A 43,400-nucleotide genomic window follows, 5' to 3' on the forward strand; every position below is an offset into this window, starting at 1 on the left:
TGTGTAGCTACGATATGGTATGCGTCTGAACTTGCACCATATCCAATGACTTCTGCATAAATCTTTGCCTCTCTATGTAAAGCATGAGATAAAGATTCTAAGATTAGAATTCCAGCTCCTTCTGACATGACAAATCCATCTCGATTTTCATCAAATGGACGACTAGCTTTAGTGGGATTATCGTTTCTTGTTGATAATGCTGTAGCGTTACCAAAACTGGCTATTGATAAGTCTGTTATAGCTGACTCTGTTCCACCCGCAAATATAACGTCAGCTTCCCCAGAACGAATTAGTCTAAAGGCTTCCCCGATAGATGTATTTCCAATTGCACAGGCAGAAACAGGTGACATAGAAGGTCCCATCGCATTCCACTTGATACTAATTTGTGCTGCAGCAGCATTAGACATTATGGCAGGTACTAGAGTTGGGCTGACTCTTCTTGGCCCCTTCTGCCTAAGCGCATCAACATTCTCAATCAAAGTTTCAATTCCTCCGATACCTGAACCTACGTATACGCCTAACCTTTCTACATCTATACGATCGAGGTCTAACTTAGAATCTGACCAAGCTTGTTCAGCTGCAGCTAAAGCAAATTGAGAAAAACGATCTAAACGTCTTGCTTCTTTCTTTCCTAAAACTTCATCTGCATCAAAATCTTGGACGAAACCCGCAATTTTTGTTTTATGATTGGTAACATCGAAAGTATCGATATTGACTATACCAGATTCCCCTTTAATTAGATTGTTCCAAAATGTTTTGATGTCGTTTCCTATAGGAGAAACTACGCCCATACCAGTAATCACAACTCTTTCCACTTTGCATTCCCTCCAATCAATAATATACTTGTATTTTACAGTCAATTTATCCTATTACAAGGGGGGATTTATCCTAGTATAACTACTACTAGGTTAAATTGATAAGAGAAGGAGTTTTAAAAATGAATAATAAAACAAGGCTTGAAGCTCTGTCGGCATTCTTAAAAGCTAAGCGCGCCCAAATTAGTCCAGAGTCTATTGGTTTGTCTACCGGAAACCGGAGAAGAACGCCTGGGTTACGAAGAGAAGAGGTTGCACAGTTAGCAGGTGTAAGCACCACTTGGTATACATGGCTAGAGCAAGGAAGAGATATAAAGGTTTCTACAATCGTACTTGATTGTATTTCTAAAGCTTTGCAATTAAATAATGATGAAATAGACTACTTATATGACCTGGCATTCGAAACAAATTTAGAAATTACAAGTCCAAAAAAGGATCAATCAAAGCTTAGCCCTTCTTTAATACGAATACTAGATGAATTAACATATTGTCCGACTATCATTACGGATCAACATTGCCATATTGTGGGCTGGAATCCTGCAGCTGCTTATGTTTTTTTAGATTTTGAACAAATACCGAATGATCAAAGAAATTTAATTCGTTTAGTGTTCACTAGAAAAGAATTAAAAGCATTGGCCGTCAATTGGGAACATTTTGTGAAAGGTTTTCTTGCTATTTTCCGTACCTATTATGGACGCTATTTAGACGATGAATGGTACAGCCAGTTTATTGAAGAAATGAGTCATTCCCATCCAGAATTCCAAAATTTATGGCAAGAAAGTCAAGTGAGTAAGGCTCCAGACATGATAATTGAATTCAGACATGCTAAAGCAGGCAAAATGTTGTTTAATTTAACTTCTTTTCAAGTTCAAGGTGATATGGATTTACGGTGCAGTATCTATACGCCAGTAGAGGAAACAGATACAGAAAATAAATTAAAGCGATTAATGAAGAAGGTATCCGTTGAAAATTAATAAAGTAAGTTCATTATATTAGCAAAATGATACTGATTACTGAACAAAGTCATTATTCCTTATGAGAAAAAGAGTTAACTTTACTATTTCCTTTTTGTTCCATGGGTGGATGGCGTTAGTTGAAAAGAAATAAGCTAATTTGCATTCGGATTTCTATGATCCTTCTTCCATTATAGGGTGCTTTAATGAAAGAAGGATTATAGAAATGAACAGACCTTTTTATAAAAGAATGAATCAATTAAATAAAGTAAGAGCGTGTTTCGAATAATTTCAGAACACATAGGTCATTTATCTCTTTGTTCTGTACCCATTAAAGATTTCCACAATACGAGGTCAATCTATTTGTTTTTCGTACAGAATAGATAAGACGAGCTCTTTTTAAAACATTTATGACTTAGCCCCCATATCTATCAATCTAACAGAAAAGGTTGCCCCTAAACGAAAAAATAAGCCGTTTTCTATTAAAAATACACGGAATTTTCATCCTGAGGGTGTTATAAAATTCTTAAGTTAATGGGTATGTATGGTGTCCCCCTAATAACCCTTACAATTTTGTAATATTAATGTCACTAAAATCAATTTCTTCACTATAAATCCTTTACTATAATTTCCATATACAAAGATAAGGAGCTAGTTATATGAAAAAATCATTAGTTATATTATTCGTACTGTTTTCTAGTTTTGCTATAGGGTTCGAAAGATCACCTACTATAAATAGAATGGGAACAGAGCAATACTATGTACAAATAACAAACAAAGGTGAGGTAAAAGGTAACCAACGTTTCTATACTTTATCTACTTATAATAAGGATGGAGTAGAAAAAACAGTTACATTTGGAAGTGTAAAACCAAAAGACACCCCCCTTAAAGAAAATGCCTTCATACGCCTTTATATCGATCAACAGGATAACAACAATACAGAATTAAATCATAAAGAAGTAAAATCCTATGAGGAAGTTCAACAAAGTGATTTACCTTCAAAAGTAAAAGAAAAATTACATATTAAATAATTAACCAATCAAAATAAAGGATACTCTCTTATACACGATGAGGTAGCACTATATCGCTATCAAACTAGCTGAATAAAATATCCCCTAAAATGAAAAAATACGCCATCCTTTCCTATAATTCTACGAAAAGAATAGCGTATTTGTTAAGTGACAATAAAGTTGTTTAATTCTTATTGGACTAACGCGCAGTTTAGTACAAAAATCAAGGGTAAGGGAGGATTTCCACCTTTACCTTATTTTAACTTTAGCTCTAGTATAGGGTATGGACGTCCAGAAGAATCTGTTTCCGTTTCACTTACTATAAAAAAGCCATTATTAATATAGAATTTAGTTGCACTCTTATTGTCTTTATTTACATCAACTGTTGTAATATCAAAGTCTTTAATTAAAGAATTAATAATAGCTTTACCGTATCCTTTACCTATTTTATTAGGTTTTAAGAATAACATTTCTAAGTGTTGTTTATTTATAGCAGAAAAGCCAATTAAATCCTCTTTCTCATACCATAACTGGACATTAAGATGTGGGAAATATGAGGGGATTTCTTTTTTAAACTCTTCTCTATCGGTATCTCTTAAAAAATGATGAGTAGCTAAAACCGACTCTTCCCATATATTCAAAATTGTATCATAATCTTTCTGATTTGCTTTTATATATATCATTAATATCTCTCCTTTAGTTTTAAATTATCAACTCCTTCCCAATAAGTATTTTATGATTTTCATATTATATAACCACGAACTTAAAATGTTCATTAATAAAACCTCCAAATAAACATTTAGATAATTTGATTATACTATCAAATCTTTATTATTACTTTACAGTATTTTTTCATTTTAGGAGGTATTTTGTTTTTTTAACTTGATAGCGATGTGGTGCTACCCCACATCCATCAACTTAAGGATTCAGAGTTATTCTGAAAGAAAAAGTAGCTTTTTTATCACAAGTTATCATTGCTTTAGGGGTACTATGAAAATTTCAGCTTGATTGTGATGAAATTCGAATAAAGAGGGATAGCAAAAAATACTATCCCTCTTTATTAATTTTTGTCGTAAAACTGGTTGATGGAATTAATAACATTAGTATTAAAAATATGAATTTTTTCTGCTCCATAGTAGCTAATAGGATAAATCCCCACAAATGTTTGATAAGCATTTACATATTGTTGATAGCGATTTTGAAAAATACTCGCACTTAAATTATTAGAAGGATCCCCCCAACTAATCTTACCATCAATCTCCATTTGAACTCCAATACGGGTTGTATTATTACTTAATTTAATTGCTGCAGGATTACCATCGCGGAAAGTTACTTGCTGTTTTTGTATACTGTATTTTACTCCTTGTAAATTTGAAGCCGGTGCTTGGTTTGAGATTCTTGTTCCAGTTCCATTGAAATAGTAGTTAGGTTGTAGCAAAACCTCATCAAAAATATTCGTCCTATTTGTCAGAAAACCTACACGTTTAATTGTATCTGCTGCGATGTTTTCAGCGTTAGAGTAGATAGGAACCCATATGAAATCGTAACGTTTTGATAAGGAATTTTTAACATAGTATGATAAATCATTAGCTAACTTGACTGTCCTATTGTTCATGAGATTATTGTAATCGAATTGTTTACCTGGGTTATTATACATATACTCGCAGTTAAAATAAAATCCTGATACTGAGTTCCCAAGTTCTTTGTCAATCTGATTAATAAAGCTTTGAAGTTTAGGGTATAGTTTGTCGAATGGAGCATTTTCAGAATTTAGCCCTGGTAGCCCAATGATAACAGGTTTAGGTTTTTGAGATTTATTAATAGTGTTAACAGTATCTTTTATATACGATAAGGCTCTAGAATAAGAATTGTTAGAACCATCAGTGTACACTTCCCAGTGCGGGCTAGGTAGAATTACAAATTCATTAACATTTGTAAATTTATCAATATCCGTAGTACTAAATTTAGGATATATAGCCCCATTATTTGTCTCACCTACATAAAGAAATACACGTTTTGAATTTGAAGCTGCTTGTACATCTGAAGAACCATAAAAAGTGAAACTAGTGATGCTTAATACTAGCATGATGATTAGAGATAAGCTTTTTTTAACTATTTGCATAAAAATCCTCCTATAATAGTTTTATATTTTCCTATAAGCGACAATTTCTTTTTATATGTTATAATTCCCTGTAAAAAGATTGAAGGTAAATTTATATATACATAAAACTGAAGATTCCGTCTATTCATCTTCAATTTACCAGTTAAAAAATTTAATTTGTGGATGTAATCTTATCAAATCTCTATCAAACTAAGGATTTGGAATCACCTCAAAATGAAAATTTTACCCTTTTACAGTAATTCGAGAATTCGGCTTATTTTTTTCATTTTGAGGAACTACCAATATCTTAAGTTGATGGATGTGGGGTGCTACCCCATGCCCATCAACTTAAGAATTTAGAACTCCCCCAAAAAATTATGAGTTTTTTAGGTAGTTTTATTTTCTTAGCTTGATTGCGATGAGCGGTCCCCCATAAAGGCCCCTGATACATAATTGATGTTCTGCCATTTGTAGAAAACAATCCACTTATACCATTTTAACAAGAAGAAATATCTCGTCCATGTTGTAATATTGGCTTACGTTAAGCTTGTGAAAAAAACATATTCATGTATAATACAATTGATGTATGATACATTAGTTGTAGGAGGGGGACCTTTTTGAAAAGAGAAGATGCCTTAAAACTAAGAACAGATATTAAGAAAATGATTATAATAACTGGGGTTTTTGAATCTCAAAATTTGCCCAATGGACCATTTGAAAAGCCTTTACCAACTTCTCAAATGATGGCGTTAGAGGAACTAGAGGTGGAAAAATTAACTGTTTGGCAACTATCCAATAAACTTAGATTAGAGACTTCAACTGTAAGTAGATTGGTAGATAAGTTAGTAAAAAAGGGGCTTATTTATCGTGAAGTAAATGAAAAAAATAGAAGAGAACTTTTTCTGCACCTCACAGAAAAAGGTCACATAACTGTTAATTGCTTAAGAGAGCAATCCATTACATTTTATCAAAGTATTCTCAATAATTTATCAGAGTCAGAACAAAAAATAGTTGTGGATGGTTTTGAATTATTTATTGATTCTATTTCTAAGTCTTTTGATTAGAATGAGGTAAATCATAACATTTGGAGGATAAAATGAGTTTGCATTTTGAACGTCCTATTATTGAATTAAAAGAGAAATTTGATGAATTAAAGAAAATTATGAAAGAAAATAATGTAGATTTATCGTCAGAAATTCATGAATTAGAAAAACGTTTAAATAAAATGCAAGATAAAATTTATTCTAATATTACACCTTTTCAACGAGTTCAAATTGCAAGGCTACGTAACCGGCCCACGACATTGGACTATATACCTTTATTGTTTACAAACTTTCTCGAACTTCATGGTGATCGATTATATGGTGATGATAAAGCAATGATAGGTGGTATTGCAAAATTTAAAGGAATGCCCGTTACGGTTATTGGTCATCAAAGAGGTAGAAATACAAAGGAAAGTATAGAAAGAAATTTTGGAATGGCACATCCAGAAGGTTATAGAAAAGCGCTAAGACTTATGAAACAAGCTGATAAATTTAATCGCCCTATTATTACATTTATTGATACAATAGGCGCCTATCCAGGGATAGGGTCTGAAGAACGTGGAATTTCTGAAGCGATAGCTCGAAATCTATTTGAAATGACTACACTTAAAGTGCCAATTGTTTGTATTGTAATTGGAGAGGCATCAAGTGGTGGGGCTCTTGGCATTAGTGTCGGTAACCATATCCATATGTTAGAGTATTCATGGTACTCGGTAATTTCGCCAGAAGGAGCAGCATCTATCCTATGGAAGGACGCTAAGTATGCTCCAGAAGCTGCTGAACATATGAAAATTTCAGCAAAAGATTTAAAACATTTAGGAATTATTGATGAAATCATTCCTGAAATTAAAGGTGGCGCACAAAATGATATAAAATCACAGGCAAAAATGATTGAATCTGTAATCGAATCATCTCTAAAAAAATTGATACTATTATCCTCGGAAGAGCTTATACAACAGCGATATGAAAAGTATAGACAAATAGAGAATTATAAATGAAAGTATTTAAAGTCCATATTACATTTCGGAGGATTCTCGCAAAAAAAATTCTAAATATTTTGCAAGTAACCTCTTAAACCGGGATATGCTGACACTATTACTCTACAAAAGATGTGTGATCGGTATGGAAAAGGAAAATTTGTTCAAATGGAAGCATTATCACATACCCATCAACTTAAGAAATTGATTGCTCCCCAAAACGAAAAAATGAGCTAAATTCTCATAAATAACTGTAAAAAGGTGAAAATTTCGGTATGGGGGTATCTCAAAAGCTTAGGTTGATGGCAATGGGGTGGTACCCCTAATAAGAGAAGATAATGTGCTCATCGCCCTTGATTGGGCTTTAAAAAAGTAGCATGTTTGTCCCAAGCGAATTGAATTTCCCATTCTTCTTCGAATCCAATCTCAGTAACTTTATTCTTACGTAGTTCTTTCGTCGTATCTTCTTGATATTTAACGAACATTAATTGCTGTGCCCTGATAATAGCCGTATATTGAATCGTTATGTTTTCCCATAACATATCAATCGGATTCTTATCCATGATCTCAGCAGCTAAATCAGCTACATCTTCTGAAAAATATTTACGGAAGAAACCATGTGTTACAGCATTGTATGTAAAGCTATAGCCTTCTCTAATTTCTGTGGCTCAATTTGTTGTTTAACTAATTCCACCCCAATAACTTTGTTGATTAAATGACCGACAACAACTGTTTGTTCTTGTTTATTTAGTTTCATCTTTGTTTCACCTGCACTTCTAGAAAATTCACATGAGTCTTTAAATGTCCTACTTCACACGATAAATTATTGATCTGGTCTTGTTGTTCCACAACTGTTTTAATTAGCGCATCAATTCTTTCCACTAATACCGCACATTGATTATCCATTCTTCAGCCTCCTCCGAAATTACTCTAATTTAGTCTTGAAATTCTCTAAAACTCGATGTATTATATTTTTGTATTTTCTCAGTTCCTAAGCCGAGAAAACATCATCACTTCTGAAAGGACCCGAACTCCAGCGGGTTCTTTTTATTTACTTGAACTCATTTTCGAATTGTTGTATTATATTCTCGGGTCTTGCTCCATAAATCATTATCAGGAGAATCTGCAGGTTTGCAGGTTCTCTTTGTAAAATAAAAAACATCCATTATATGAACACTTCATGTTATTATGATTAAATTGTTTTAATTCAGTTTGATATGCAGGTGAAACGAATGGAAAATAAAGAACATGAACCAAAATACGATTTAAGCAAAATATACACATACGAAGAGCATCCTGATAAAATCAGTGGTCGCTGTGATAATTGCGGTAATTCCGCATTCAAAAGTTCCATTAAAAATTTCATCTTCTTAAGAGAATGCCGTCATTGTGGCATGAAGAAAATCATCTAGCCTCGGATAGGGCTTTTTTCTTTATAAAATAAAAAAGCAGCTGTTAGGCTACTTAAAGTTCAGCTTATCACCAAATAAAATGATATATATATTCTCCCGTTATACTTTCATCAACTCCTGCAACTCTAGCAAATCTCACTATGTCCGCCCCATGAATGAAATACATTGTTAGCATGACTGGCACCCGCGACCACATAACACGATAAAGCTCATTCACTCTTTGCCTAGTCGTAACAATTAAATCATTTGCAGGTCCATTAATCCATGCAGTTGTCCTTACTGAAGTAAACGGAAGATCTATCCCATTAACAACTATTCTCGCCATACTTTGCGTAATATCCACATCGATCCCCCTCATTCCAAGAATCAAATCTGTTTCCCATATTTACATAAGTATTCTTAGCTATAAGAAATGCTTAAAGTGAATTCTTTATAAAATAAAAAGTAGCGGATTTTTCACTTCGATTAATCCACTTTAATTCACCATACACTTCATAATAAATTAATAAAAATGTAAACACAGGTAAATAGAGAAGAATGCTATATTCTTCTCTATTTATCTATTCTTATAAATTTCATAAATTATTATAGTATAAATATTGATTTCAAGTTGATTAATTAAAATGCCATGTCCACCTCTTTTTTATTTAACAAAAAAAGAACCCGCTGGAGTTCGGGTCCTTTCAGAAGTGATGATGTTTTCTCAGCTTAGGAACTGAGAAAATACAAAAATATAATACATCGAGATTTAAAGAATTTCAATACCTAAATTAAAAATTACCATGGAATGGATAAACATGGATAGGTAACCAATCCAATGCTTTTTTTATTTCGCATAGGAAAAAGGAATCTGTAATGAATCCGTTTCACAATGCTACCTTATACTTATTGACTTTCCGCTTAACATCCATAAAAGCTAGTAATGCTGCAATAGTGCAAAAACATTTAAACCAAAGGACCCCGGAAGAAGGTTGTACGTTTATAAACTCTTTGTTCTCTTGATTTATTAAATGCGCAAAGCAATGTTATTGCATTATAAATGGTGGAAACCGTTGGTGGTCCAAATGTTTTCACCAATCCCTGAACCCCTATAAGAAGTACTTATAATAATAACAAATATTAATGATAATCCCTATTATTGAAAGTAGTGTACTTCCAAGACTAAATGGAGTGAATTTTGCCTGATACACTTTAACTTCACCTAGATCTACGTTTCCACTAAAATGCTTGTCAGTAACTCTAGCAATATTTTGTTGATAATTAACGAAATAAGGCACTAACCAAATATAGGATAATAGAACACAACTTCCAATAAATAATGCATCAATAAACGAAACCTTCCAATTTAATGAAATAATGAATAAAGCAACGATTTCTATTAACATAACAAATATCATTATTATGATATTTCTGATTTTTTTAGAAATCCTATTAAATAAATTATTATTAAGAAAAGTTTCTATTTTTGTTGATGCAATGCTAAGCCACAAAATCAGTCCGATTAAAATAACATTCACCAAAATCTTAAATACAGCAAAAATAAAAAAATACATAATTCCCCCCTTATATCCCTTGGTTAATTGTATGAGAGATTCTGTAAAGATGCGTGTAAAACTAGATTATAATGATAATATATTAATTCCAGGGAATTATATAATAATGTATATATTTAGGTTAACTAAAATTATTAATTAAGTTAAGGTGACTACACTAGATTTATTAATGATATAAGATATTGTTTCCCAAAATTCCTTTTCTAATAAATATATATTTTCTAAACATTTTTGGATCTCAGTTAGAATTTTTCTATCTTTATTTCGACCTGCAGAAAAGAACTTTCTCCCCAATAGTTTATACAATTTATGAATTTCTTCCATTTTACTAATACACGAATACTGTTCAATCTCTTGTATATAAGAAGAGGCTTCTATTAAAAAATCAGTATATAACTTCCTGAATCCACTTCCCCCACTTCCTATTTTTTCAATCATCATATAAGTATGGATACAACATTCTTCCCACTCTGGTAATTGAGTCCAATAAGGTACTTCTGCTGCTAATTTTTTGATATTTAGAATACCATAATTATCATTTTTATCTTGAAGCATATCGCTAGCATTTTTTCGCATGCCTTTTAAAATCGCTTCACGAATGTCTTCAATAATAAAAGGATGAACAGGAGCCCAAACATTTTTACGATCATATGGTACTTTCGCCTGACCAGCAGTCTTTTTTAAATCTGCTAGATTTAATGAAAAATACTCACTAGATATAAAATCAGATACTACGAAGGTTTTCTTTGTTATATCAAATCCCACAATTGTAAACGTATGTCCAGCAACATTTCTCCCTCCTGCAGTTCCGTAAAAATCTAAATATCCCGTTTCTGAAATCACTAATATAGGGATATCATTTTCTAGAAAATTAATTATTTTGTCTACATCCAATACTTCATTGCTATACCATTTAAAACTATGATTAATTGCATTAAAAAAATTATTTTCAAAATAAGGCGTGCGAGTAATTAATAATCTGGGATAGTTATTTGCAAAACTAAAATAGCTAAAAAACAATCCACTCCCAATCCCAAATATCATAGCCTCACTTAAAGGATTCTTATAATACATCGTGATTTCTCGAATAGCAGTGGAAGAACAATGTTTTCCCACTAAAGAAGGAAAATTAGAAATTATATGCTTGCTCACTTAAACTCCTCCTGTATAAAAAGTTTTTCTTGTTCTAGACTAATGATATTATCCTGTAGTGTTGGACTTGCAAAATGATCTACAATAATAATTGTGATATGTTCCTTCAAACTGTTCATTATATTTTTTATTTCATATCTAATTTCAGAATCTAAATTAGAAAAAGCTTCATCTAATATTAATATTTCAGGATAATTCTTTAAACTGCTAATAATAGATAATAATTGTCTTTTCCCACCAGATAACTCCGAGATTGGTTTGTCAGGCTCTAATAAAGCTACAAGAACTTTCACATAGTTATCAATCATTAATTTTTTCACAGGGTCTATGAATTTGTCACGATTATATTCTTCAATTAAATTTAGCTGATCAATGACATTGTCTGTGACAAATTCAGGTTCTTGGAATGCGACACATAAATTGTTTCTTAGCATTTCAATATCATATTTTGTTATTTCATGGTTATCTAAGTAGATTCCACTAGATTTTATAAATTGAATCAAGGATAAAATTAAAGTCGTTTTTCCTGATGCATTTCTTCCTATTAAATAATTAATTTTACCCCGTACAATCTCTCCGGTAAGATTATTAACAATATTTTTATTCTCTATCTTTACTTGCGCATTTTCAAAAGATAGTTTTCCTTGGTTAATTTCTTCTACTTTTACATGAATATTTTCTTCCAGGTCCAAACATAGTAATCCATGCACCCTTTTTATAGAAATTAAACTAATTTTAAAATCAATAAATAGTGACATGATTTTCTGAATAGGAGAGAAAAAATTCATGGTATAAATTAAAAATGCTGACAGAGCACCAATACTTAGAGTCTTATTTTTCACCTCTAAAAATCCAACTATTGCAATTGAACCAATTAATAAACAAAAAAGAATTGTCATGGTAATATTCATAACTGCAACTAATCTTACATTTTTTGATTGTGCTTGAGAAATTTTTTCAATTCTTTCATTATACTGCTTATCAAAACCATTTTTTCTCGCAAATATTTTATAACTTTTAAAATTCCTCTGAATTTTTTCTATTACATTAGATAAATAGTCACGGTGATCTATAAGCTGCATATTGATTAAATTAAGTTTGCTATTAAATATATAAAAAACGCCATAATAGATTGGTAAAATAAACAGAATAATCAAAGTTAATTTCAAATTAAGGGTTATTAAAATACAGAAAGTACTTATAAATACAAAAAACTGAATTACCAAGTTAAATATTATAGAATTAAGAATCCCTTGGCACTGCGGAACGTCATATGTAATAATCTGTGTTAGATTTTTATTTTCAAGATTGATAAAACTAAAATAATTGGATTTTTTTAATGTTTCATTTATATGCTTCCTTAATACTAAATTACTGTGTATTACTATTTGATTATCTAAAATTAGAGCATAGTATTTTATTATTAATTGAACAATTATGAAGGAAATGAACATCCAACCATATGTTATTGAAAATTCGTACAAATTATTAATCGTGATATTATCAATAATATACTTTAAGAGAAGTGGGAAAGCAATTTCATATACAGCTAGAAAACTGGAAAATAAAAACAATATAATTAGTTTATATTTTTGCATCTCATACAAATTTATAAGAAATTTTAATAACACTTTATTATTCACTTTCTATTTCCTCATTTTCATAATATATATCGTTGAATTCTGTATCCATAATTATTGGAGTAGGATACTTTATTCCTCCAAAAATGTGCGAAAGTAACACAAATTCATTTTCTCCATCAATTTCTAAAAAATCATTTACTTTATTTTCATATACACCGAAAACGGCTCTAATACCTAATTGTTGTGCACTACTTAATAGATAAAGATTTTGGGAAAGGTGTCCCATATCTAAATGTATTAATTTATATCCTCTATCTTCATATTTACTACTTGTTTGATCAAGATTTGCAACATGAAACATAATAAAAGAAGATGAATGAATATGAGTATTATCAACATATAAATCACTAATAGTATTTCTAAAGTCTCCTTTTCGTATCATTTCTAAAGTGTTCTGATCCCTATTATAATAATATATACCTTGTTCTAATTCTTCGACATTAAAAATTGCTATATAAACACTTATAGGATACTTTGCCCCTGCAGATGGGGTCGCACTATGTGATTTATTAACATACCCATATGAAAAATGAAGCAAGTTCGAAAGCGTTTTAAAACGAATTCTAGTACGAATTTCTAATTCTTCAACGGATTTTCTATTATTAATAACTTGATAAAATTCTTGACTAATCATAGATTTATCTAAACGAAGAGGTATGCTTTTAATACAATAATGTTTCTTTTTTATTTCCATAAAATAGTTATATTTTAAATTCTTTGGAATCTCAAACGATCGTACGGGTGATATCCTAGTATTACAATCATACATTCTAGATAATACATATTTCTTTGTGTGATCTTCAAATTTTTTCATAACTTTTACCTCCTTTTTTATACATTCTTTATGGAAATGGATGTGGATTCTTATTAAAGGTTTTTGCTGGAGTATACCCCATATTTTTCGGTGCATCTAACAATCTATTACAACTTAGCATAGGTAAAGTTATTTCTAAAAAGGCCAACTCTGGCATTAATACTCTATATACATATAAGCCTAAAGAGCTTATATCTTCTGTGGTTAAATCATATGTATAGAGATTTAAATCCATGGCATTAAGCTTTACTTTTAGTTCTTCAAAATTGTTAATCTCGGAGTAATGACTAAATGGTTTTGGAGAACTGGAAGTCAAAAAATCAAAAGCATCTTTATCATTCCCTGATGCATAATAGAGCATATGATCCTTGATACTTTTTATACTTTGGGTATTTTTAATATCTACTGCCTCTGCTATTTCATTGTTCGGGTTAACTAATAAATTCAGACTAGCCAAAGTTTCCATTAAAGCCCCTTTCAGTGCTGTAAGAGGATTATAATGCGCTTTTGCACCTACTTGTATATAAGGATAATTATTATAAAGGTTCCTTACCATGACAAAGCATGTAGGTATCTTAATATCCGTTGTTATATCGAAAAATAGAACTTCAAACCCCTTTTCACCTGCAACTTTCAAGTAATACTGTACCATTTCATCTGGAACAGTCTCAGGATCTATTAATGGAACGGATAACTGATTTAACCATGTAATCATAATCGCGTCCCTTTCAATACATTCTAGTGCAGCGTTTTCTATTGCTTGCAATCTTGAAGAACCTGTTGCTAAACCAGTAGAAATTGAATCCCTTATTTGTGGAAGTAAGAACTCTTCCTCAACATCAAAGTATATTGTATTAGCAGGAACTAATATATTTTTTTTATGAATTTCATCTTTTGCTTGTACCCAGTTAAATGTCGTATCGCCATCAATTCCTTTGCTAATACCATATATTTCTTGATGTTGTTCCCTCAAAGGCTGAGTAATTGATAATGGATTTAAGGCATGAACGTTTTCTTTCACTAGGGAATTAAATGAGCAGTTGATTAAATTTTCTGTATTTATATAACATGAACAATAACGCTCAAGAATTTCTCCAACAGCCGATATTAATGCTGATTCAGCAGAATCATAGCTATATCCTAGACCACCATAATCACCACGAATTTTAACACCATAATTAACATCAACTAATTCATTTCTAAATGTAAAATATAGATGCATTGGAAAAGGAAGCTTAAAATCCAGTTCATTCTTTACATGATGTATAATCCCAGTATTCTTATTTATAATATTTTCTAAGGCATTCTGTATCCCCATATTTTTCTACTCCTAACTGTTCAATACAAAATCTTTAATTATATTTTTATTTGTACCTGCACATTTAGAACATCCTGGAACTTTTAATACAGGATTTAAATTCGAACTTAAATTAAATACATTGTAAGTGAACTCTTTTCCAATTATTTCGCAAGGCATATAATTAGAGAAATATTTCATAATAAAACTAAGTATATGAAAACTAAACATCTCAATTGTCCCAGGAATTAAACTAATATGTGTCTCATTCCATTCACTATTATATTTCTTAAGATATTTATAGCTCAAATAAGAGTTTTCACAATTAGAAATTTTCCTACTTAAAAAACAGTTATAACAACTAGTTTCCTTAGGGATAAATATTGGTCCAATGCTAAATTCTTGCTCTTGGACTAAAGATCTTAAAAATGGTATTTTGTAAATATTAGAAATCTCATTAACTTCACTAAATAAATCCTCATTTTCAAAAAAATCAACTGCTATGATAAGATCAGCACTTTGAATTTGATTCATCTCTAAAAAGGTAAATTTAATACCTAAAGCTTTCTTCACATACTCCTGTAATTCTTCATTTCCCATTAATATTACCTTTTTAGCATAAGTATCTTCAATATCTCCAAAAGCACTGGATATTGAACCTGTTAAATTTGAGATGAATTTTTCATATCTTTGCAATTCTTTATCTACAAATTTATATTTTTCAAGCATATCGTAATTCTTTACAATGTTATTTTCGCTTAGCAAATTAATTATGTCGCAAAGATACTCTATAGGTAATTCTAATTCTGCTGCCAATTGTTCCGTACTTAATTCACCTGTTAGTAATGGAATTAAAACGAGTATATCCTCAACGGAATCCCCATTAAGGTTTAAATACGTATCTCTATTAAAAAAAACTATACCTCCATCCTCATTTTTCACAAAACAATAGCTATCTAGTATAGGTTTATAATTCAGAATTGTTTTTTTCATTTTTTTCCTCCTTGTATTGATTATCAGAGATGTATTCTTGCTAATCTAAAAGAAATTTACAGAAAAAAAGGAGGAAAATCCTCCTTTTTAGATAATCAACCTGAGCATTTTTTCCATATTCCGTCACCAACCTTTCCTGGTTTAGGACCTAAACAAGAAGTTGAACCACCACAACCTGCTCCAGTACAACCAGAATCAGGTTCTTTAGCATAATTAATTTTTCCCGACTCAGTTAATTTAATATCTAAAGTTTTTTTCTGTTCCATAAGTATTGCCTCCTTTCTTTCACTTGATTTGCCTTGGCAATTTCAAATATAGAATAATTTAGGAGATAATGCAATATGAAAATATAAAATTTTCTTTCTATTAGAATTTTCTGAAACAACCGTTGACATACAAAAAATAATATAATACAATTTAAAATATTTAATGGTTATTTTTGAGGGAATATGTATTTTATGGATAGTCAATCAATATGTTTTTCAATTAGAATTATTCTTACCCCTTGATTTGCATTGCCTATTACATACTATATGAATAATTTAATTTACACCAAAGTAAGATTGAATAGAGGAAATGTATTTTTGAATATCACGATTTAATATGTTTGCGCTATATTTAACATTAGGTATGGAGGGAATATATATGGTTTTTAGAAACCAGATTACTTGGTTACAAGCGCTTATTGTAATATTTGTTTCAACTTTTATAACTATTTCCATTACATTGGTACGGGATTTAGGGAATGAAAACATAATAAAATGGTATAATTTCGATATTATATTATATTCCTGTATAGTAGCATTTTTATTCTTATATAAGGTATCATATTGCTACTTACGGGATGAGTGGGATGTATTTGCTCTTTTGAGATGGAGGAGTTATGTTTTATTTATATTAGCAATTACCCTACAATTTTTAATTTCCAATTGGTTATTAAATATCCCTCTTCTTAGTACTTGGGATTTACTCACTAGCCCAACAGCTTATTATTTGGATGCAACAGGGGCGCAAAAAGTCTCATTTATTATAGGAATGACTCTTTTAGCTGCAATAGCTGAAGAAGCTATATTTAGAGGTATTATCTTAAAGAAACTACTAACAAGATTTAATCTTTTTATTAGTGTTTGTCTATCATCTTTGTTCTTTTCAATTGTACATCTTCCTTCCACCTTTACTGATGCATTCCTATCTTTTCTGCTTGGAGTTCTAACTGCATCCTTATATCGTCTTACTAGATCACTTTCTATATCAATTATTTTTCATAGCACATGGAATTTATTTATCATCTTTTACAGTAACTATTTATAAATAATGGGCATGTAGTACTATCTCTAAGAACAACAATTAATCCCAATCATTGTTCTTAGAGAATAGGCCATTGATTGCTTTAACTGTTAAATTCCAATTCACCCCTTGCTTCTCCTCAGGTTTATGGTATTTTTATTTTCCCTTCTTCAATCAATTCACCCATTAATCCATTATTTGAAAAAAATTCATGAACCCTTACATGTGTAAAATCTACAATAATAGTAAACTTATATTTGATGAACTAGAACTACATGACTATTACGATACTTTCATACTATTCCTAGCTCTAAAACATCGCTATGTAGATAGTAATCCATTTTCAATTGGAATTTTCTCTAACAAACCTGATAAATCATATATTTAACATTTTCTGGAATCAAGTGCATGAAAAAAAAGAAAATTGGCAGGTATTAGATTTATTTAATAATAATATGAAAAACTTTAAAATATTATTAAAAAAACAGAAAAGTATACAGTAAGTATGAAGAAGTTAGATATAAACGGATTTTTAAATTTCTATACTGACAATACAAATATGAAGCGTTTTTTATTTGTTTAGAACCCTTATAGCAAAACGGGTTCTTTTTATTTATAAAATATGTTTCAAATAAATACTAAAGTTAAAAAATTTGATTTAATTATTATTCACAGCTCAAACTTACAATTCATCATAAAATAATTATATATATCAAAAGGTACACCTATAGATATAGTATATTCTTTGCAGCTTAAATTACTTCAAAAGGTATCAAAATGTACTTAAGACATACTTCATAAGTACACACACTTTTTGAGATGTGTTTGTTGAATGATTTTATGCTTATTGGAGGAGGATAGTGTCCCTATCAGTTGGATACACCACAGAGAATCCCCTTGTTGTGCTGTTTATTGTTTTTAATATTTAATCTGGTACATGAAATTTTAAGATTAATTCATTCCTTTGTTTTTCTTTTAAAATTCTTATAGCATTCTATATGAATTTTATGGTATTATATAGATAGAAAATTTGTTTCCATTGTTTATACTCTATTGTACGTAGCGTGAAGGACAAACCTTACGCCCTGTTAACTCGGGCGAGGTTTGTCCTTTTTTTTACTTTAAGGAGGAATTTACTATGAAAAAAGTCTACAAAATTGGAGCAATTGTTACTACTTTGTGTGTTGCTTGTATTGCAATCTTTACTTTAACTAAGAATGAATCAGTCAATACAGAAACTATAACACCAGAAAAAACAATTGTATCTGCTGCAGATGTAAAAGGATCACCTGAAAATATAAAAGATATTTCAAAAGAAGAATTACAGCAAAAAGTACAATCCCATGAAGAGTTCATTGCGTATTACTATCAACCAACCTGTCATTTTTGTAAAAAAGCTGCTCCAGATATCAATAGTATGTCAAAAAAGCACGATAGAACTATCTATCGTATTGATATTTCTACACCAGAAAATCAAAATGCCTTTCAAGAGTTCGACATTCCAGGTACTCCAGTTGTTGTAGCTTATAACAGAGGGGAAGAAGTTGAACGTCTAGAAGGGGCCGTGTCAGCTGCTACATATAATGGATTCTTTGCAAGACGTAATTCGAGCGCTAGCTAGTATAGTGCTCGTTTTTCTTTGTACGAAAGGAGAATTAACATGCAACAAAACGCCCGTATTCATTCTTTAGACATAATAAGAGGTATAGCCATACCATGTATCCTTTTTGCTAATCTACCCACTATGACGGGACTAGATCCCTTTAATCAAGCGGGTTATATTGGTACAGATAAAGTGATTCGTTTTTTAGTAGATTTGTTTATACAGGCAAAGTTCTATACTATTTTTGCATTCTTATTTGGAGTAGGATTTTACATCTTTATGAAAAATACAGAAGCAAAAGGATATCCCATGTATAGGCTATTTATAAGGAGACTGTGTATCTTACTAGTCTTCGGTTTACTCCACTTCACCTTTCTATGGTATGGAGATATTCTACATGCGTATGCTATAGCCGGATTTATTCTATTATTCTTTTATAAGCGATCTACTAAGCTTATTTTTATAGCTGGTTGTAGTTTCCTAACGGTTAGTTATGTATTACATGTTATTGTATTTTTACGAGCAAGTTCTTCTATTTCTGTAGTACCAAATTACTATCAATATATGTTTACAGGCAACACTACCAATCACACTGTAAATCTATTTATACATTATTCTCATCAAGTAAAAGCACGTCTTTTCTTTCTAATGACCCAGGAATTCCAGCAACTACTAATAGGAATTCCGGAATATATAGGCTTATTTTTAATCGGGTTATGGGCTAGTAAGAAAAATATTTTTAAAAGGGTACCGGAATTAATAAAGAAAATTAGATTTTTACAGTGGAGTTCGTTATGTATCTCATGTCTTCTCTCTTGTCCTATTATCTACTACTTTATAAAAACAGATGTCTATTACTCTCAGGATGTACAACTATGGATTCTATTTGGAGGGAAAACGCTAGCTATATTCTATATTTGTACTCTACTGAGAGTTTGTGAGAATAAAAAATATATAGAATGTCTGCACCCCTTTATGAACGTTGGTCAGTATGCTTTAACGAATTACATCACTCAAAGCATACTTACGCTTGTCATTCTTTCGTGGTGCTTTAAAGATGTCTCACACGTATATTACTGGCAACTATGTATCTTCGGGCTTTTAATTATTTTTGTACAAATTATATTCAGCAAGATTTGGAGTAAATATTTCCGTTATGGTCCTATTGAGTGGGTATGGAGAAAAGGAGTTTACAAGAAATAGAGGCACTATATCATTCTGATCCTATTAAACATTAAAAAAAATTGCAAAATCTATCAACAGATTTCGCACCAAAAAGGGATACCGCCACATGCCCATCAAGCTAAGGTAATATACGTTTAATTTCAGGTGAGATTTTTTTCTTTTTCAAAAATCTAATTTAGTTGATTTTTATTTAATCTTGGCTTGATAGCGATGGGGCGATACCATTAGTACAGCCCTAATACGTTACAAACTTTTTATAAAAGGTTTTAACGTCCTACGTTTTTGACCATTCTGTACAACGATAACTTTTGTTTATTGATTTCACTTGTAATCTGGTAGCCTAATCTCTGATACAATTTAATGGCCAGTTGGTTCTCTTTCTTTACTGTTAGAGAGCATTTGGCAAATCCTTGCAGGGAAGCCCGTTCCTCAGCAAACTCAAGTAGTCTGGTACCTATCCCCAGTCCTCGACTTTTGGGCAATAAGGCGATTGTTCCGATGTGAAACTCGTCATCTTCTCCCTCCTTCAAGGTAATCATCGAATAAAGCATTTTGATATTCAGAATGTTATAAAAAACAAAACCCAACTTTCGGAATAAAAGCAGCTGTTTAAAAGTGGGCCAAGCAAGACGATTTAAAACAGGGATGGGATAGCAAGTAATCATCCCTAAAGTTTTCCCGTCCATTTGAGCTTCATAAGCGTATTGATGACTAAAACGGTTGTTCCCCTGCCGCCATAGCTTACAAAAAGTCTCTTCGACTGTGCTCTTCTCCTCAGATCCTGCAAGTGGAAACGTCATATATTCCAATGCCATTACATTTAGCTGGGCGCCGACCATGGATTGTTGAACAGCCTTTACTATAGAGATTTGATTCATTTCCCAGTACTCCTTTCCGCTTTATATATTATTGATGTTAATTATCATGGATTTGTATTAATTCACTCCCTTCTCAACTCATCCTTAGCTTTGAAACCATAATAAAATGTATTTAAAACAAGCTCTGCAGCAGATTTTTTAGCCACATTTCCTTCATGTACTTGTTCCCAAGTATGGAAAATCAGAGCATAAAGCGTATTCAAAATCCATTCGCTGCTAACCGTTTGCTGAAAGTAACCACGTTGTTGTAACAGTTCAATAACACGTCGTATAGGTTCCCTCAGCTTCTCTTCGGCTTCACCTAATTCTTTGTTGTTAAATACAGATGCATCATGACCTAGAAAATAGATTTTGTCACCTAAAGGGATTAACGCTTCAATGAGTTCTGGAATATAGTTTTCACTTCTTTCCTCATCCAGTGGGATCTGGTTTACGGTATCACTTACCAGTTGTATAGCCCGATGGCCCAAGAACAGCATCAATTTCTCTCTGCTTTCGACGTAGCGATGGAGTGTAGCAATGCCAATTCCCGCATATTCCGCAATTTCATTCATCGAAGCAGTAGGATTTTCAACAAGTAATATAGTAGCTGAATCAAGAATTGCGTTAAATCTCGCTTCCTTTAACGTTGATAAGTCTTTCTTCATCGTCAATCTCTCCCTTATTATATAAATCCGCCATTTTTTGATAGATAAATATATCATTTGATATTATGATAAACAATCTCAAACAAAGTGTCCAGCTGCTGAATTTAGCTTTTCCAAAAGAATTATATTACTGAAACTGGTAGTACTTTGAATGTTTCATTTTTAGCATTTCATTATGTAGATGACGATGAAGAGATTAATTTTTTGATGTAATACGTACAAAAGCCAAAGGAAATGGTACGATTCGCTTTTTTAGTAGAGAAAATAATCACATTAGCTGGGTTTTTTAAGCTATTTTTCACGATGTTCCCTTGTAATATTTATATTTTTTTCACTAATATGGTTATCCTTCTTGTTAATTTTTTCAGCATTTTTTTCATTGAATCCATTTGTACTTCATTTAATTACTGAATATTTTATAATGAAGGTACTTACTGCATAATGTTATCGGTTTACTTTAAAATTCACTTCCGGGTATTTGGTCATCAGCCTTTTAAGGGTTGAGCCGTCATCCTTCTGTTTTACATACTGGTCAAAAAATGCCAGGCTGAATTCGTTGATAACGTGATGAACTTCCTTTGGATTTTCACCTGGGCTCTGCAACAGAGGGGAGAACAAATGTAAATCAGTGAAGCTTGTATGATCCGTATGAGGAATGACCATTGACATACCACCGCCAGCTAACCCACGTCCATATCGCTCCCTCACTTTATCGGGATCTGCTTCATCAGGCTCTACTGCACTCATGAGCAGAAATGGTTTTCCAATCCCACTTTCAGGTAAAATTTCCCCATACAAAGCGCCATCCATATTGATAGCTGCTTTAACACGGGAATCTTTTGCAAGTATTTGTGCTGCGGTAGCTCCACCATAAGAGTGCCCAAACATTCCAATTCTTGAGGTATCAAGCCTTCCTGTAAAGAAGCCGGTCTCATCGTTTTGGTTAAGTTTTTCTATCTGATTAAGCACAAAGGTGACATCTTCCTCCCATAATTTTATGTGGCTATCCCCTTCGTCATCAGTTAAATTGAAGGGCTGTACGTAAGCAGTTCGACCATCTGGAAAGACGGTAGCTGCAGTATCAAAAGTATGATCTATACTTAGAACAATATATCCTTGACTAGCCAACTCCTCAACTTCAAACGTGTTTTGATTACGAAAACCATTAAAACCATGAGAGAAAAGTAATATGGGATATTGATTCTCTGAGTCTGAGAGTTGTAAATCCATAAACGAATGAGATTTTACCAATTCCAAGTGGCTGAATGCAAATGCAGGAATAGACAACGTTTTTTCCAATCCCTTGGAGAGCTCATTTATGTTACGAATGTAAGGTTCTTGATCCCCCTTGCTTTTTTCAGCCGCAGGATACCAAATTTGCACCATCAGTTCGCGTCGATCAGTTGGATTTTTCGAATATGGTTCATTTCTTTGATGATCAACCCAATGATAAAGCTTTGTACCGACCCTATGTGGACCAGTTGGTTCTTCAAATGAAAATACTGGCATAAGTAAAGGTAGCGCAACTGCTACAGACAAATAGATGCACAACAACAAAGTCTTAACTATGAATATACCCCGGCTTCTAAAGCCCTTTTTCCGTCCAGCTAATAAATAGCATAAAATCAAGATAACTGGGGATACATATGCCGGAATCATCTGCCATCTAAAACCTTCTGTCAATAGCTGCACTGTAATCATTACAGCAGCAACCAAAGTAGCTAATTTAGACCATTTTTTCGTTTCCCCGGCTACAAACAGTATCCAACTCAATAGACTAAAATTCACAACTATCAAAACGACTTCCCAGAAATTCATTGGCATATCTCCTTTGAATGCATTTTACTTCTAATTAAAGAAGTAGTTTTCAGTTTGAGCAAAAACAGATGAAACACCTATATAGTTGCACCAATTATGCTTAATAATCGTTTCATCCACTATACTCCTTTCTTCAAATTAAAAACTTAAAATGCCCAGCTACCTTTACGGAAAATTGGCTCTACAGTTCCATCTGGTAAAATACCGTCGATGTCCATCTCACTACTCCCTATCATAAAGTCCTCATGTGTTACTGAACTATTTGCACCTAACATTTCAAGCTGATCGTTATCTAAATACCTTCCACCCTCTAAGCAAGTTGGATAAGCTTTACCAATCGCTAAATGGTTCGAGGCATTTTCATCAAATAATGTATTAAAATATAAAATCCCCGATGCTGAAATTGGCGATAGATGTGGTACAAGTGCTACCTCACCTAAATAGCAGGCGCCTTCATCCACATTAATAAGCTCCTGTAATAAATCATGTCCTATCTGTGCTTCAGCTTTAATAATTTTTCCTTCATCAAATGTCAGTTTAAAACCATCGATAATATTCCCTTGATAGACTAATGGTTTTGTATTGCTTACATAGCCATTTACACCTTGTTTCATCGGTAACGTATAAACCTCTTCTGTCGGCATATTAGCCATAAAGATAGTATCATCTGGCGTTTTACCACCTCCAGTAATCCATTTATGCTGTGGTGCTAATGCAATTGTTAAATCAGTACCTGGTGCTGTATAGTGAAGCATCGCATATTTTTTATTGTTTAATAGGACCGCACGAGATTCTAAATTTGTTACATGTTCACGCCATTTTTCAACCGCATTTCCTTCACCGATACGAACAGCTTTAAAAATAGCCTCCCATAATGCTGGTACTTGATCCTCATCTGCTAAATTCGGGAACACCTTCGATGCCCACTTTGATGAAGGAACTGCTACCATCGACCAAGCTATTAAATCCTTCATTAGGGCGTTGCGATTGTTTCCTAGAGCAGCTCCTGATACCTTTTGATAGGTAGCTAGACGATCAGCTGAAATACCTGCAAATCTATCGGGGTCTGTAGCATCTATTATTAATAGTGCGCCATTACGTTCAATCAGCTCATCATTCATTTTGACTATCCATTCTGGGAAATGATTAAATTCTTCATCTGAGGCAAGATCAAAGTAAGCACGATCCATTTCCTCATCAGAAAAATTAACATGAACACGCCCAGCCCCAGCCTTATAGGCCTCTTTCACAACTAAACGGACGAAATCCAATGCATCCACTGATGTATTGACTAATAAGTATTGCCCTGGTTGAATATTGACACCAATTTTCACCGTAAGTTCTGCATATGCTTGTAATTTTTCTTCAAAAGTCATATTATTTACCTCGCTTTTATCCAATAATTTTTGAATCCCCTTCACTAGCTTGCCTTCATACCATACTTTCTGAACAGGTTTTTCAGGATTTTCTCTTGTCTATTTTTTACCTTTTTTATCAAGACATGATAACAACTTAGACAGAAATATATTTCAATGAGTTTCGATGTTTTTACCAAATAATCTAATACAAGGGTATCAAGCACTACATAAAGTTATAGCATTCTTTATTGTGAAGGCTCACTCATTTCTTCCCAATCATTTCAATGCTGCTGCACCTAAATGCTTCCCATCGATGGGGTGTTTAACAATCTCAATCACACCTTTCTTTGTATAAACTCATTTTTGATAGATAAATCTATCATTTAATACAAATATAAATCATTCAAAATGAATTTTCAAGCAATTAAATTTATTTTTTCAAATTTTTGGTATCAACCTATGTAAAACTGGATTCTAACAAAGGCAGCGATAACGGTAAGATCTTTATACATAAATGGATAAGAAATTACTGCTTAATATTTACGAGCCGATGTACTCTTAACTGGGTAAAAATCGGCTTTTTTGTGTCAAAATTTGCTTAGCTTGATGGGCGGCCCCCCATGCCCATCAAGCTAACATTTTGAAGTGCCCCCAAAGCAAAAAAATGTACAACTCCATGTGAAATTGTACATTTTTTTGCTTTGTGTGTTATAAAATTCTTAAGTTGATGGATATGTGGTGCTCCCCCTACAAGAAGGGCAGTCCCATGTACGCAGTTTTAGATTTTTAACGTCATTATTTTTTTAATCAGAAATTTTCGAATTAACTTTCTTTTCATTCGAAATTGTAATACAATCGAGTTAAATAAATTTAACTGGTTAAAAAAAGGATGGTGCAAAATGAAACAAAAAGCGATTTCCATTATTGAAACATACGAACAATTAAAAGTAATAAGTGATCCATTGCGTACAAAAATGCTTATATACTTAGTCGAAAAGCCCTATACAGGTCATCAACTCGCCCAGCTTTTAAATCTTTCTCGTGCAAAAATACTCTATCACCTCCGCGAACTAGAAAAACACAACATTATTCAATTAGTAAAAAAAGAAGAACAGGGAGGGAATATTTTAAAGTACTATCAGGCTGTTTCGCGTGGCTTTATCCCTGCAAATCACTTACTTCACTACATTGAATCGCAACAGGCAACAAGACAATCCTTTTTAGAAGTATTACATCGTGCGCAAACAAGAATATTAACTGCTCCAGATACCTCATTCGATTTAACATCTTCACATATTGAAGATTGGCCATGTATCTCGATGCAAACAGAATTCTCATTAACTGAAGAACAATTTATGAAGTTTTTAAATCAGTACAGAAACCTTGTTAAAGAAACTTTAGAAGCTTCCACATTAACTGATACTAATAAAAACTTTTATGTTGCAATCACAGGTTTTGAAATTGATCAACTACTCTTTAACGAAGACTTATAATTCATTATTGGTGGGGAGGAATTTTCTTTGAGTGAGCCTTTTATATCACAACAAGTTCAACCTAAGTATACAAGTATATCATTATTTAAAAATCGAGCATTCCTATTTCTTTGGTTATCTAGTACCTCTTCTTTTCTTGCTCTTTCAACCTATCTATTTGCAGAGCAATGGTATGTTATTCGATCTCTAGGTCAGGAATCAGCACTTGGGATTGTCATGATGGTAACTCTAATCCCGCGAGTGCTCCTTATGACTGTTGGAGGTGTATGGGCAGATCGCTTTAAACGTTCAAAAATTATGTTGTTCTCTAGCTTCACACGTTTTTTACTGGTTTTTCTAATGATTACTTTATTACATTTACATCTATTAAATTTATGGTCGTTACTGTTTTTCGCACTATTATTTGGAATTCTAGACGCTTTCTTTTCACCAGCGAATCAGTCTCTTCTTCCCCTTTTAGTCCCAAAAGAGATGCTAACTCGATCTAATTCCTTTATTCAAACTTCCAATCAGGTTGCAATGTTTGCCGGTCCAATGATAGGTGGTTGGATTATCACAGTCAGTTCTTTCTCGGTTTTATTTCTCTTCGTTGCTTGCTTTTTATTAATTACATCCGCTTTTACGTTATGTATTAAAGAAAAAAATTCTTCACCGCCTTCTAAGCAAGTATCTACCAAACAAGAGCTATTAGAAGGTTTTCAATATGTATGGAATATGCCTTTTTTAAAATCTATACTTTTTATTTTAATGACAATAAACGTCCTCTTCTTTGGCCCTCTACTTATGGGAATTCCATTATTGGCGAGCGAAGTACTACATGGAAAGGCAGTTGAGGTAAGTTTTTTACAAAGTTCCTATCAGGGAGGAATGCTAGGAGGCGCTTTATTGATTGGGCTTTTAAATATTAGAAAAAATAGAGGTCTTTCTATTCTAATACTTATTTCTTTTCTTGGTATTTTTCTTTCTCTCCTTGGTCAAATGTATGTTTTATGGCAAGGAATCCTTTTACTTGTGATGATGGGTTTCATGTCTTCTATGATTAATGTACCACTGGTGTCTATTATTCAAGAAAACTGTGAAAGCGATAAACTAGGGAGAGTTATGAGTTTCGTAAATGCCTCTTCGAACGGTTTAGTTCCGCTATCTTATGCTTTTGTATCTATATGCTTAACATTTGGCACCTCTATATCTAACATTCTACTATGTTGTGGCTTACTCATATCTATCTTATCCATTCTTTTTATAACAAAAGATAAAATTGTACGTAATACAAATTAATCAAACCGTGCATTTTTTCTAGAAATTAAATGTTGGTTCAGGTTTAGCAGGTGGAATAAAGTGATTAATAAAAATTTCGTTTTGGGGATACTTCAAAATACTAGCTTGATGGACACATAAGGATGTGGCGGTACCCTATCGCTATCTACCTAAAGTTTTATAGTACCCCAGGACGAAATTTTTTCTTAACTTGAAACAAAAAACGCTTTTTTTCGTTTTGGGGTAGTTCTGAATTCTTAAATTGATGGGCATGGCGTGCTACCCCAAAAACAGATAAAAGATACAGTCACTAGAAACATAGGAGAGTGTTTCACCACCCATTATAAACCATATATTTGCATTTTTGTGTTGTAATTTAAAAATATGTAAAGATTCATCATTTTGTTTTTGAATTTTCTTTTTATTTAAGTTATACTAAACTACAAAGAAACAAATCCCCTTTAGGCCGTCAATAATTATGCTAACAACACACACCAAAAAAACCAATTCCCGTGTAATGGAATTGGTTTTTTTGGTGCAATTCAGTCAATACAGCAACTTGAACCCACATTTTCAAATGTAGTCTTATTAATCTTACCATAATTTTAGAATTCATAAAAATCAAAAAAACTAAATCACTAGTAAGATGCGCGAATCCGCTGCTTTTCATCAAGAAATCTGGAGTATAACAACAATTAAGTTCATACTAGCATGAACAACAACTGATACTAGTAACCTATTAGTACGCACATATACTAAAGCCAGTATAACTCCAATTAAAAAATATCCAAATATAAATGGAAAATCAAAATGCATGATAGAAAAGAACAATGCGCTTATTAGTATGCTCCAAGTTTGCTTAAACTTAGAACTTAAAATGTTTATGGCCGCATAACGAAAAACAAACTCTTCTACTAACGGTGCAAGAAGAACAATTGAAATAAGTGCCACAGGAGATATTGCTACAGCAGCGACTGTACTAGACGTATTTGCTGATTGCGTAGTTAGCTGAAATACACTCTTATCTAACACACTACCAACCATCTGCGCAAGAAATACGAATATGATCCCGACTAAAATCCATATGAATGAATTTTTCGATAATTTAATCGATAACTTTGGATCATTTATTAACTCTTTACTATATATAAGAAAAATGATTATCAGCATAAGTGAAAACCCAATTAGTTCCCAATGAACAAGAAGTTTTTGAATTGCTTGCTGTTGGTTTCCCTGAATATCATACCAACCTGTCTGTTCTAGCAATTGTACCCACAAATTGTGTCATATAAAGAAATTATTTTTTCTTTAACGAGATAACTATTTTGTTTAGTTTTCTAACAAGCTTCTTGGGGTGTCATCATATCAAAAAAGAAATTATACATTAAAGCTGTATTTGGACATAAATTAACCAGTTCCCTATACGTTAAGGAACTGGTTTTTTAGTTTAATTTTTCTTATCAATTGGTTTATATTATCTGGTTTTTGTCTATTCCTTTGAAAAGGAGGATAAGGGGTTGATCAAATGCCGAGTGAAACCCTCAGCGGATGGGCATAAAAAGCCTAAAAGAGAACCTACATTGTCTATTCCTTTTGTCAAAAATCACTCATTTAAATAATTAGGGATGCATTATTTTTATTTAATAACTCTTAACTAATTTTCTTGAAGTACGAGTTCATCCTTATACCACTTAGCTTGAGTATTAAATAATTCTGCATATTCACCTTTTAAATTTAATAATTCATTATGTGTTCCTTTTTCAATAAGTTTTCCATCTTTTAGTACTAAGACTAAATCAGCATTTACACAACTTCCTAAGCGATGCGTGACAAAAATTGCAGTTTTCCCTTCAGATATTTCATAAAATTTATCAATAACTTTTGCTTCACTAAGAGGATCTAAAGCTGCAGTAGGTTCATCCATAATGATAATCTCGCTTTCTTTATACATAGCCCTACTTAATGCTATTTTTTGCCACTCTCCTCCCGAAAGTTCTTTTCCATATAAAGTTGATCCAATTAAAGAATCGTATTCTATTTTATGTTTTTGTAATATAGAGTTAGCATTTGATAAATGAATAACTTCTTGTAATTTATTTAGTTCTGTATTTTGTATATTCGTAAAACAAATGTTTTCTAAGAAAGACATTTCATATTTATGGAAATCTTGAAATATTGCACTAACCGTTTTTAATCTTGCTTCATTGGTGACTGGCATATCATTATATAAAACTTCCCCCTCTGAAACATCGTATAGTCCTGTTAAACATTTAATTAATGTACTTTTTCCAGCACCATTTCTTCCAACTATAGCCACTTTACTCCCTGGTTTAATTTCAAAAGAAATATCATTAATCACATAAAAATCTTGATGAGGATACTTGAAAGAAATATTGTTTACACTAATTTTAATATCTTTATATACATTAGAATTTTGATCTATATTATATTTTTTACTTTGCATTTCAAAATTCTTTTCTTTGAACTTAAAATACTCTGATATAAAAAGGGACTCACTATAGACACCGCTAACACCTGTTACTAATTGATTTGTAACACCTACTGATGTATTAAACATTTGTGTTAAAGCAACAAATTGCCCGATGTTAATTTTTTTATATATAACGTAAAAAATAAGCATACCAATAAATAAAGTATTACAAGTGAGTTGAAATACTGTCGATCCATACAGCCTATAATTTGATTTTTTTTCAAGTTTATACTGCTCGTTTGCACATTCCCAATAAATTTTTTTCCATTCTTTTATAAGATGTCTACCATGATTGAAAATTTTGATTTCTTTTTGCACTTCTTTTGTCTTAAATAATCGTTCTAGGTACTCTAATTTACGTATTTTTTGGATTTGCTGAAGAAATTGGTTATAACCTTTTTTGGCTACGTTTGTATTTACTGCAATTAATAATATTATAATTCCTAACATACATAAAACAAGAATCCAATGAAAATAAAGTAGCGATATCAAAAAACCTATAATTGTTACGCTAGACTGTACAACTTGTAATAAATTTCTAATCAGTTCACAACTCCGTTTTCCCATATGTAAAGTGGATTTCATCAATGTATTATAATTCTCAGAATCATCAAAGAAAATTAAGGATAGATTAATTATCTTTTCAAAGTTGATATTATTAAAGTAATATTCAACTTGCTGTAACATGCGATAATTATATATTTTTTCAAAATGAAAAATCGTTTTTTCAAGAAAAAAATACATGAGTTGTATACCTAAATATATAAATGGTTCTATAGGAAATTTTTCACCTTGAATACTATTAACTACGGAGTTGATTAAATTTTGCGAAATATAAATGTAAATTACTGGAGAAATACCTGCAAAAATTGTAAAAGATACTATAATGAATAAATATAGAGGGGCAATTTTATAAATGATTTTCACTATTTCTTTACAAATGAAAACTATTCTTGAAAATTTTTTGTAGGTTTTTAGAAACATTTTAATTCCCCCGTATTTCAAATCTTTATGTTTTAGCTATATCATTTATTTGGTTTATAATGGTTAATTTTATTTATATAAAACTACTTCCCTATCAATAATAATTGATAGGGAAGTGAACAATTAGCAACATCCTACATAAACATCTTTATTTCCATCATCACACACATACTTTTTCCACTTTAACTGTCTTCCGTTACCACAATCACCAGCACAAAACTCGAAAAGATATTGACATGGCGCCATCTTTTTCACCTCCTTTCATAATTAAGTTGGTTACTTTCTGCAAACTACTGAATTATAAAACTACCAAGTATATTTTTCCTTGTAATCCATGTTTACATTACACTTACCAGTACAATCTATGGAAGTAAACTATTAACAACATCCTACATAAACATCTTTATTTCCATTATCACACGCATACTTTTTCCACTTTAACTGTTTTCCATTACCACAATCACCAGCACAAAACTCGAAAAGATATTGACATGGCGCCATCTTTTTCACCTCCTTTCATAATTAAGTTTTTCATTTTCTGTAAAATAATGAACTATAAAAGTACTAAGTATATTTTCCCTTGTAATGAATGTTTAATTTACACTTACCATTACAATCTATGGAAATAAACCATTAACAACATCCTACTTGAACATCTTTATTTCCATCATCACACACATACTTTTTCCATTTTAACTGTCTTCCATTACCACAATCACCAGCACAAAACTCGAAAAGGTATTGACATGGCGCCATCTTTTTCACCTCCTTTCATAATTAAGTTTTTCATTTTCTGCAAACTACTGAATTATAAAACTACTAAATATATTTTTCCTTGTAATCAATTTTTACATTACACATATTATTAAAATCTATTTTTTATACAATTCCCTGTCCTTCTCTTCTGTTTGAATAACATCAATAAAAAGTGGATATGTAAAAATCTTTTGATTATTGCTATAGACCACATATTCGTATTTGCCACTCTCCATAACTGGAAATCTTATTTCTATTACGCCATCAATACCAGGAGTCATTCTGTTATCTCGAAGATTTTTTAATTTTGGTAGTTGACCACTATAAACAATTTCCTCGTTAGAATTATATACAAGGATTTTGTTATTAATTTCCTCCAATCCATCTTCTTCAGAAAATTGAAATTTGAATAAAACTGATGTAATAACAGAAGCCGGAAGTATAGGAACAGTAATTTTATTTAGGATATTATAAGCAGTATGCTTTTTTTCTTTTGGATCAAACATTATATTTTCTGCTATTAAAATTTGACATGAAATATTATTCTTCATACTTTTCTCTCCTTATTCATACAAATTAACGAAAAGTAAGCGCTATCATTTTTGGGTAATTTTTTACTATCTTTCTGATAATATACATATTCATACTTTTTAAAATAACCTATACTGCTTTTCACATCTGTACTATCAATTACCATATGATTTCTCCAGTGCTTAACTTTTCTTTTGTATAGCCAAATCGGTGCTGTTAATATAACAACATATTTTTCATCAATTGTTTCTAGAAGTTTATCGATATTCTTAAAATAATAATTATCATAGCTCAGAAAAAGAATATGATATTCCTCCATCTCGGGTATGTGCAAACTATCAATTAAATTATCTATTTCATATTTTTCTTGCACATGTAGTCGTTTGTTATAATAATGTGCATAAACAATAAGTACACATGCTATTAAACCACTAATTACTAACATCAGATTTATAGCCATAGTTTAATCTTTCCCTATCATAATTTTTTAAAGATATGAGATTGTACAATAGCACAGTATATACACTAAGTAGCCCTAAGAATAAACTTATTTCTAATGTTCGAAAAGAGAAAGGTAACAATATTTTTATTATTAATAATATTACGATGATTGAATTTCTTGCAATTGGAGACTTATTCATAAACTGCATCTTACCAAAACAGCTACAACTTGTTTTCTCTAACTTATATAAATGTTTTTTTCTGATAATTAACAATATAAAACCAATCATTAAAGCAATAGTACCTATTTCCTTATATGGATAATATATATTTAATACAAACGTGATAAAAATGCACAATTCTAAAATTAGTACCATATAACTAAAAAATAGTATAGATTTTAATGGTAAAATATTATATAAAATTAAATCACATTTTAAACCATGGATAGAATAACTTTTCATGTAGAAAGATGCAAAAAATATAAATGCTATACTCAAGTCGATACACGACGATAGAATATTAATTTGACTCACCTTCTAGGATAGAAAGAAGTTCAACTGCATTTTCTATATCATCAATTACTCTCATAGCAGTTATCCTGTTATTTTCATCTATTAGACAAAAACTTGGCGTTTCCTGAAAGCCACCTTCATCAATCAATTCATCACCAAAGGAGATTATATTAAATTCAAACCCAAAGTAATCTTTTATCTCATCAATATCTTCAATAGATCCATCAGTTACTAATACAAACTCTCCTTTATATGAATTTGCTATCTCTGATATTTTCGGGAGTAGATCAATACATTTCATACAGCTTAAAGAAATTGCCCCTAGTAGCCAAGGACTCTTATTTGAAATATTCATTAAATTTTTAGGTAATATTTTACCCACTGTTAAATAATTTGTATTAGATTGAGGTGGCACTCTATGTTTTTGAAACATTTCTTTAAACCCTTTTATCATTCTGGAGTCCTCCTTAATATTCTATAATACATTTAAATTTAGTTATAATGTCTTCAAACATATTATCTTGATAGCCTATTTCTGCATATAATACTTGTCCTAGTTCATTGACAAAATACGTTCTAGGGACACCACTAACTTTAAATTCTTTCTTCATCTTATCTTTATTACATAAAGATACTAAAGCTCTACCTTCAAATGTGGATTTGATATATTCAAAGTTTTCTGGGCTTGTATCGATTAAAATAAGAACATTTAATGATGAATCTTTAGTTAAAAATTTATCGAGCGCTTCCATGGAAGGTAAGCATCCTTCACATGACGTACTATAAAATAGAATTAAGAGATGTTTTTTCAAAATATCATGTAATTTGCACGTATTCATTGTATCTATATAAACATTTTCTATATATTCTCCTACATCTAAACTTTTAGGAAACCTAAAAAATTTCCTATGCCCTTCTAGAATTGAATCCATAGTATCCTCCTTGTTTTTTATTTTTCATACAATTATTAAGCCCTTAAATTTCTGCTCTTTTCTACAATAATCCTTAAAATTTTTATCATATCTAACTAAGAAAAACTTTAACATACATTTCTTTTAATTGGAATATTTGTAAGATTTTATAAAGTTTTTATGGAATATTCAGGGAATTAATCTATTTTTAAAGCTATACATTTTTAATAGCTGATACTGAATATCTTCTGGTTAATTCTGGTTTTACTAAGAAAAACAATTTAAATAATAATTTCCAAATAATAACACTAAAAAAAGAATGCCTTTCTATTTAAAGAAAATGGCATTCTTTTTTAATTTTTGCTAAGAATATAAATCTATTATCTATTATTTTCTCAAGATATATCTCATTACAAAAATACTATATAGTAGATCAAAATCATACTCGCATAATATGAATCATCAATACAATAAAATTCATCATAGCATGTACTATATAAGAAACTAATAATTGTTTTGATTGTTTATATACAAAGGCCAATACACAACCAATAAAAAAATAACCAAATATAAATGGGAAGTCAAAATGCATTATTGCAAAAAACAATGCACTGATTACAATACTCCCTACCTCTTTAAATTTCTTCATTAAAATATTCATAGTAGCATATCGGAATACCAGTTCCTCTACCAATGGGGCAAGAATTACAATTGATATAATTGCAATAGGTGAAATTGATGCAGCTGCAACTGTACTAGATGTGTTTTCTGATTGCGTAGAAATTTGGAATAAACTTTTATCTAAAAAACTACCAATTATCTGTGCAAGGAAAACTAAAACAATTCCAACTAGAATCCATCCACATGCGGTTTTTGATAATTTAATTGATAGTATAGATTTATAAATATGTTTTTCCTTATATATAGTAAAAGTGATAATTAATATAAGCAGAAACCCAATTAGCTCCCAATGTACCAAAATTTGTTGAATCGCTTGTTCTTGATTCTCATGAATATCATACCAACCTGTCTTAGCTAATAACTGCACACCTATTATTCCTACAAATTGATTCATAATAAAATAAATAAGAATGACATAGGCCGATTTATGTATATTAGTAGTATTCATATTATTATATTCATCACCCTTCTTCTTTAGACATTTACCATCATCTACAAATCCTATTCCGAATTTGTAAAATTATAAAAACATAAAAACATCATATTTTTTATTACACTTCGGAAAGGTTTCTTTACGCTAAAGTAATTCTTTCCTTCATAGGAATTATCTCACAATCTACTTTTACTAATTTTCTACTAACAAATATCCATTACCCAAACAAAAACAAAACTTCTTTAAATTTTATAAAGGGTTGTGCTTTACATCCACAACCCTCGCTTTTCTCTTAATCCACAGGCACTTCTTCTTGACCATGTGGAATTTGTGCAATTGGTGTTACAATTTGTGCATATTTGTTTACCTGCACTTTAAATTGTCGTGGTTCTAAAAAGTTTACCTGTTGAATTAAAACTTCAATATGAAACGTATCTACTTTTTTCCCACGTTCAATTTTGGTAATTCGTGCATTGTAAAACTTATCCCCATTTAGGAAATATCGTTGAACAGCTTCTGTAGCAAGCATACGTTCATTACTTGTCATTTTCATTGGTTCAATACCAAATCCATCCTTTGTAAACAAATATGGGACATCATAACTACTATTAGAAATTTTTCGTAGTAAATCCTCTACAGTTTTTGTCTTTGCGATATATTCCTCTTCTTTTGTATCAAATCCCTTTGGCTTATCTCCAAGCATCTCAATTTCATCTTGATTTACTTGCTCTTCCTCTTGTACTTGAGATTTCATCATGTAACGATGAATAGTATTATAGGTAGCAACACCTACCACTAGTACAATCATTCCTAATATGACCAAGTACTTACGAGGCATATTGGATAAAATGTTGATTATTTTCTTCATCTACTCTCATCCCTTATCAGTCTATAACATTACGGATTTGCGTCATATGTTGTCCTCTTGCCGTATAGTTTAGACCTGTAATTTGTACACCCTTATTATCACCAATATGAATCATTTTCTGATTTCCTAAATAAATAGATACATGGTTAGGATTTTCATAGAAAATTAAATCTCCTGGTTGTGCACGACCGACATCTGGCACCTGTTTTCCTTGTCCAATTTGAGCACCTGTCCAATCTCCTAGCTGAACACCTATACTGGTTTTAAACACATATTGTGTAAATCCAGAACAATCTGCACTCCCTGCAGCTGGATTTCTAGCACCGGATACATAGCTCACTTTCCCTTGCCCAAGCCATTTTTTTGCTTCTTCTAATACCTTTTGTCGTTTAGCATTTGTCATTGTAGGAGCACCACCTGATGATAACCCTGGATCATCATTTTTCTTAAAGAATTTCATTGGATCCGTTGGCTGGTCATTAATACGAATTTGGAAATCTAAATGGACAGCGTATCCAAGCATATTAAGAACACCACCAACATAGTTAGAACCCCCCATTTCCCCAATAATCTGTCCTTTTGTTACCATAGCTCCTGGTGCAACTAAGATTTTACTTAAATGTAAGTAACGGGATACAACGCCATTTCCATGGTCAACATAGACTCCTAAACCACCGTTGTTTACATTTCCTGTTTTATCCGTAACCATACCAGCTTCCATCGACCATACGGGGTCTCCTGGTTTTCCGGCGGTCATGGCCCCAATATCTACAGCATTATGCGGTTTGCTAGCATGAATTTCATCAAATGTACCTGTAATACGCCCTGATTTCGTTGGCCATTTCCAACCTTTATCAGAAATCCATTCACCAGATACATCCGCCACGCATCCTAAATCTTTGTAATATTTCAAAATTTTAGAAACGTACGTGTAATCCCCATAGCACGCTCCGACTTTGGTTCGGAAGTTATTTGGATCAGAACAGCCAGCTCTATTTTCATCAGCATGCTCCCTAGAAAACGCAATAGCTGTTTCTTCTGAATATCCACCTCTTGCTAATGCATAGCTAATGAATCCAGGACCGTAATTGTAACTCTGTAAAGCAAGTGCTATATCTCCATTTGCCTTTCCTAAAACATCTTTAAATTCTTGTACGCCTGCTTCGATGGAGATATTTGGATCTTTAATACACCCTATACGAGCACTTCCTTTTAGACCTACACAATATGAACTTAAGTTTCCATGACTCCCTTCCGATGCTTGCATTGGGTCATTTCCCGCTCCAGCTGACTCCTGCATCATTTGGGCTGCGAGAATACCAACATATTGAGCAACCCCATGTTTTTCCGCCATCTCTTTAATTTTAGGAAGGTAACCTGTTACCTTTTCATTGATATTGACAGGTTCTCCACCTGGACTCACAGCACCTACACACATACCACCAATATATCCACCAGTAGTAGGAGCAAGATGTCCATACATTCCTTCTAACATCCCGGCTTCTAATATCTCACGAGCTCGCTCTTTTTGACTTTCACTAAACTTTGCGAGTTCCATGGCTTTCTCTAACCCATGAGAAGATGTTGTCACTTTTTTACTTCCACTCGCATTAATCTCATCTATTTTTTTCTTAAAATCTGTATCTCCTAATATCTTTTTTACATCTGGTCCAGAATAACTTTCAGACTTGGTTTTTTGCATCTCCTTTTTCTTTTTTTCGCAAGGACCATTCGGTCCTGCCTCACATACCTCTTTTTCCGTATATTCTTCATATTGGATATCCAAGAAATATGATGTAGCATCATGCGGATCTTTACCAGTTAAATCATTATCATATCGTGCCATGTCAAAGGCGATAATCTCTTTCCAATCCACATTCAGAGCCATTGAGACTTCCATATATTTTTTTACTTGTTCCTCTGTCTTACCTTCATCATCGGTAAAAGGTACAAAAGAGACTAAAATCACACACACAGCAATAATTACTCCCATAATCAAAGCGGCAGGTACTCCAACCGCTGCTATAACGGCACCCACAATTTTTAGTATACCTGCTTTTAGCATTTTGGCAGCAGCTTTCGCTGCTGCCTTTCCTGCTTTCCCTGCCAATTTTGCCATCTTCCCGCGCGCTTGCATCCCTTTTTTCTTAATAAAGTGGGAAGCTACATCTTTTAAAGGGTTACTTTTTTTCTGTTCATTTGGATCGTTAGGATTTTGACTCATAGACTTATCACACCATATTTTCCATTTTGAGAATTTCTTCCTCTTCGCTGTGCTAAGCGAGGGTTTGGAGCAAATGGAATCAGGTTTTGTGGGTCATGTTCTGATAAATTCAGGTGCGTCTCTGTACGAACAACTTTGTCCTGTGTATGTGTTACTAGGATTTCTTCTCTTGGCTTAATACTACTGTCCTTCACTTCACAAGCTCTTTCAATCCTTTGGTTTGCTTGTAAGCGCGTATCTCCTTTTCCGAATGGCGAAATACGTGACAGTGTACCGTCTGTTGTTGTCGCAACCATATAACTACGATCTCTTTCTACGACCATTTGTACATTCTTATAACCACCTTGGTCTAAATCAGACATATAGAAGTGACCATTGTCCACCTTGTGATTGACCGTAAGTGGCGGTTCATTAAATACTGATTTCTGGTGTAACGACCTTTGATTTTGGTTTCCTACTAATTGATTTGGGTTAACGTTGATAGAACGATTGATACTAATTTTCCCACCACTAGAATCTTGAACATACGCTGGTGTAGCTTTCATACCATTACGGTACTGCGTTAATTGTCCGTCCGAAATATTTAAATCTTGATATACGACTTGTCCCGAACGAATACTACTATCACCACTAGCGTAACGAGATACAACTTGCGTCACGCCACTAGAATCTTTTGCTTCAATCCAGGATTTATTATTTGTCGTAACAAGACGTACTGCACCTTGAACAACCGATTGTTTTCCAGTAGCATCCGTTGTTGTTGGTACCATTCTCTGAATCTCTTGAATTTCTTTTGCCTCTGTTTGAACAGCATTGTTATAAGGATTATGTTTACTTACCATACGTGCAGTCGCTTGATAAGCACCTGCACCACCAATCACACCTGCGGCGTAACTTAAGCCTTTTGTCACATTATAGTGACGCTCTGCTGCATTCCCTCCTAATGATGTATTAACAGCAGCATTAGTTCCACTTATCACTCTTTGTACTGCATTCCCTCCAGATTGTTGTACAGCACTCGCAGCACTATAGTATGCATTTGATACCGTATCAATGCTATCCGCAAGCATAAGGTGTTTCGCACCTTCCATTACACTCATGCCAAGTTTTGTACTCTGCTGTGTCATACGTCCCACTGCAGATGTTGGGATAGACATTTTACCAGCACTTTGTGCAATATTTGCTACACTTGTTGATGCATCTGCATAAGAGCGTTCAATTTCCGCAACGGAAAGATCTCCTGCATGTGCTATACTCGCTTGCGTCTGTGTCGCCGCATATACAGCTTTATTGATTGCGCCACCTGTTGCAACACCATGTGAACGAACACCTTGAATCGCACTAGTAATTCCAGAACCTACTTGTTGACTCACTGTTCCAAAATTTGCATGGCTTTGTAATCCTTTCGTTAATTGCGAAGCAAAGGCATCTTTATTAATATACGATTGATTATGTAGACTCTTACCACTCGTATCTTTCGCCTGTACGGGCATCGCTCCCGCTTGTACTGCCGCTTGTTGTGCCACTGCTTTAAATTCATTTCTTTTTTCATTCAGGTGCGACTGCCAAGCTTGCTCTTTTTGTGGTTGAGACATAGTTGGAGACAACTTTTTCATAAAGCTTGCCTGTTGTTCTGCTGCATAGCCTTGTTTAAAGGATTCTGTAGAGGCTTGTACCAGGTTCTCAACATTACTTACTTGTTTCGCTTTCTGGCTTCCTGCTCCACTTCTCAAACCGTGCGTTTTCACACCGTTGACTGCCTTCTGAATGCCTGCTGTGCTAGATACACCCACAGCATTTAAACCAGGATCTTTTTGTAACTGTTGTGATAAATGAGAAGCGAAAGCTTCTTTATTCGCATAGTTTGTACCGTCTTTTTGCTGTACAATACCAGCTGATTCCGCCGCTTGTTGCGCATGATTTTGAAATCCTTGTACTTTTTGATCTAAATGCTTATTCCATGCTGCTTCTTTTTCTTGTTGCGGCATATCTGCCGGGAATTGTTTCATAAATCCAGCCTTATGGTCTGCACTATACACTTTCTTAAATGCAGCAGTAGAAGCACCGACAAGAGCACCGACTTGTCCCATATTTTGATGGCCACTTTCTAACGTTTCTCCTTTTACATCCTCGACTGCTTTTCCGACTTTTCCTAATGCAAGTCGAGAAGCAAACGCATCTTTATTCACATAGGATTTATCAAACAGATTATTTCCTTGCTTATCCTTCGCATCAACTGGCATAGCTCCCGCTTTTGTTGCCGCCTGTTCTGCGTGGTTTCTAAATCCTTGTACTTTTGTGTTCAGATGGTCGCTCCAGTGTTTCTCTTTCTCTTCTGCTGACATATTTTCTGGTAACTGACTCATAAACGTATCTTTATGGTCTGCCTCATACCCCTTTTGGAATGCATTCGTTGCAGCGTTAACTAACTCTCTAGCATTTCCATATGGTGTAGCGGTTTTCTTCATATTTTGTAAATCTTGTTTCCGCTGATTTGAGAAACGAGACATCTGATCATTGTTTGTTTTCGCTACTTTTTTAGCAATCTCTGCATCGGAAGCACTAGGGAATGCTTGTCTTAAGCGACTTGCAACTGCAGAATCGGGATTATCCGCTTTCCAATTTTCAAAATCTTTTGTAGCTAAATCCTGTGCAATATCTTCATCGGTTAGTTCTGGATAAGATTTGTCATTTAGATTTGAATACGTATCCGCACCCTTCTTTACACTCGAACCAATATGTTTTCCTAAGGCTACAGCCCCTTCGCCAACTGCAGCAGCAGATCTTCCAGTAACTGCACCAGTAAATCCGCCCGCTTTACTGCCAGCAAATGTCCCTATTGCCATTCCTTCTGGTCCAAGACCAGCTCCTGCTGTCATACCTGCAAGTCCACCAGCCGCTTTACCAATTGAACTTCCAATTTGACCAGCTTTTAACATACGAGCTGCACGAGATGTTGTACCAACATCTGTCCCTAAATTCGCTCCTAATGCATCTTTCGGGTTATCAGCATCTTCTTTTGTCTTTTCTTTATCCCCTTTATCATCAGGTTTTGCTTTTGAATTACGGTAGTCATCACGAACACCTTTAACGAGTCCAGCCACACTTGCTAAAGCACCCATACCCATCATCGTACCTGCTCTATGAATGCCACCTGATGCATTGGTACTAAGGCCAATAAAACTTTTTACAATCTCACCTATTGGGATAAACATAGCAAGTAAAATTAATTTGATTAACGGACTATTTGCTGCTCCAATTAAAGAAATAATGAGCCATAAGGTAATCGCATGAATTGCTTGTATGAACACCGCTCCTATAAATTCACGTATCCAATATAATGTCTGTTGTTTCTTTTGTGGAAATAGCCACATGCCTACCATTAACGGACCAATTAACATTAAAACGTATAGTGACACCGCTCGCATTAAGTAGTAAAAGTTTGCCCAGACGATGAGACCAGCTTCTATAAACAAACCAAATATAATAAACATATAGTCATTTTCATGACCTTTCAAACCCAGCTCAGTAATGGTAAGTCCAGCCCCACCAAATCCAGGTTGTAGAAATTTAGTACCCTTATCTGGATCAAAATCCCCCCCACTTGCTACATTAACAGCGTCTCTAAACTCTATTATTATCCAAGAATTGATTTCAAATATGAGTGTATAGAAGTAATCGAGGTGCCAAAGAAAAATTGAAATGATCATCAAATCCTTCGCATACTCTATTAATGCTGTTCTATTATTTGGATTAATAGCTGTTGCCGAATATTTTGCCGCCGTAATAACTACACTGACAAGGACACAAAAAGCAACAAGCTTGAACATGACAGGCATGCCTGTGTCTAATACTTTGGTTAGAGAATTACCTGAAAATAAGAAATCTAAGTTTGTCCCCTTTCCTTCTGTTCCCTCTCCTCCAAACACTAAAACTGGCAGCGGATCCAAAGTTGCATACACCGGACTAAGAAAAGCCTTTACTATAGCAATAATTAAGCCTCCGACCCACTCTACTATTTTCTCAAGCATAATTTCACCTTCCTTTTTAAGAGTACGCTATTATCCTGCGTACCCTTGTACTTTCTTCATATTGTTTAAAAGCTCTTGTAGTACCGCTTCATTCGATTCAATGAACATCATTTCTTTGTCAGATGGATCAGTTTGAATCCAAACCGAACTATCTCCTACTCGGAAAATCCCTTCTCCTTTTCCAGGGTTGTTGAGAATAATATCAAGCTCCCCAGCAGTTAGGTTAAAGTTCTCCTGGATCTTTTTCTTATCAATCTTATTTTGTTCTAAGAAGAAATAAGAGAAAGTAGATTGCAAGATACCACGAGCTTTTACATTTTCTAAAATACGAACAAAGTCCTGACTTGCCCAACACATACCGGCATTTCTTTTACGTGAACGACGTGCTACTTTTTCCAAGAAGTTAACCGTTTGTTCATAGTCAATAAACTGCCACATCTCATCAACATATAATACTTTTCGCTTGATAGCGTGTTCTGGACTCTTAATCCAATGCTCCCAAATATAGTTCAAGATAACGTGGAAAGCGATTGGTTTTAAAAACCCTTCCTCTAAATGACTAATGTTGAAATTAACAACGCGTGATTCATTTAACTGTGTTTCCACACCACGACCAAAATGACTTTGTCCATCAAATAATGGTTTTGAACCATCGCGTAAGAATGGTCGAATCGCAGCAATTAACTCTTCTGCTTTTACATCGTCTCCATGATGTTCTACTATGACATCATAGATTTCTTTTAACTCTGGCTCTGGCTTTCTCACTTGAGACTGAATTAACTGTCCATCCACTTTCTTCACTTCATCTGTATATAAAGAGGAAGGATGTGAAGTAATACCATGTTTATCAAACACTTCACGGATTGCATCTTCTAGCATAGTACGTTGGAATACATTTAATCCTGGTTGATCAAAGTCTTGCCCGCGAATAATAATGTCAAAGAAACCTAGTATTTCATTGATTTTCTCTAAAATTGGTACAAATCTCACATACTTCATGCCATCACGCTCTACAAGTTCTTTCTTATCATATTGTTCAAGTGCTTCTAGCTCTTCATCTTTATCCGTAATCTGAAGTTCTGTTACAGCAATTGCACAAGGATTGATAATAATATTACTTTCAGGAGAAATGTTTAGGTTAATACCACCTAAACGTTTTGTAATTTTTACAAACTATGATGATAGGTAAGGCTTTGATGCAATCTCCACCTTTTCCCCCACCTCACACCGTACGTGCTAGTTTCC

General features: G+C 32.9%; 41 protein-coding genes and 2 pseudogenes. 10 read left to right on the forward strand and 33 right to left on the reverse strand.

Features of this window, described 5'->3' with window-relative positions; genetic code table 11:
- Positions 1 to 815, reverse strand: an 815-nt coding sequence (locus QO049_RS26965; RefSeq protein ID WP_284489663.1) for a beta-ketoacyl-[acyl-carrier-protein] synthase family protein, incomplete at its 3' end; no start/stop codon positions are given.
- Between the two features lie 122 nt (positions 816 to 937).
- On the opposite strand from QO049_RS26965, the gene QO049_RS26970 reads away from it, so the two are divergent.
- Both QO049_RS26970 and QO049_RS26975 read left to right on the forward strand, forming a co-directional pair.
- Positions 938 to 1,789, forward strand: a complete 852-nt coding sequence (locus QO049_RS26970) for a helix-turn-helix transcriptional regulator (protein ID WP_097797045.1) — start codon at positions 938 to 940, stop codon at positions 1,787 to 1,789.
- 638 nt (positions 1,790 to 2,427) lie between these two features.
- Positions 2,428 to 2,799: a YxeA family protein gene (locus QO049_RS26975; protein WP_246963333.1), complete on the forward strand. Its 372-nt coding sequence runs from the start codon at positions 2,428 to 2,430 to the stop codon at positions 2,797 to 2,799.
- A gap of 233 nt (positions 2,800 to 3,032) precedes the next feature.
- Here QO049_RS26975 and QO049_RS26980 read toward each other — a convergent pair whose 3' ends face one another.
- A complete protein-coding gene (locus QO049_RS26980; protein WP_098581343.1) occupies positions 3,033 to 3,461 on the reverse strand; it encodes a GNAT family N-acetyltransferase in 429 nt (142 codons plus the stop codon).
- A 377-nt stretch (positions 3,462 to 3,838) separates the two neighbouring features.
- The gene (locus QO049_RS26985) at positions 3,839 to 4,900 is read right to left on the reverse strand and encodes a DUF4855 domain-containing protein (RefSeq protein WP_246963337.1); all 1,062 of its coding nucleotides are present in this window, start codon (positions 4,898 to 4,900) and stop codon (positions 3,839 to 3,841) included.
- 596 nt (positions 4,901 to 5,496) lie between these two features.
- Here QO049_RS26985 and QO049_RS26990 point away from each other — a divergent pair.
- A complete protein-coding gene (locus QO049_RS26990) occupies positions 5,497 to 5,943 on the forward strand; it encodes a MarR family winged helix-turn-helix transcriptional regulator (RefSeq protein ID WP_016122572.1) in 447 nt (148 codons plus the stop codon).
- Positions 5,944 to 5,975: 32 nt separating this feature from the next.
- Positions 5,976 to 6,920, forward strand: coding sequence for an acetyl-CoA carboxylase carboxyltransferase subunit alpha (locus tag QO049_RS26995; RefSeq protein ID WP_000052085.1), 945 nt, complete (start codon positions 5,976 to 5,978; stop codon positions 6,918 to 6,920).
- A gap of 300 nt (positions 6,921 to 7,220) precedes the next feature.
- On the opposite strand, the pseudogene QO049_RS27000 reads toward QO049_RS26995, so the two are convergent.
- From QO049_RS27000 to QO049_RS27010, 3 genes and pseudogenes are all read right to left on the reverse strand, one after another.
- Positions 7,221 to 7,534 (reverse strand): annotated as a pseudogene (locus QO049_RS27000) (phage terminase small subunit); the annotation flags it as partial.
- A complete protein-coding gene (locus tag QO049_RS27005; protein WP_278003236.1) occupies positions 7,522 to 7,656 on the reverse strand; it encodes a hypothetical protein in 135 nt (44 codons plus the stop codon). The pseudogene QO049_RS27000 and the gene QO049_RS27005, both read right to left, overlap by 13 nt.
- Positions 7,653 to 7,805, reverse strand: a complete 153-nt coding sequence (locus tag QO049_RS27010) for a hypothetical protein (RefSeq protein ID WP_246963345.1) — start codon at positions 7,803 to 7,805, stop codon at positions 7,653 to 7,655. The genes QO049_RS27005 and QO049_RS27010 overlap by 4 nt, the downstream gene beginning before the upstream one ends.
- Positions 7,806 to 8,131: 326 nt before the next feature.
- Here QO049_RS27010 and QO049_RS27015 point away from each other — a divergent pair, with 326 nt between their 5' ends.
- Positions 8,132 to 8,311, forward strand: a complete 180-nt coding sequence (locus QO049_RS27015; protein ID WP_284489664.1) for a DUF8096 family protein — start codon at positions 8,132 to 8,134, stop codon at positions 8,309 to 8,311.
- A 67-nt stretch (positions 8,312 to 8,378) separates the two neighbouring features.
- On the opposite strand, the gene QO049_RS27020 is transcribed toward QO049_RS27015, so the two are convergent.
- The 8 genes from QO049_RS27020 to QO049_RS27055 all read right to left on the reverse strand — a co-directional run bounded on the left by QO049_RS27020 (position 8,379) and on the right by QO049_RS27055 (position 16,029).
- Complete coding sequence (locus tag QO049_RS27020; RefSeq protein WP_074625531.1) at positions 8,379 to 8,669, reverse strand: hypothetical protein; 291 nt, start codon at positions 8,667 to 8,669, stop codon at positions 8,379 to 8,381.
- 730 nt (positions 8,670 to 9,399) lie between these two features.
- Positions 9,400 to 9,864, reverse strand: coding sequence for a hypothetical protein (locus tag QO049_RS27025; protein ID WP_098202557.1), 465 nt, complete (start codon positions 9,862 to 9,864; stop codon positions 9,400 to 9,402).
- Between the two features lie 138 nt (positions 9,865 to 10,002).
- On the reverse strand, positions 10,003 to 11,016 hold the full coding sequence (locus QO049_RS27030) for a BtrH N-terminal domain-containing protein (protein WP_074626663.1): 1,014 nt from the start codon (positions 11,014 to 11,016) through the stop codon (positions 10,003 to 10,005).
- The gene (locus QO049_RS27035) at positions 11,013 to 12,659 is read right to left on the reverse strand and encodes an ABC transporter transmembrane domain-containing protein (protein WP_098202559.1); all 1,647 of its coding nucleotides are present in this window, start codon (positions 12,657 to 12,659) and stop codon (positions 11,013 to 11,015) included. The genes QO049_RS27030 and QO049_RS27035 overlap by 4 nt, the downstream gene beginning before the upstream one ends.
- Complete coding sequence (locus QO049_RS27040) at positions 12,652 to 13,473, reverse strand: SagB/ThcOx family dehydrogenase (RefSeq protein WP_246963377.1); 822 nt, start codon at positions 13,471 to 13,473, stop codon at positions 12,652 to 12,654. The genes QO049_RS27035 and QO049_RS27040 overlap by 8 nt, the downstream gene beginning before the upstream one ends.
- A gap of 28 nt (positions 13,474 to 13,501) precedes the next feature.
- Entirely contained in the window at positions 13,502 to 14,791 is a 1,290-nt protein-coding gene (locus tag QO049_RS27045; protein WP_246963380.1) for a YcaO-like family protein, read from the reverse strand.
- Between the two features lie 12 nt (positions 14,792 to 14,803).
- On the reverse strand, positions 14,804 to 15,763 hold the full coding sequence (locus tag QO049_RS27050) for a hypothetical protein (protein ID WP_246963381.1): 960 nt from the start codon (positions 15,761 to 15,763) through the stop codon (positions 14,804 to 14,806).
- A gap of 95 nt (positions 15,764 to 15,858) precedes the next feature.
- Entirely contained in the window at positions 15,859 to 16,029 is a 171-nt protein-coding gene (locus tag QO049_RS27055; protein WP_246963383.1) for a hypothetical protein, read from the reverse strand.
- 379 nt (positions 16,030 to 16,408) lie between these two features.
- Here QO049_RS27055 and QO049_RS27060 point away from each other — a divergent pair, with 379 nt between their 5' ends.
- The 3 genes from QO049_RS27060 (at position 16,409) to QO049_RS27070 (ending at position 19,856) form a co-directional block, all read left to right on the forward strand.
- The gene (locus QO049_RS27060) at positions 16,409 to 17,074 is read left to right on the forward strand and encodes a CPBP family intramembrane glutamic endopeptidase (RefSeq protein ID WP_074626381.1); all 666 of its coding nucleotides are present in this window, start codon (positions 16,409 to 16,411) and stop codon (positions 17,072 to 17,074) included.
- A gap of 1,114 nt (positions 17,075 to 18,188) precedes the next feature.
- Positions 18,189 to 18,671 (forward strand): thioredoxin family protein, encoded by a 483-nt coding sequence (locus QO049_RS27065; RefSeq protein ID WP_246963386.1) that lies wholly within the window; start codon positions 18,189 to 18,191, stop codon positions 18,669 to 18,671.
- A 39-nt stretch (positions 18,672 to 18,710) separates the two neighbouring features.
- On the forward strand, positions 18,711 to 19,856 hold the full coding sequence (locus QO049_RS27070) for a DUF418 domain-containing protein (protein WP_246963389.1): 1,146 nt from the start codon (positions 18,711 to 18,713) through the stop codon (positions 19,854 to 19,856).
- A 248-nt stretch (positions 19,857 to 20,104) separates the two neighbouring features.
- On the opposite strand, the gene QO049_RS27075 is transcribed toward QO049_RS27070, so the two are convergent.
- The 4 genes from QO049_RS27075 to QO049_RS27090 all read right to left on the reverse strand — a co-directional run bounded on the left by QO049_RS27075 (position 20,105) and on the right by QO049_RS27090 (position 24,557).
- Positions 20,105 to 20,716, reverse strand: a complete 612-nt coding sequence (locus QO049_RS27075; protein WP_168409756.1) for a GNAT family N-acetyltransferase — start codon at positions 20,714 to 20,716, stop codon at positions 20,105 to 20,107.
- 62 nt (positions 20,717 to 20,778) lie between these two features.
- Positions 20,779 to 21,363 (reverse strand): TetR/AcrR family transcriptional regulator, encoded by a 585-nt coding sequence (locus QO049_RS27080; protein ID WP_061662895.1) that lies wholly within the window; start codon positions 21,361 to 21,363, stop codon positions 20,779 to 20,781.
- A gap of 444 nt (positions 21,364 to 21,807) precedes the next feature.
- Positions 21,808 to 23,181, reverse strand: a complete 1,374-nt coding sequence (locus QO049_RS27085; RefSeq protein ID WP_284489665.1) for an alpha/beta hydrolase family protein — start codon at positions 23,179 to 23,181, stop codon at positions 21,808 to 21,810.
- Between the two features lie 146 nt (positions 23,182 to 23,327).
- Complete coding sequence (locus QO049_RS27090) at positions 23,328 to 24,557, reverse strand: aminopeptidase (RefSeq protein ID WP_284489667.1); 1,230 nt, start codon at positions 24,555 to 24,557, stop codon at positions 23,328 to 23,330.
- An 881-nt stretch (positions 24,558 to 25,438) separates the two neighbouring features.
- On the opposite strand from QO049_RS27090, the gene QO049_RS27095 reads away from it, so the two are divergent.
- Together QO049_RS27095 and QO049_RS27100 are read left to right on the forward strand one after the other, a co-directional pair.
- The gene (locus QO049_RS27095) at positions 25,439 to 26,032 is read left to right on the forward strand and encodes an ArsR/SmtB family transcription factor (RefSeq protein WP_000810181.1); all 594 of its coding nucleotides are present in this window, start codon (positions 25,439 to 25,441) and stop codon (positions 26,030 to 26,032) included.
- Between the two features lie 27 nt (positions 26,033 to 26,059).
- Positions 26,060 to 27,310: an MFS transporter gene (locus QO049_RS27100; RefSeq protein WP_097796266.1), complete on the forward strand. Its 1,251-nt coding sequence runs from the start codon at positions 26,060 to 26,062 to the stop codon at positions 27,308 to 27,310.
- A gap of 648 nt (positions 27,311 to 27,958) precedes the next feature.
- Here QO049_RS27100 and QO049_RS27105 read toward each other — a convergent pair.
- From QO049_RS27105 to QO049_RS27170, 15 genes and pseudogenes are all read right to left on the reverse strand, one after another.
- The gene (locus tag QO049_RS27105) at positions 27,959 to 28,567 is read right to left on the reverse strand and encodes a CPBP family intramembrane glutamic endopeptidase (protein ID WP_481748640.1); all 609 of its coding nucleotides are present in this window, start codon (positions 28,565 to 28,567) and stop codon (positions 27,959 to 27,961) included.
- A 376-nt stretch (positions 28,568 to 28,943) separates the two neighbouring features.
- Positions 28,944 to 30,764, reverse strand: coding sequence for an ABC transporter ATP-binding protein (locus QO049_RS27110; RefSeq protein ID WP_098382303.1), 1,821 nt, complete (start codon positions 30,762 to 30,764; stop codon positions 28,944 to 28,946).
- Between the two features lie 123 nt (positions 30,765 to 30,887).
- Positions 30,888 to 31,010: a hypothetical protein gene (locus tag QO049_RS27115; protein WP_000035098.1), complete on the reverse strand. Its 123-nt coding sequence runs from the start codon at positions 31,008 to 31,010 to the stop codon at positions 30,888 to 30,890.
- Between the two features lie 132 nt (positions 31,011 to 31,142).
- Positions 31,143 to 31,265: a hypothetical protein gene (locus tag QO049_RS27120; protein ID WP_000035096.1), complete on the reverse strand. Its 123-nt coding sequence runs from the start codon at positions 31,263 to 31,265 to the stop codon at positions 31,143 to 31,145.
- 132 nt (positions 31,266 to 31,397) lie between these two features.
- On the reverse strand, positions 31,398 to 31,520 hold the full coding sequence (locus QO049_RS27125; RefSeq protein WP_000035097.1) for a hypothetical protein: 123 nt from the start codon (positions 31,518 to 31,520) through the stop codon (positions 31,398 to 31,400).
- Between the two features lie 116 nt (positions 31,521 to 31,636).
- Positions 31,637 to 32,071 (reverse strand): hypothetical protein, encoded by a 435-nt coding sequence (locus QO049_RS27130; protein ID WP_016090651.1) that lies wholly within the window; start codon positions 32,069 to 32,071, stop codon positions 31,637 to 31,639.
- Positions 32,068 to 32,511: a hypothetical protein gene (locus QO049_RS27135; RefSeq protein WP_246963399.1), complete on the reverse strand. Its 444-nt coding sequence runs from the start codon at positions 32,509 to 32,511 to the stop codon at positions 32,068 to 32,070. Before QO049_RS27135 ends, QO049_RS27130 begins: the two co-directional genes overlap by 4 nt.
- Positions 32,483 to 33,028 (reverse strand): MauE/DoxX family redox-associated membrane protein, encoded by a 546-nt coding sequence (locus QO049_RS30825; RefSeq protein ID WP_349816879.1) that lies wholly within the window; start codon positions 33,026 to 33,028, stop codon positions 32,483 to 32,485. The genes QO049_RS27135 and QO049_RS30825 overlap by 29 nt, the downstream gene beginning before the upstream one ends.
- Positions 33,015 to 33,461 (reverse strand): hypothetical protein, encoded by a 447-nt coding sequence (locus QO049_RS27140; protein ID WP_000589597.1) that lies wholly within the window; start codon positions 33,459 to 33,461, stop codon positions 33,015 to 33,017. Before QO049_RS27140 ends, QO049_RS30825 begins: the two co-directional genes overlap by 14 nt.
- Before the next feature lie 13 nt (positions 33,462 to 33,474).
- A complete protein-coding gene (locus QO049_RS27145; RefSeq protein ID WP_000377268.1) occupies positions 33,475 to 33,939 on the reverse strand; it encodes a TlpA family protein disulfide reductase in 465 nt (154 codons plus the stop codon).
- Positions 33,940 to 34,357: 418 nt separating this feature from the next.
- Positions 34,358 to 35,047, reverse strand: coding sequence for a CPBP family intramembrane glutamic endopeptidase (locus QO049_RS27150; protein WP_246963404.1), 690 nt, complete (start codon positions 35,045 to 35,047; stop codon positions 34,358 to 34,360).
- 277 nt (positions 35,048 to 35,324) lie between these two features.
- Positions 35,325 to 35,900 (reverse strand): hypothetical protein, encoded by a 576-nt coding sequence (locus QO049_RS27155; RefSeq protein WP_097796262.1) that lies wholly within the window; start codon positions 35,898 to 35,900, stop codon positions 35,325 to 35,327.
- 16 nt (positions 35,901 to 35,916) lie between these two features.
- Positions 35,917 to 38,124 (reverse strand): lysozyme family protein, encoded by a 2,208-nt coding sequence (locus QO049_RS27160; RefSeq protein ID WP_246963407.1) that lies wholly within the window; start codon positions 38,122 to 38,124, stop codon positions 35,917 to 35,919.
- Positions 38,121 to 42,155 (reverse strand): TrbL/VirB6 family protein, encoded by a 4,035-nt coding sequence (locus tag QO049_RS27165; protein ID WP_284489666.1) that lies wholly within the window; start codon positions 42,153 to 42,155, stop codon positions 38,121 to 38,123. The genes QO049_RS27160 and QO049_RS27165 overlap by 4 nt, the downstream gene beginning before the upstream one ends.
- A gap of 30 nt (positions 42,156 to 42,185) precedes the next feature.
- A pseudogene (locus QO049_RS27170) lies at positions 42,186 to 43,328 on the reverse strand (VirB4 family type IV secretion system protein); the annotation flags it as partial.
- Positions 43,329 to 43,400: the final 72 nt, after the last annotated feature.

Origin of the sequence: Bacillus sp. RB3, assembly GCF_030164735.1 — a bacterium.
GTDB lineage: Bacteria > Bacillota > Bacilli > Bacillales > Bacillaceae_G > Bacillus_A > Bacillus_A cereus.

Bases quoted from the DNA above. Each gene is read 5' to 3' on its own strand.
- QO049_RS26985 (WP_246963337.1), bottom strand. From the start codon at position 4,900: ATGCAAATAGTTAAAAAAAGCTTATCTCTAATCATCATGCTAGTATTA.
- QO049_RS27140 (WP_000589597.1), bottom strand. From the start codon at position 33,461: ATGATAAAAGGGTTTAAAGAAATGTTTCAAAAACATAGAGTGCCACCT.
- QO049_RS27090 (WP_284489667.1), bottom strand. From the start codon at position 24,557: ATGACTTTTGAAGAAAAATTACAAGCATATGCAGAACTTACGGTGAAA.
- QO049_RS27010 (WP_246963345.1), bottom strand. From the start codon at position 7,805: ATGGATAATCAATGTGCGGTATTAGTGGAAAGAATTGATGCGCTAATT.
- QO049_RS27135 (WP_246963399.1), bottom strand. From the start codon at position 32,511: ATGGCTATAAATCTGATGTTAGTAATTAGTGGTTTAATAGCATGTGTA.
- QO049_RS27055 (WP_246963383.1), bottom strand. From the start codon at position 16,029: ATGGAACAGAAAAAAACTTTAGATATTAAATTAACTGAGTCGGGAAAA.
- QO049_RS27025 (WP_098202557.1), bottom strand. From the start codon at position 9,864: ATGTATTTTTTTATTTTTGCTGTATTTAAGATTTTGGTGAATGTTATT.
- QO049_RS27015 (WP_284489664.1), top strand. From the start codon at position 8,132: ATGGAAAATAAAGAACATGAACCAAAATACGATTTAAGCAAAATATAC.
- QO049_RS27020 (WP_074625531.1), bottom strand. From the start codon at position 8,669: ATGAGGGGGATCGATGTGGATATTACGCAAAGTATGGCGAGAATAGTT.
- QO049_RS27005 (WP_278003236.1), bottom strand. From the start codon at position 7,656: ATGAAACTAAATAAACAAGAACAAACAGTTGTTGTCGGTCATTTAATC.
- QO049_RS26980 (WP_098581343.1), bottom strand. From the start codon at position 3,461: ATGATATATATAAAAGCAAATCAGAAAGATTATGATACAATTTTGAAT.
- QO049_RS27130 (WP_016090651.1), bottom strand. From the start codon at position 32,071: ATGAAGAATAATATTTCATGTCAAATTTTAATAGCAGAAAATATAATG.
- QO049_RS27120 (WP_000035096.1), bottom strand. From the start codon at position 31,265: ATGGCGCCATGTCAATATCTTTTCGAGTTTTGTGCTGGTGATTGTGGT.
- QO049_RS27150 (WP_246963404.1), bottom strand. From the start codon at position 35,047: ATGAATACTACTAATATACATAAATCGGCCTATGTCATTCTTATTTAT.
- QO049_RS27065 (WP_246963386.1), top strand. From the start codon at position 18,189: ATGAAAAAAGTCTACAAAATTGGAGCAATTGTTACTACTTTGTGTGTT.
- QO049_RS27075 (WP_168409756.1), bottom strand. From the start codon at position 20,716: ATGAATCAAATCTCTATAGTAAAGGCTGTTCAACAATCCATGGTCGGC.
- QO049_RS27080 (WP_061662895.1), bottom strand. From the start codon at position 21,363: ATGAAGAAAGACTTATCAACGTTAAAGGAAGCGAGATTTAACGCAATT.
- QO049_RS27145 (WP_000377268.1), bottom strand. From the start codon at position 33,939: ATGGATTCAATTCTAGAAGGGCATAGGAAATTTTTTAGGTTTCCTAAA.
- QO049_RS27095 (WP_000810181.1), top strand. From the start codon at position 25,439: ATGAAACAAAAAGCGATTTCCATTATTGAAACATACGAACAATTAAAA.
- QO049_RS27050 (WP_246963381.1), bottom strand. From the start codon at position 15,763: ATGAAAAAAACAATTCTGAATTATAAACCTATACTAGATAGCTATTGT.
- QO049_RS27160 (WP_246963407.1), bottom strand. From the start codon at position 38,124: ATGAGTCAAAATCCTAACGATCCAAATGAACAGAAAAAAAGTAACCCT.
- QO049_RS27155 (WP_097796262.1), bottom strand. From the start codon at position 35,900: ATGAAGAAAATAATCAACATTTTATCCAATATGCCTCGTAAGTACTTG.
- QO049_RS27045 (WP_246963380.1), bottom strand. From the start codon at position 14,791: ATGGGGATACAGAATGCCTTAGAAAATATTATAAATAAGAATACTGGG.
- QO049_RS26975 (WP_246963333.1), top strand. From the start codon at position 2,428: ATGAAAAAATCATTAGTTATATTATTCGTACTGTTTTCTAGTTTTGCT.
- QO049_RS27060 (WP_074626381.1), top strand. From the start codon at position 16,409: ATGGTTTTTAGAAACCAGATTACTTGGTTACAAGCGCTTATTGTAATA.
- QO049_RS27115 (WP_000035098.1), bottom strand. From the start codon at position 31,010: ATGGCGCCATGTCAATATCTTTTCGAGTTTTGTGCTGGTGATTGTGGT.
- QO049_RS27110 (WP_098382303.1), bottom strand. From the start codon at position 30,764: ATGTTTCTAAAAACCTACAAAAAATTTTCAAGAATAGTTTTCATTTGT.
- QO049_RS27165 (WP_284489666.1), bottom strand. From the start codon at position 42,155: ATGCTTGAGAAAATAGTAGAGTGGGTCGGAGGCTTAATTATTGCTATA.
- QO049_RS26995 (WP_000052085.1), top strand. From the start codon at position 5,976: ATGAGTTTGCATTTTGAACGTCCTATTATTGAATTAAAAGAGAAATTT.
- QO049_RS27085 (WP_284489665.1), bottom strand. From the start codon at position 23,181: ATGAATTTCTGGGAAGTCGTTTTGATAGTTGTGAATTTTAGTCTATTG.
- QO049_RS26970 (WP_097797045.1), top strand. From the start codon at position 938: ATGAATAATAAAACAAGGCTTGAAGCTCTGTCGGCATTCTTAAAAGCT.
- QO049_RS27070 (WP_246963389.1), top strand. From the start codon at position 18,711: ATGCAACAAAACGCCCGTATTCATTCTTTAGACATAATAAGAGGTATA.
- QO049_RS27040 (WP_246963377.1), bottom strand. From the start codon at position 13,473: ATGAAAAAATTTGAAGATCACACAAAGAAATATGTATTATCTAGAATG.
- QO049_RS27125 (WP_000035097.1), bottom strand. From the start codon at position 31,520: ATGGCGCCATGTCAATACCTTTTCGAGTTTTGTGCTGGTGATTGTGGT.